We start from the raw sequence: 46,975 nt of genomic DNA, 5'->3' as shown, positions 1-46,975 counted from the left end.
CGTTCCTTGCCCGGACAGAGGAGTCCCCGCATGTCGGTCCCGCGGTTTTCCCCCCCCCGGCCCCCCCCCCCCCGACGAGCCATGTGCAACGGGATCAGGCGTGCCATGTGTGATGGCTGCGGTGGCGCTTTCGACACCTCGCAGCCGGTCCGTTGCGGGGACCAGTCGCACGTGGGTTCCGTTGCCGGTATTCGTCGTTGTGCAGATCACACTACGTCGCCCCGGGCGAGCGCGCAAGGGGTGTGCGTGACCTCGGGTTCCTCCCCAATGCAGGGTTGTCCACGATCGGCGAGGAGCACTGTCGCCCTCCACTGGATGCGGCAACGATGGCCGCATGACCAGCACTTTCGCTCCATCGCAGGCCGCCGGCACCACAGCGGCGGCCTCGGCGTGGGCCACCGGCGCGACCAGGGACCTTCGTCCTGGGTCACGGGGGCCCCGACCCCGGTCCCGCTTCCCCCGCCTGCATGCACCGCAGCCCCCCGTGGACGGCAGCGTCCAGGAACGGGGCACGTGCGCTCTATGGGTGGGGCCGGCTGGCCCGCTGCGCGAACTCGCCCACGACCATGCCACCGCCGTCGGCCTGGAACTGGTGGACGCCGGATCGACCAACTCCAGCACGGTCGCGGTCGTGCTCGCCCAGGCGGAGACGCCTCTGGCCGATGATCTGCCGACGGTTCCCGAGGCCGCACTGCTGATGCTCACGGACGCGCCCACCATCAGCCAGGAGCAGTGGCGCTCCGCTCTCGAGAACGGGGCACGAGCAGTGCTGCGGCTGCCGGCGGAGTCCGACTCCCTGCTCACCCATCTGGCCCGTGCCGCCCGCCCCCGACGCCGCTCCCTGCTGCTGGGTGTGGTCGGTGGTTGCGGGGGTGCCGGTGCTTCCAGCCTGGCGGCCCGCCTGGCCGCGGCCGCCACACGCCACGGCAACGCGCTGCTGGTGGATGCGGATCCGCTGGGTGGTGGGCTGGACCTGCTGGTGGAGGCACCCCAGCACCCGGATGTCGGCTGGCAGGACGTGGCCACCGTCGGCAGCACCGACGGCGAAGCACTGCGCCAGGCGCTGCCGGTGGTGGACGAGGTGCGTCTGCTGGTCGCCGGCGACGGCCCCGGCCCGGACCCCTCGGGGCTCGAGCACGCACTCCACGCCCTCGAGCCCGCTGGAGGCACCGTGGTGGTGGACCTCTCCCCCGCTCTGGTTCCCGTCGCCGCGACGCACCTCGACCGTCTGCTCATCGTGGTTCCCGCAACCGATCACGCCGTCCGGGCCGCCGCACGTCGTCTTCGCCAGTGGGCGCTCCCGCACGGACTCTCCTCCGTGGCGGTGCGCAGGCGCGGGCCGCTCTCGCCCTCCGAGGTGGCAACCGATCTGCGCCTCCCCCTCGCCATGTCGTTCCGAGACAGCGCCCCGGGCGCCGTCCCGTTGCTGGACGTGCGCCGAGGCGGCGCCGATCGGGCCTGCCGCTCCTTCCTGACCTCCCTGCTCGAGGCAGGCGGGAACGGGAGCACAGGAGGGCTGCGCTCATGACAGCTCCGTCCCTCACCCCGCCGCCGGCTCCCCCGGAGCTCGACCACCTGCTGGAACTGGTGCGCGAGGACCTGGTGCAGCGCCCCGGCACGGTGGACGTTCCCCGCGTCGCACGGCTGCTGCGTCAGGACGGACGAGTACTGGGCGCGGCCTCCACTCTCGAGCTCACGGCCAAGGTGCGGGACCACATCGACGGGCTGGGGCCACTGCAGTCACTGGCAGGCCCCGGAGTCACCGACATCCTGGTCAACGACGACGGTCGGGTCTGGGTCGACGGCGAGCACGGACTGCGGGAGGCAGCGGTCCAGCTCGGCCCCGCCCAGGCGCGCGATCTCGCGGTGAGACTCGCAACGGCCGGGGGTCGGCGCCTGGACGACGCCGTGCCATGGGCGGATGCCCACCTGCCGTCGGGGATCCGGTTCCATGCGGTGCTGCCACCGCTGTCCACCGGCGGGGCGATCATCTCGCTCCGCCTGCCGGCGGCGCACCGGCTGGATCTGGATGGCCTGCAGCAGCTGGGCGCCTTCGGTCCGGAATTGCGAGCGGTCCTCTCCGCTGTGATCAAGGCACGGGTGCCCTTCCTGGTGACCGGCGGCACCGGAACCGGGAAGTCCACCCTGCTGGCAGCGATGCTGAGGGAGGTCCCGATGAGTGAGCGGATCATCGTGGTGGAGGACGTCCTCGAACTGGCCGTGGATCACTGCCATGTACTGCACCTGCAGTCCCGTCACGCCAACAGTGAGGGCGCTGGGGCGGTGGACCTGGCCTCCCTGGTGCGGCAGTGCCTGCGGATGCGTCCGGATCGCATCGTGCTGGGCGAGTGCCGCGGAGCGGAGATCCGGGAGCTGCTGCAGGCGCTGAACACCGGGCACGAGGGCGGCTGCGGCACCGTTCACGCGAACACTGCACAGGACGTGCCCGCACGTCTCGAAGCCCTCGGCGCTCTCGGCGGCCTTGACCGTGGCGCACTGGCGGCGCAGGTGAGCAGTGCCCTGGAGGTGGTGCTGCATCTGGGGCGCGACGGTGCACAGCGCAGGGTCGAGGAGATCGCTCTTCTGCACCGCGGCAAGGACGGTCTTCTCACCAGCACCACGGCGCTGCGCGCCCACGCCGATGGCCTGGTGGAGGGCCCCGCCGCCGCTGCCCTCGCGCGACGGCTCGACGCGGGCCGGGCATCCGTGTCCCCGTCACCGGCCGTTGCCCCTGCTCGCAGGAGGGCTGCCTGATGGGAACGGGTCTCGGCCCGGGCTGGCTGGTGGCACCCCTGGTGCTCCTGCTGGTGTGGGTGCTGGCGCCACCGGTGCCGGGCAGATCGCGCGGCCCCTCCTCCGGGAGGCTCACCCGCGCCGTGCGGCCAGGGGCCTTGGACATCGCCCTGATGGTCGAACGTCTGGCGGCCGTGATCGGGGCAGGATCCGGGCTGCGGCAGGCCTGGAGCGCCGTGGCCCGGTCCCTTCCCGACGGGGAGCTGGCGGACCTCGCGCGTGCCGTCGCGGCAGGCGGGGATCCACGACGCGTGGCGAGCGGGTCCCTGAGGGGGTCGCCAGCCGTCGGCTCCCTGGGAGCGGCACTGGCGGTGTGCGAGCGGACGGGGGCTCCTACCGCGGGGGTCCTGCAGGGACTGGCCACCGCGGTGCGAGACCTGCACGATTCCGCCCTGGCCCGTCGCACCGCGTTCGCGGGGCCCCGGTCCACTGCCCGGATCCTGCTGGTCCTTCCCCTCGCCGGGCTGGGCCTGGGCATGCTGCTGGGAGGGGACCCGCTCCGCCTGCTGCTCACCCCTGGAACGGGCACGCTGCTCGGAGGCGCCGGACTGCTGCTGACCGGAACGGGCTGGTGGTGGATGCATCGGCTGATCCGCCGAGCCGATCCACCCGCGGCCCAGGACGTCGACCCGTCCGTGGTGCTCGAGCTGATCGCCGGAGCCCTCGACGCCGGGTCTCCTCTGCCCACCGCGATCGAGGCGGTGGCGGCGTCCCTCTCCCCCGGTGCCGATGCCGAGGCCCTCGCGCGGGCGGCGGGGTCACTGCGCTCCGGAGTGCCGGCGGCGATCGCCACGGCCCAGCTGCCCGCGGAGTTCGCGGCGCTGGGGCAGTCCGCCGTGCTGGCCCAGGCCGCCGGGGCCGACCTCGCCGGAGCGCTGCGCTCCTCCGCCCAGGATGCCCGCCGAGGCAGGTCCCGCGACGCGGAGGAGCGCGCCGCCCGGCTGGCCGTGCGCCTTGTGCTGCCCACCGGTCTCACCCTGCTGCCCGCGTTCGTGGTGCTGGGGATCATCCCCACCGTCATGTCGCTGCTGGGCGGTGCCATCACCCTCACCGGGACGTGACCGCCACGTCCCCTCGCACCCCGGTCCCGCTCACCCGGGCCCGGTCGGGCTCCCCGCATCCGCGGGGGGTCCCCGGCAGCACGACGCTGCCCCGATCCGGCGACACCCGTCGCCTCCATCGGACGGCACCCGCCGTCCCTGACCGAAGGAGACACCATGTCCACGACGATCCGCACGATGCACCGCCGTCTCCGGCGTGCACTCAGCGACGAGACCGGCGCTTCGACCGCCGAGTACGCCATCACCGTGCTGGCGGCCTGCGGCTTCGCAGCGGTGCTGGTGGCCCTGCTGGCGTCCGGGGAGGTGCGCGAGCTGCTGCTCGGCATCATCACCTCGGCGCTCGCCTCGGGCTCGTGACCGCGCGGTCCTCCCGGTCGTCCCGTCTGTGGGACGACCGGGGGTCCGCCACCGCGGAGACCGCCGTCGTGCTCCCCGTGATCGTGGCGATGGTGCTGGTCATCCTGGTGGTGGGAACCGGCATCAGCACGCAGGTGCGACTCGAGAGCGCCGCCCGTGGGGCCGCCCGCGAGCTGGCCCGGGGGGAGGACGAGGCCACGGCCACCGCGACGGCACGTCGCATCGGCGGAGAGGACGTCACGGTCTCGATCGGTGGGGACGGCCCCTGGGTGCTGGTCACCACCTCCCGCACCCTGCACGTCGACACCGGCCCGCTCGCCGGTGCCCGGTGGGAGCTGAGCGCCGATGCCACGGCCCGCCGGGAACCGCACCTGACCGGGGCGGGGACACCATGAGCACGGGCGCGGCCGCTGTCCTGGCCTGGACCGGAGCGGCGAGCGCGGTGGTCGCCGGGGCGGGCCTGCTGGGTGGCGGGATGCTCGCCCAGGCCCGGGCTGCCACCGCCGCGGATCTGGCCGCCCTGGCTGCGTCCGACGCCCTGGCCGTCGGCGCGAGTGCGCCGTGCCAGGTCGCCGCCGAGGCCGCAGACCGCAACGGCGCGCTCCTCAGCTCCTGCCAGGTGCAGGGGCAGGACGTCCTGGTGCAGGTGGAGGTGAGGGCCGCTCCGCTGCCGGCGCTCGGGGCACGGGCGCGGGCCGGCCCCTCTCCCACGGACGTGCCGTGATCGTGCACCTGTCCCGGCGAATGCACGGCGGTCCAGCCCACAGCCTGCTACGTTCCTGCGCAAGGAGCGGGCGCCGGAGCGGGAGATGGAGCTGAGTGCCTGGTCACGGGCCCGTCGGCCGCAGGAAGGCCCGCGCGCTGATCACCCGGCCGGGTGCAGCAGTCCCAGCAGGCGCAGCGCCTGCGCCTTGGACAGCGGCTCATTGCCGTTGCCGCACTTCGGTGAGACCACGCAGGCCGGGCATCCCGCCTCGCAGCCGCACTCCCCGATCATGTCGGCCGTGGCCCGCAGCCAGGCGGCGGCGTCATCGGCCCCGCGCTCGGCGAAGCCGGCACCGCCGGGAGCCCCGTCGTACACGAAGATCGTGGGCTCACCGGTGTCCTCGTGATGGGCGGCGGAGACCCCGCCGATGTCCCACCGGTCGCAGGTGGCCAGCAGCGGCAGCATGGAGATCGCCGCGTGCTCGGCGGCGTGCAGCGCGCCGGGCAGCTCCTCACCGGGGATCTGCGCACCGTCGGTGGTGGCACGAGGGATCACCCACCACACGGCCTTGGTGGTCAGGGTGCGCGGTGGCAGGTCCAGGGGGTGCTGGGCCAGCACCGCCTGGGTGTACACGTCCCGCACCTGGTAGCCGGTGACCTGGTCGGTGACGTCCACGGTGCCGAAGCACAGGCGCACCCCGCTGGCCCATGCGGCCTCCCGGTCGGTCTGCCGGATGCGGATGGTGGAGGCGGACTGCGGATGGGTGGAGTGCAGCGGGTCCTCGCGGTGCACGAACGCCACCGCACGCTCCACGTCCAGCTGGCCCACCACGAAGCTCCTGCCCTGGTGCAGGTAGACGGCCCCGTCGTGCACCTGGGTGTGGGCGCTGGCGGCGTCCACCGTGCCCAGCAGGGTGCCGCTGCCCTTCTCCACGATCCGCACCGGCTCCCCGCCGCTGCCACGCAGATCGGTGAGGTGGTGCGCGGATTCGGTCATGGTCCAGTACCAGCCGGTGGGGCGGGCGCGCAGCACACCGCGCGCCGCCAGGGTGCCCAGCAGCTCCCGTGCCGAGGGGCCGAAGATCTCCTCCTGGCCCACCTGGATGGGCAGCTCGGCGGCTGCGGCGCACAGGTGCGGGGTCATCACGTACGGGTTCGCCGGATCGAACACGGAGGCCTCCACCTCGGCCCCGAACACCGTCTCCGGATGATGCACCACGTAGGTGTCCAAGGGATCCTCACGGGCCACGAACAGCGCCAGGGCGGCCCCACCCGCGTCCTGCCGGCGGCCCGCGCGACCGAACTGCTGCCACAGGGAGGCGCGGGTGCCGGGCCAGCCGGCGATCACCACGGCGTCCAGTCCCGCGATGTCGATGCCCAGTTCCAGGGCGTTGGTGGAGGCCAGTGCCCGCAGCTGCCCCGAGCGCAGGTCGTCCTCCAGGCGGCGGCGCTCCTCGGCGAGATACCCGCCGCGATAGGCGGCCACCCGCTGCGCCCGATCCGCCAGGGCGGCCGAGGAGGTCTGCTCGGCCTGCTGGTTCAGGATCCGGCGAGCGCCGCCAGCGACCAGCTCGGCACCGCGACGGGAGCGCGCGAACACCAGGGTCTGCACATCCTTGGCCACCAGGTCGGCCAGCAGGGCCGCGGACTCGGTGGTGGCGGAGCGACGCAGCGGCTCCTCGGTGCGACCTCCACCGGCCGCACGCGAACCCTCGACGGCGTGGCCCAGATCATCGGCGCCCTGGCCCAGCGGGCCGTGCTCAGAGCCTCGGGACCCGGGGGCGGAGCCGCCGGTGCCCGCGTGGCCGTCGGCCGGGCGGTGCCCGCCGTCACCGGCTGGACGGCGCCCGTCGACGACCGCCCGCGTGCCCGGTTCCCACAGCCCCACCGTGAGCCCCGTACGTGGCGAGCCGTCCTCCGTCACGGCCTCAACGTCCAGGCCCACCAGGCGGGAGGCGGACAGCTCCGGGTTGGCGGTGGTGGCGGAGGCCAGGATGAAGGTGGGCTCGGCCCGGTAGTGGGCGGCGATGCGCCGCAGCCTGCGCATCACCATCGCCACGTGGCTGCCGAACACGCCGCGGTAGCTGTGGCACTCGTCGATGATCACGTACCGCAGGGCCCGCCAGAAGCTCGCCCACTGCTCGTGGCCGGGCAGGATGCCGAAGTGGAGCATGTCCGGGTTGGACAGCACCACGGTGGCGTGGCGGCGGATCCAGCGGCGCTGCTCGGTGGGGGTGTCCCCGTCGTAGACCGCGACCCTGGCGTCCCGCAACCCGGCGCCCTCGGTCATGGCGGTGATGTTGGTGAGCTGATCGGCGGCCAGCGCCTTGGTGGGGGCGAGGTACAGGGCGGTGGCGCGGCGGGCCGCGGGATCCAACTCCCGGGCGCCGATGTCGCTGAGCACCGGCAGCAGGTAGGCCAGGGACTTGCCGGAGGCGGTGGCGGTGGACAGCACCACGCTGCGACCGGCGTGGGCGAGCTCGGCGGCCTGCTGCTGGTGGGTCCACGGAGCGGTGATGCCGCAGGCGCCGAGATGCTCCACCAGGCGCGGATCGGTCCAGGCGGGGAAGCTGCCACGACGGCCCGTGCGGGCGGGGATCCGCTCCACGTGGGTGAGGCAGCCGCTGCGCAGCGGGGGTGCACTGAGCGCGGCGAGCAGATCCTCCGCCCTCCCTGCGCGCATCCGGCACCGCCTCTCGACTGCTGGTGCACAATCGTAGCCATGCGCTCCGACACTCCTGCGGCGGCCCCGCAGCTGCTTCCCGACCTGGTGGAGGCGCTGCGTGGTGACCTGAGCCGGGCCCGGTACACCGTCGAGCGCACCGAACAGCTGCTGGGCGAGGTCGCCGTGGCGGCCCTGCACCGGGAGGACCCCCTGCCTGCGCGGCGAGCGCTGGCCGGGGCATCGGATCCGGCGGCGATCCTGTTCTCCCTGTTCACGCTGGGCGCGGAGTTGCCTGCCGCACGTGTGGCCGAGGTGCTGCCCACCCTCGGTACCGGGGGAGCGCAGCAGCTGGGGATCCTGGCTCCCGCCGCTGGCCGGGCCGCAGCCAGCGGGGCCCCCTCCCTGCTGCACGCGACGATCGACCTGTCCCCCTACTCCGCGCAGGACGACCACGGCCACATCGACTGGTGGATCGCCTCGGACCGTTCGGAGCTGGCCACCAGGGCAGCTCTGCGGCCCGACCACGTACTGGGTGTGGGCGGCGCCTCCCTCACCCTGGCGCGCATCACCCCGCGCGCGAGGGTGCGCCGGGTGCTGGACCTGGGCTGCGGCAGCGGCATCCAGGCGCTGCACGCGACCCGCCATGCCACGCACGTGATCGCCACGGACCTCTCCGAGCGGGCACTGGCCTTCACCGCCTTCAACGCCGCCCTGAACCGGGCGCAGGTGGAGGTGCGTCAGGGCTCGCTGCTGGACCCGGTGGCCGGAGAGACGTTCGACCTGATCGTCTCCAACCCCCCGTTCGTCATCACCCCGCGCACACCCGGCGACGACGCCGACCGCTTCACGTACCGCGACGGCGGCAGGGCCGGGGACTCGCTGCTGGCCGAGCTGCTGGAGGCGCTGCCCGCGCACCTCGCGCCGGGTGGCACCGCCGTGATGCTGGGCAACTGGGAGCGCTCGGGCAGTCAGGAGTGGGACCAGCACCCGCGGCGCTGGCTCGCTCGCGCGCAGGCCGAGGGCCTGGACTGCTGGGTGATCCAGCGGGAGAGCGAGGACCCCGCCCAGTACGCCGGCACCTGGGCCCGCGACGGGGGCATCACGCCCCGCGACCCGCAATGGCCCTGCCTCATCGACGGCTGGCTGGACGACTTCGAGAGCCGCAACGTGCGCGACATCGGCTTCGGCTACGTGCTGATGCGCCGCCCCTTGCCCGCTGCCCCGACCGACGCGGCCGCTGCCGAGGGATCGGGCCCGACTCCCGGCGCGCCCGCACCCGCCCCGGCGGGCGGACCCGCCGGCACCATGCGCATCGAGCAGGCCACCGGCACCGGCAGCGGCTCCCTGGGCGGGCACCTCGCAGCCGGACTGCGCATGATGCAGCGCCTGCGCGCCCTGGACGATGCGCAGCTCGCCCGAACCCGGCCCCGACGCGCCGCGGATCTCATCGAACGGCGCCACCTGGTGCCCGGCGCCTGGGACCCCAGCCTGATCGAGCTGGTCCAGGGCGCCGGTCTGGCTCGCACGATCCCAGCGGATCAGGTGCTCGCAGCAACGGTGGGGGCTCTCGACGGCACCCTCACGCTGGGGCAGACCATCGGTGCAGTGTGCGCCCTCACGGGGGATGACCCCGATCAGGTGGAGGAGCGTCTGATGCCCCAGCTGCGCGAGCTGCTGCTCACGGGGATGCTCGAGCTGTGAGGCGCGGGCCCGCAGTCCCGGTGCGCCCGGTCGTCAGCGGCCTGCTGGCACTGGCGTTCGCTGCGATGGTGGTCCTGCTGGCCCGGGTGGCGGTGGGCACGGCATCCGGGCAGCGCCTGGACCAGCTCACCCTCAGCGGCGCCCAGCTGGACACCGGCCTCGTCTCCCAGGCAGTGGGTCTGGCGGCCGGAACCGTCAGCCTGCCGGTGGTGCTCGCGGCCCTGGCCTGTGTCGCCGTGATCGCGGTGCTGCGACGGCGCGTGGACCTGCTGATGCCCCTCGGCGTTCTGGTGGGCGGCGCGAACCTCAGCACCCAGGTGATCAAGCACCTGGTGGTCACCCGGGACGTCCTGGGGCCGGGCATCGACATCACACCCAACTCCTTCCCCTCCGGACACACCACGCTGGCGGCCTCCACGGCGGTGGCACTGGTACTGGTGGCCGGCAGGGCACGGGGCCCGGTGGCGGTGCTGGGGACGGTGTGGACCGCGGGTGCGGGCATCGGCACCCTGGCCCTGGGCTGGCACCGCGCCAGTGATGTGGCCGGGGCTATCGCGGTGGTGGCCGCCTGGACCTTCCTGATGCTGGCGGTGGACGGCACGGTGCAGCAGCGTCGGGCCCCCTCCCCCGCCGATCGGGACCCCCTGCCGCCCGGTGAGGCGTTCATCGCGCTGCTGCTGGCGATGGCCGGGTGCACTGCGCTGGCGCTGGGCGTGGTGGCCCTCACCGCACTGGAGCTGCCGCTGGTGCTGCACGAGCCCGCCCATCAGCAGGCCGCGTACCGCACCACGGTGGCGGTGATCTGCGGCGGGACGGCACTGTGGATGGCGCTGGTGCTGCTGCTGCGCGCCCCGGAACCGCGCAGGAGGACTGCATCGGAGCGTGTACCGTGAACCATCGCCGGGCGGGGAACCCCTCGCCGGCGACCCTGGTCCCCGGTGGCGGACCACGGCGGACGGGCCGCGACGTGCGCGGCGAGGAAGGACGAATCAACGTGACTGGCGGACGGCATCTGGTGATCGTCGAGTCCCCGGCCAAGGCTCGCACCATCGGCCGGTACCTCGGCGACGACTTCGTGGTGCAGGCCTCGGTGGGGCACATCCGCGACATCCCGGTGCCGCGCGACCTGCCGGCGGAGATGAAGAAGGGCCCGTTCGGCCGCTTCGGGGTGGACGTGGACGGCGGCTTCGAGCCGTACTACGTGGTCAGCCCGGAGAAGAAGAAGACGGTCGCCGAGCTGAAGAAGGCCCTCAAGGACGCCGACACCCTCTACCTCGCCACCGATGAGGACCGCGAGGGCGAGGCCATCGCCTGGCACCTGCTGGAGACCCTGAAGCCCAAGAAGGCGCTCCCCGTCAAGCGCATGGTGTTCCACGAGATCACCAAGGACGCCATCCTCGAGGCCCTCGAGAACACCCGCGACATCGACTCCCACCTGGTCGACGCGCAGGAGACCCGCCGCATCCTGGACCGCCTCGTCGGCTTCGAGCTGTCCCCTGTGCTGTGGCGCAAGATCGGCCCGTCGCTGTCCGCTGGGCGCGTGCAGTCCGTGGCCACCCGGCTGGTGGTCGAGCGCGAGCGGGAGCGGATGGCCTTCGTGGCCGCCGACTACTGGGACGTCACCGGTTCCTTCGCCACCGACAGCGCCGCCTTCTCCGCCAAGATCGCCACCGTGGACGGCTCCCGCGTGGCCACCGGCAGCGACTTCGCCGACGACGGCACGCTCACCTCGCGCGCCACGAGCGCCACGGTGCTGACCGAGCAGTCCTCCCGGGAGCTGATCGAGGCCCTCACCGGTGCCCCGGCGGAGGTCACCAAGCTCGAGTCCAAGCCCCACACCCGCCGGCCCGCCCCGCCGTTCACCACCAGCTCCCTGCAGCAGGAGGCCTCCCGCAAGCTGCGGCTCGGGGCCCGCCAGGCGATGCGGGTGGCGCAGTCCCTGTACGAGAACGGCTACATCACCTACATGCGCACCGACTCGGTGGCGCTGTCCAAGGAGGCCATCGCCGCCTCCCGCGGGCAGGCGGCCGAGTTGTACGGCTCCGAGTTCGTGCCCGACAAGCCCCGCTTGTACCGCTCGAAGTCGCAGAACGCGCAGGAGGCCCACGAGGCGATCCGCCCGGCCGGCGACCGCTTCCGCACGCCGGCAGAGGTGGCCGGGCAGCTCAGCGGGGACGAGTTCCGCCTGTACGAGCTGATCTGGAAGCGCACCGTGGCCTCCCAGATGGCCGATGCCAAGGGCACCACCTCCACCGTGGAGCTGGCCCTGGAGCAGAACGGCCGGTCCGCCACCTTCCGCGCGGCCGGCACCGTGATCACCTTCCGCGGCTTCCTGGCCGCGTACGAGGAGGGCCGCGACACCTCCCGCTACGCGGAGGACTCCGACGACAAGCGTCTGCCCCAGATGAGCGAGGGCCAACGCCTGCAGACCCGCGAGCTGACCAGCGACGGCCACACCACCACCCCGCCCCCGCGGTACACGGAGGCCTCCCTGGTGCGGGCACTCGAGGAGCGCGGCATCGGCCGGCCCTCCACCTACGCCTCCACCGTGGCCACCATCCAGGACCGCGGCTACGTGCTGCGTCGGGGTACCGCCCTGGTGCCCAGCTGGACCGCTTTCGCCGTGGTGCGCCTGCTGGAGGAGCACTTCGGCACCTTCGTGGACTACGACTTCACGGCCCACATGGAGCAGCAGCTGGACCGCATGGCGCGCGGCGAGCTGGGACGGGCGGACTACCTGCAGGACTTCTACCGCGGCGACGGCACCTCCGGCCCCATCGGCCTGAAGCCGATGGTGGACGACCTGGGTGACATCGACGCGCGCGAGATCAACTCCATCGCCATCGGCGAGGGCATCACCCTTCGGGTGGGCCGCTACGGCGCCTATGTCGAGCGGCCCGCCCGGGACGAGAACGGCCAGGAGATCGAGGGGGCGGATCCGCAGCGCGCCTCGGTGCCCGACGACATCGCCCCCGACGAGCTCACGGTCGCCAAGGCCCTGGAGCTCCTGGAGCGGCAGAAGGACGACGGCCGGGTGCTGGGCACCGACCCGGAGACCGGGCACGAGCTGATCGCCAAGGACGGTCGCTTCGGCCCCTACGTCACCGAGGTGCTGCCGGAGCCCGAGGCAGCGGAGACCACGAACGGTGCGAAGAAGACCGCCAAGAAGGCGGCGAAGCCCAAGCCCCGCACGGCGAGCCTGCTGAAGTCCATGGACCTGGCGACCGTCACCCTCGAGGACGCCCTGAGGCTGCTGAGCCTGCCCCGCGTGGTGGGCACGACCGAGGACGGCACCGAGATCACGGCCCAGAACGGCCGCTACGGCCCGTACCTCAAGAAGGGCACCGACTCCCGCTCCCTGGAGACCGAGGAGCAGATGTTCACCATCACGATGGAGGAGGCGGAGAAGCTCTACGCCCAGCCCAAGACCCGGGGCCGGGCCGCCGCCAAGCCGCCGCTGAAGGAGCTGGGCACCGATCCCACCAGCGGCAAGCCGATCGTGATCAAGGACGGCCGCTTCGGCGCGTACATCACCGACGGCACCACCAACGTGTCGCTGCGCTCCGGGGAGTCCGTCGAGTCCATCACCGAGCAGATCGCCGTGGACAAGCTGGCCGAGAAGCGGGCCAAGGGGCCGGCCAAGAAGCCCGCCCGTCGCAGCACCGCCCGCAAGACCCCGGCGAAATCGACCACCCGGAAGTCCGCTCCCCAGAAGTAGCCCGCTCCACGACGACACGCAGGTGGCACCGGCCCCGAGGCGGGCCGGTGCTCCCCCTGCGGACGCGCCCCAGCACGGCCGGAGCATTCCTCCTCGTCCGCACCTTGAGACCGAACGAGACCACTGGATGATCGGCTGTGCAGGATTCACCGTGACGACGCTCATATTCATGCATCCGGGTCACGAGGGGGCATCGTTCCGTCAGGCGTTCCATGGTTGGTCACGAAACGGCCGTACGATGGCGGGGACCCCATCAGTGTTGATCAAGGAGTTCACATGCGTCTGAATCCGACTCGTCGCGCCCTCATGGGTGGTGCCGCAGCTGCTTCCGCCCTCGGGCTGGCGAGCTGCCTGCAGAATCCCGACTCCGGTGGCAGCGGCGGTGGTGGCAACGGCAGCGACGGCGGCTCCGCCGGTGGTAGTGGCGATGGCGTCGTCACCATCCTGGGCAACTTCGGCGGTCAGGAGGCCGACGGCTTCAACTCGGCCCTGGCAGCCTTCACGGAGGAGACGGGGATCCAGGTCGAGTACACCTCCGACCAGGACTTCGTGAACACCATCCGCACCCGCGCCGGCGCCGGTGACGCCCCGGACATCGCCCTGTTCCCCCAGCCGGGCGGCCTTCTCGAGCTCGCCGCCGAGCACATCGCCCCGATCGGCGACTACCTCGACGAGGCCGCACTGAAGGAGAGCCTGATCCCCGGTTTCCTGGAGTCGGCCACCCTGGACGGCACCGTCTACGCCGCACCGGTGCGCCTGGCCGTGAAGTCCCTGGTCTGGTACCCCACTGCGGCGTACACCGAGGGCGGGTACAGCACCGAGCCGGCCACCCTGCAGGAGCTGCTGGCCATCGGTGACGAGATCAAGGCCTCCGGCATCGCCCCCTGGGCGGATGCCTGGAACGCCGATCAGGCCACGGGGTGGGTGGGCACCGACTGGCTGGAGGAGTTCATGCTCCGCATCCACGGCCCCGAGGTGTACGACCAGTGGACCAAGCACGAGATCCCCTTCAACGACCCGAAGGTGGTCCAGGCGCTGGACGAGCTCGGCACGCTGCTGAAGACCGAGGGCAACGTGCTGGGCGGATCGCAGACCATCCTCAACACCCCGTTCTCGGAGGCCGCGCTGCCGCTGTTCGAGGATCCGCCGGCCGCGATGCTGCACCGCCAGGGCAACTTCGTCACCGGCTTCTTCCCCGAGGACATCCAGTCCGACCTCGACAACGCCGTGGGCGTGTTCGCCCTGCCCAAGTGGGAGGGCGGCTTCGACGGCCAGCCGATCCTGGGCGGCGGCGACCTCGCAGCCCTGTTCGCCCGGGACGACGAGGAGGCCATCCAGGTGATGGAGTTCATCACCTCGCCGGACTTCGGCGGCGAGTGGGCGAAGGCGGGCGGCTGGCTGAGCCCGCACTCCACCTTCGACAACTCGCAGTACGCCGATGAGACCACCCGCTCCGTGGCGGACATCGCCTCCAATGCCGAGGTGTTCCGCTTCGACGGCTCGGACCTGATGCCGGGCTCCGTGGGCGGCGGCAGCTTCTGGACCGCGATGGTCGAGTGGATCGGCGGTGACAAGGACTCCCAGACGGTCCTCGACGAGGTGGAGGCCTCGTGGCCGGCGGAGTGACCGCGCCCTCACGCACCGGAGAGCCCGCGCCCGCCTCGGGTGCGGGCTCTCCCGCGCGGTCCCGCAGCGGTTCCCCCGCTCGTCCCCTGAGGATCCTCGTCGGGGTGGTGGGCCTCGCGGTCACCGCGTGGGTGGTGTGCACCGTGTTCCTCGCCTTCGCCTGGTATCCGCAGGCGTTCGGGGGCAGCGACATCCTGATCGGCCTGCTGGGCCTGGTGCTGGGCATCGGCGGCGCGATCGTGTTCTTCCTGTTCCTCAACATGGCGATCGAGGGGCTGCCCTCCCGGCTCAGCGGCGGGGTCATCCCCTACGCCTTCCTGCTGCCGGGGCTGAGCCTGATCGGCCTGATGCTGATCTACCCCACCGCTCAGACGGTGATCTACTCCTTCGCCAACGACCGCTCGACGCAATGGGTGGGTTTCCAGAACTACCAGCGGATCTTCGCCTCCGGTGCGTTCTGGCAGGCACTGCTGAACAACGTGCTGTGGGTGCTGGTGGTGCCGGCGATCACCGTGGCCTTCGGACTGGCGGTCGCCGTCCTGGCGGACAAGCTCTCGGCCCAGGGGGAGAAGACCTCGAAGTCGATGATCTTCCTGCCGATGGCGATCAGCTTCGTGGGGGCCTCGACCATCTGGGGCACGCTCATCTACGCGTACGACCGGCCCGGTACCGCCCAGACGGGCCTGCTCAACGCGGTGGTCGTCGCTCTCGGGGGCGAGCCGCAGACATGGCTGCAGATCTCCGACTACCGGCTCAACTCGCTGCTGATGATGGTGATCCTGATCTGGCTGCAGACGGGTTTTGCCATGGTGCTGCTGAGCTCGGCCATCAAGGCCGTCCCGGAGGACACCGTGGAGGCCGGCCGCATCGACGGTGCCAGCGAGATGCGGATCTTCTGGCAGATCATCTTTCCGCAGGTGCGGGGCACGGTGATCGCCGTGTTCATCACGATCCTGATCGTGGTGCTGAAGGTGTTCGACATCGTCTACGTGATGACCAACGGCCGCAACAACACCGACGTGATCGCCAATCTGTTCTTCCGCAAGCTGTTCACCGAGCAGAAGGCAGGGGAGGCCTCGGCGGTCGTGGTGGTGCTGCTGATCCTGGTGATGCCGGTGCTGATCTTCCAGGTGATCAGCTTCAAGCGACAGGAGGAGGGCCGATGACCGGGCGCATGAAGGACGGCCGCCGCCGTTCCCCCTTCGCGATCGTCACCATGATCCTGCTGGCGATCCTGTGGACGGTCCCCACGCTGGGACTGCTGGTGACCAGCTTCCGCACCCGTGAGGATGCCGCCTCCACCGCGTGGTGGACGGCCCTGTTCAACCCCTTCGGCTCCGGCTGGACGATGGACAACTACACCCAGGTGTTCACCAACACCAATCTGGGCTCCACCCTGATCAACTCGATCGTGGTGGCGGTCCCGGCCACGGTGCTGCCGATCATGTTCGCGGCCTTCGCGGCGTACGCGTTCACGTTCATCAAGTTCCGCGGCAAGGAGATCCTGTTCATCCTGATCGTGGCGCTGATGGTGGTGCCGATCCAGGTGGCGTTCCAGCCCATGCTGAACCTGCTGGGCCCGCGCGGTCTGGGCATCTCCGGCGAGTTCGTGGCGGTGTGGCTGCTGCACACCGGGTTCGGCATGCCGCTGGCGATCTACATCCTGCGCAACTACATGACGGGCCTTCCCGGTTCGCTCATCGAGAGCGCGAAGATCGACGGCGCCTCGCACTACCAGACGTTCTGGCGCCTGGTGGCACCCCTCTCCTTGCCGGCGATCGCCGCGTTCGCCACCCTGCAGTTCCTGTGGGTGTGGAACGACCTGCTGATCGCCAAGCTGTTCCTGGGCGGCGGTTCCAACACCACGATCATCGTGGCGCTGCAGAACCTGCTGGGCACCCAGGGCCAGGGCGCCGAGTTGCTGACCGCCGGTGCGTTCATCTCCATGCTGGTCCCGCTGATCGTGTTCTTCTCGCTGCAGAACTTCCTGGTGCGAGGCATGACCGCGGGCTCGGTGAAGGGATGACCTGACCAGGAATAATCCCGTGCGCGCGCATCGGGGACCCTCTAGGGTTCCCGGTGCGCGCTGCTGTGTGCGCACGACCGCCGGGCCGTTCCCCGTCCTGCACCGTCACCGGGCCCTCCCGCCCGGGTGCGGCGAGTGGACGGCCACGCGAGCATGAGAGGACCATGACCATCCAGCGCATCACCGACGAGCTCTACAACTGGGCCAGCGTCCTGGACGAGGCCACCCTCGAACAAGCCCGCACCACCGCGGGCATGCCCTTCGTGCCCCCGCACCTGGCGTCGATGCCGGATGCCCACCTGGGCAAGGGTGCGACCGTCGGCTCCGTCATCCCCACCGATCGGGCGATCATCCCGGCGGCCGTCGGCGTGGACATCGGCTGCGGGATGATCGCGGTGCGCACCCAGTGGACCCAGGAGCAGGTGCGCGAAGCCGGCGCCCTGGTGGGGCTGCGCACGGGAATCGAGGATCGCGTGCCGGTCTCGGCGGGGAAGTACAACCGGCGCCTCACCGCGAGGGCGACGCGCCGTGTCGAGCTGCTGGAGGCGCGGTACCACCAGCTGTTGGAGGAGTACCACGCGACCTGGGTCTCGAGCGCGCCGGTCATTCCCGGTCCGGACGGCCACGCCGAGAACTGGCGTCTGCAGCTGGGCACCCTCGGCTCCGGCAACCACTTCATCGAGATCACGGTGGACGAGGAGGACAGGGTGTGGGCGTTCCTGCACTCGGGATCCCGCGGCGTGGGCAACCGGATCGCCCAGCACCACATCAAGGTCGCCACCCAGCGCTGCCGCAGGGAGGGCATCGAGCTGCCGGACCGCGACCTGGCTCACCTGGCCGAGGGGACCGCGGAGTTCGACCACTACATCGCCGAGCTGCTGTGGGCCCAGGACTTCGCCCGGGAGAACCGTGAGGAGATGATGGACCGCACCCTGGACGCCCTGGGCGAGCACATGGGCGCACCCGCCGAGAGGTTCGAGGAGGTCAACTGCCACCACAACTTCACGCAGCGCGAACAGCACTTCGGCAAGGAGCTGTGGATCTCCCGCAAGGGGGCGATCTCCGCCCGTAAGGGCGAGATGGGCCTGATCCCGGAATCCATGGGCACGGCGTCCTACGTGGTGCGGGGACTGGGCAACCCCATGGCCTTCCACTCCTCGCCTCACGGTGCGGGACGCAGCTACTCGCGGTCCCGGGCCAGGAGGACCTTCACCCTCGAGCAGCTGCGCGAGGCGATGAAGGGCATCGAGTACCGCGACACCGACGTGTTCATCGACGAGATCCCCGCGGCCTACAAGGACATCGATCAGGTGATGGCCGATGCCGCCGATCTGGTCGAGGTGGTGCACCGCTTCGCCCAGATCGTGAACGTCAAGGGCGACTGACCGGGGCCAGTCCGTGCCCGCTTGTCGGAGCCGGTCGGTAGATTGGGGGCATGACTTCCACCTCCGGTCACGGGGACCCCGGCTCCGAGGGCGCACTGCGCCTGCCGGAGCCGCTCAGCCCCGATCCGTCCACCGCGCCCGGCCTGCGGTGGGGGCTGATCTCCCCCGGTCACATCGCGGATCAGTTCACCGCGACGGCGCACCGGGCCACGGCCTCCCGGGTCGTCTCGGTCTGCTCCCGTTCGCAGGAGCGCGCCGAGGCGTTCGCCGCCGAGCATGGGGCCACCGGCGCCTTCGACTCGCCCCGGGCGATGCTGGAAGCCGGTGGGATCGACGTGGTCTACGTGGCCTCCCCCCACGCCCAGCACCACGCGTACGCACGCGCGGTGCTGGAGGCCGGCGTGCCGGTGGTGGTGGAGAAGGCCTTCACGCTGAACCGCCCCGAGGCCGAGGATCTGCTGGAGCTGGCCGCGCAGCACCGTCTGTTCGCGATGGAGGCGATGTGGGCGCGCTTCCTGCCGCAGTACGACGTGCTGCGCCAGGTGCTCTCCTCCGGTCTGCTGGGCACGATCGTCGAGGTCTCAGCAGAGCACGGCCAGTGGTTCCCCGAGGATGCACACCACCGCCTGTACGACCCTGCCCTGGGGGGCGGCGCACTGCTGGACCTGGGCGTGTACCCGCTCTCCTTCGCCCAGATGGTGGTGGGGGACCTGACGGACCCGGTGATCCAGGGCGATCTCGCCTTCACCGGTGTAGACGCCTACGTGGGCCTGCTGGCCCGTGGCACACGGGGCGGTCGAGCCCGCATCGCCACCACCCTGAACGCCCGGATGCCCAACGAGGCCGTGGTCACCGGCACGGAGGGCACGGCGCGCCTCACCGGTCCGTTCTACGCCCCGGGCACCCTGACCGTCTCGCTGCGGGACGGCCGCAGTGCGCGCTTCGAGCATCCCGGGGCGCCGGGGGACGGCATGGCCTACGAGATCGCCGAGGCCGCCCGCCGGATCAGCGCGGGCGAGCTGCAATCCCCCTGGATGAGCTGGGAGGACACCCTGTCGGTGATGGGAACCATGGATGCCGCCCGCGCCGCGCTCGGCGTCACCTACCCAGGAGAGGTTGCCGCATGAACGTCCTGGACTCCACCTCGCTGCGGATCCCCCAGCCCCACCCGCCCCGTCGCGGGGTGTTCATCTCCTTCGAGGGCGGTGACGGCGCCGGGAAGACCACGCAGATGGCGATGCTGGGACAGCACCTGGTGCAGGAGCGGCACGTCTCGGAGGATCTGGTGCTCACCACCCGCGAACCGGGGGGCACCGAGCTGGGCGAGCAGATCCGCCAGCTGCTCCTGCACGGGGAGCACGTCAACGAGCGCGCCGAGGCCCTGCTGTACGCCGCCGATCGCGCCCACCACATCGCCACTGTGGTGCGTCCCCACCTGGCTCGCGGCGGCCTGGTGCTGAGCGACCGCTACCTGGACTCCTCCATCGCCTACCAGGGTGCCGGCCGGAATCTGGACCCCTCCCAGATCGGGGCACTGTCCCTGTGGGCCACCGAGGGCCTGTTGCCGGACCGCACCATCCTGCTGGACCTCCCCCCCGATGTGCTGGACCAGCGGCGGGACGCCCAGGACCAGGACCGCCTCGAGCTGGCCGGGCTGGAGTTCCATGCGGCGGTGCGCTCCACTTTCCTGGACATGGCCCGGGTAGAGCCGGAGCGGTTCCGGGTGATCGACGGCACCCAGCCCCGGGAGGCGGTGCACGCACAGGTGCTGGAGGCCGTGGCCGAGGTGCTCGCCCGCTTCGACCCCACCTTCGATCCTGCTGACCCACCTGCCCACCGTGACGAGCAGTGAGGGCAGGCCCCCGGTGAGCGTCTGGGACGACGTGGTGGGCCAGGAGCAGGCGGTCGCGCAGTTCCAGCGCGCCGCCTCCCCGGAGGGCTCGCTCGCGCAGGCATGGCTGATCACCGGACCGCCCGGATCGGGCCGCTCCACGGCGGCCCGCGCATTCGCCGCCACCCTGCAGTGCGAGCACGCCACCGGATGCGGGGCCTGCCAGGCCTGCCGCACCGTGTTGGCGAACACCCATCCCGACGCCACGGTGGTGGCCACGGACAAGCTCTCGATCTCCAAGGACGACGTGCGCGCCCTGGTGCTCACCGCGCAGCGCGCCCCCGCTACGGGTCGTCACCGCGTGATCGTGGTGGAGGATGCCGACAGGATGAGCGCAGGCACCTTCAACGTGCTGCTGAAGTCGATCGAGGAGCCTCCCCCGGCCACGGTGTGGATGCTGTGCGCGCCGTCGGCGGAGGATCTCGCCCCCACCATCAGGTCGCGCTGCCGGTTGGTCACCCTGGCGGTGCCGTCTGCGCAGGTGGTGGCGGAGCTGCTGGTGCGTCGGAACGACGTGGAGCCGCAGCTGGCGGAGCGCTCCGCACGTGCGGCCCAGGGGCACATCGGGCTGGCCCTGCGCTATGCCACGCAGGAGGGCGCCCTGGATGCCCGGGAGGAGTCCGCGCGCACCCTGCTGGGGCTGCGGGGCGCCGGGGAGGCGGTGCTGGCGGCCCAGGCGCTGGTCGAGCGCGCCACCGCGGAGGCCAAGACCCACGCCGACGCGGTGGCCGAGGAGGACCGTGCGGCCTTCATGCGCTCCGCCGGTATCGAGGACGGCAAGGTCCCGCCGTCACTGCGCTCGCAGATGAAGCAGCTGGAGGAGGATGCCAAGCGCAGGCAGACCCGCCTGGTCCGCGATGTCCTGGACCGCTACCTGCTGGATGCCCACTCCGTGCTGCGGGATGTGCTGAGCGTGCAGATCGGCTCCGGCGGTGAGATGGTCAACCCGGGCGTGGAGGCGGAGATCCGTCGCGCGGCCGGAACCGGCGAGGGCCGCATCACGCTGGGGCTGCTGGAAGCGGTGCAGGAGGCACGCGCGCGCATTGCCGGCAATGTGCCGCCGCTGCTGGCCATCGAGGCGCTGCTGGCGCGGGTGGCGGTGTCCCAGCGCTGAGCGCGCCGGGGCTCAGTCGCCCTTCGGCCCCTCGTCCGTCGGAGCCTCGGCAGCGCCGATCGCGCCTTCACCGGCCTCGGCCGTCGGGGACTGCGCCTGCTTCTGGTACTCGACGTCGAGCTCATCGAGGACCACCCCGGTGGCTCGCGGGATCTCGCGGTCGCCGTCGTCCTTGCCGGTCTCCGAATGGGCGCCGCAGCCGTAGCCGAGGTGGACGACGCGGCCGTCGGCGGGGGACCACTCGTTGGTGCACACCCCGAACTCGTGGCGCAGGGATCCATCCAGCTTCGAAAGGAACCCGCAGCTGGCGCAGTTCGCGGTCACGGTGCCACGACGACGGCGCTGCGAGGTGGGCCGGGGCCCGAACTCCCCCTCGGCCCACCGCTCGGCTGCATCGGCCCGGCCCGCGGGCGAGAGCACGCGCACCCGGCCCAGGCCCAGCTCCCAGTTCGCCACGCGGTCGGCATCCTCGTCGCCGGTGTTCTCGTAGCCGTGCTCGAGGCGCTCGTCGTACTCCCTGTACGGCATGAGGTCGTCGGCACCGACGTCCTCCGGCTTCAGACGCTCCGACCAGGGCTCCCAGTCAGGGGCCAGCAGCGCACCCTCCCCGGGCAGCAGCGCAGTCTCGGCCACGGTGGCGCTCTTGGCGCGCGGGGCACGCACCAGGATCGCCACCCACGACCAGCCGCGGTACCCGGGCATCATGCAGTCGAACACGTGGGTGACCACGCGATCGCCGCTGGCCTCCGCCCGCAGGTGCTCACCGACCTGACCGGGCTCGGTGACCTCCTCGAGAGCCGCACGCGCGAGGTCGACGGCCTCGGCGGCGATCGCATCGAGCTTCGGGCGGGCACTCCTGGAGCGGCGCGGGGTGCTGGTGGCGGAGGTCATGCTCAGGCCTCGAAACTGTCGGCGACGGCTCGCAGCACGGTGGAGATCTTCTGCGCGTGACCGCGATCGGGGTAGCGGCCCTTGCGCAGGCCGTTGGAGGCATCGTCCAGCAGGCGGATCAGATCCTCCACCATCACCGCCATGTCGTCCGGCTTCGGTCGACGCGCGCGGCTCACCGAGGGAGCCGGCTCCATCAGCTGCAGGGAGAGGACCTGGGGGCCGCGACGGCCGTCGACCATGTCGAACTCCACCCGGGCACCGGGGCGCAGGGTGGCCACCCCGTCCGGCAGGTTCGAGGCATGCACGTAGACGCTCTGGCCGTCCTCGTCATCGAGGATGAAGCCGAACCCCTTCTCGGCGTCGTAGAACTTCACCTTGCCGCGTGGCACGTGGATCCCGCCTTGTCTGCTGTCGTGGGACTGGTGGTCCTGAAGGAACCGGTGGGCAGTCGCCTGGCACTGCGCACGGGGTGCGCGGATGCGGGCATGCTCGCCGGGCGCCGGGGGTCCGGCGACGCTCAAGTCTACAGCCCGCCTCCCACGATCGGGGGGCGGTGATGGGAGCGAGGCCGGGTTCTCAGTTCCTGCGGCGCTCCGGCGGGATCTGCCGCACCGGGGCGTCCCAGGGCACGGGGTCCAGTCCCAGGCCCGCCAGCATCTGCTCGATGATCATCGCGGTGAAGCCCCATACGAACGCGTCGTCGGGCAGGTCGAACACCGGACCGACGGGTCGGTCATCCAGCAGTCCTCGGTAGCGACGGGCGGGATCGGTGAGGGAGCCCTCACCGGTGAGCCGTGCCCACACCACGCGCTCCACCTCCACCGGGTCCTGCGCGCGCAGCGGGGGCCTGGTGGGCGTCCACGCCAGCACCGGGGTGACGTGCTGGGAGCGCCACGGCATGGGGATCGCGGCGAAGGCACCGAGCACGGTCACCTCCCGCGGGTCCAGCCCCGTCTCCTCCTGCGCCTCGCGCAGCGCGGTGTGCACCTCGTCGCGGTCACCCGGGTCCACCCCTCCGCCGGGCAGGGCGAACTGGCCGGGCTGGGAGCGCAGGCAGTGCCCCCGCTCCTCCAGCACCAGCTGCGAGTCCTCCAGATCGGTGCCGGCCACGAGCAGCAGCACGGAGCTGCGACGAGGGGGCCGGGACGCAGCCAGCTGCGACCGGGCGTCACGGGAACGGTCCAGCAGCACCTCTCCCCCGCGACCGGCGCGCGCAGCGAGCTCGCTCAGGAACCCGGGGTGGCCCACCCGGGCAGCCGCGCGCTCCTGACCCTCCCCCATCAGGCCACCTCCGCGCTGGGGCAGATGTCGGCCAGCACGCAGCGACCGCACTGCGGCGCACGCGCCAGGCACACGCGGCGCCCGTGCAGGATCAGCCGCAGATGCAGGGCCGTCAGGTCGGTCCGCTGCCCGTCGGCGCCCTCTCCACCTGCGGCGGCTTCCTGCTCCACCCGGGCCACCACGGCGGTCTCCACCTTCACCGGGTCCTTCGCCTCGGTCCAGCCCAACCGCCGGGCGAGGCGGCCGACGTGGGTGTCCACCGCCAGCAGGGAGTGGCCGAACCAGGCACCGCGCACCACGTAGGCAGTCTTCCTGCCGACGCCCGGCAGCGCCTCGAGCGCCTTCTGGTCATCGGGCACCTCGCCGGCGTGGTCGCGCACGAGGTCCTGGGCCAGCCCGATGATGCGGCCGGCCCGGGTGCCCCCCATGCCGAGCGGGCGCAGCAGGGCGGCCACCTGCTCCTCGTCAGCACCGGCGAGTGCGGCGGCATCGGGCCAGCGCGAGAACAGCTCGGGGGTCAGGGAGTTGACCCGCACGTCGGTGGTCTGGGCCGAGAGGACTGTGGCGACCAGGAGCTCGAATGCGTCCCGATGATCGAGCTCGGTGCGGGCTGCGGGGTACTCCTGGCCAAGCCGGGCATGCACCTCGGCGACGGGGGCCGGCGCCTTGGCAGCGGGCGCCTTTCGCGCGGGCTGCTTCCGCGTCGGCACCTTCCGCGCGGGCCGCTTCTGCAGGCTCTCGTCCTGCGCGTCCGGGCTCGCGGACCCGCGAGAGGCACGCCTGCCCGTTGATGACATGGTGATCAGTGCTCCTGGGGTGTTTCGAGGGCCCGTCTCGGCGGGTGAACCGGAACCGGACCCGAAGACGCGGTAGCCTGTGAGCATCGTGTGATCACTGCCACCGTGCGCGACGGCAGCGGTCACGATGAGTAGACCAGATCGGCCCCGGCGCCCGGGGCCCACCCTCAGGAGGTTCCGTGGACGAGAACATCGTACGGTCGTCGCCGCTGTTCGCCGCGCTCGACGAGGACGGCAAGCAGGCCGTGCTCGCGTCGATGTCGCAGGAGGACTACCACCGCAGCGCCGTCATCTTCCGCGAGGGGGATCCCGGCGATCGCCTGTTCATCATCGGCACCGGAAAGGTGAAGGTGGGCCACGCCTCCGGCGACGGCCGCGAGAACCTGCTGGCCGTGCTGGGCCCGGGCGAGACCCTCGGCGAGCTCTCCCTGTTCGATCCGGCTCCCCGCAACGCCACGGCCACCGCGGTGGCCGAGTCCACCCTGTACTCGCTGACCCAGCAGGACCTGTACCGGGTCCTGGCCCAGCGCCCGGAGGTGGGCCGCCACCTGCTGGCCTCCCTCGCGCGGCGTCTGCGCAAGACCAACGAGTCGCTGGCGGACCTGGTCTTCGCCGACGTGCCGGGTCGCGTGGCCAAGAACCTGCTGGATCTCGCGCAGCGCTTCGGACGTCAGACCGACGACGGCGTGATGGTGGCCCACGGGCTCACTCAGGAGGAGCTGGCGCAGCTGGTCGGCGCTTCCCGCGAGACCGTGAACAAGGCCCTGGCGGACTTCGCCTCCCGCGGCTGGATCCGCCTGGAGGCCCGCGCGGTGCTGCTGCAGGACATCGAGCGCCTGCGCCGCCGCGCCCGCTGATCCCCACGAGCACGACGACGGCGCGTCCCCGGCATCCGGGGGCGCGCCGTCATCGCATCCGGTGGCGAAGCGACCTCAGGCGCTCGAGCCCACCGGTGAGCCCACCGGGGCCGCGCGCGGACCTGGCTCCTCAGCCGTTCTGACCCAGGTGGTCGAGCGTGGCCCGGAGGTTCCAGCGGGCAGCCTTCTCGAGCTGATCAGGAAGGTCGGCCCCGTACACGACGCGCAGCAGACGGTCCATCGTCAGGATCCCCGCGGTGCGGGCACGGCGCACCTGCTCGATGCGCTCCTGGCGGTGAGCGATGGCCTTCTCGATCGCCTCCAGCGCCTCGAGCGGCGAGAGGTACGGCTCGCCGTGGCCCGGGTACAGGGACGAGACGCGCCCGTCCGATGTCATCGCACGCAGGATCGCGAGGGACTGCAGGTACTCGCCCAGGTCCCCGCCGTGGTCAGGGACGATCACGGTGGAGGAGCCCCCCAGCAGGGTGTCACCGGTGAGCATCCTGCCGCCCTCCACCAGCACTCCGACGGAATCGGCGGTGTGCCCGGGAAGATGGATCACGTGCCCGGCGGTGCCCCTGTCACCGTCCAGCACGGCCGGCAGGGGCCGTGACCCGGCCACGGTTCGCTGATCGGCCGCCCACAGGGGGACGTCCCGACCGGTGCGGGCGGAGAGCTGCCGGGCCAGGGTGGCGGCACCGGCAGCGTGGTCAGCATGGTGGTGGGTGACCAGCACACCCATCGGCTGCGCGTCGGCCCCGCAGGCCAGCAGCACATCGGCCAGGTGCTCAGGGTCCTTCGGGCCCGGGTCCACGACCCACACCTGGGCGCCGTCCCGCAGCACGTAGGTGCAGGTGCCCGTCAGGGTCATCGGGCCCGGGTTGGGCGCTCGCAGCGTGATCAGCTCGACGCCGGGGGCCTCCGGGTCTCGGTCCGGGTACTGCTCGGACACGGCTCAGGTGGTCCGCTGGATCTCGACCTGCAGCTCGAGCTCCACCGGGGCATCCAGCGGGAGAGCGGCGACCCCGACGGCGCTGCGTGCATGGGAGCCGCGCTCGCCGAACAGCTCGCCCAGCAGCTCGCTGGCGCCGTTGATGACGGCGGGCTGAGCGGTGAACGAGGGATCCGAGGCGACGAAACCGGTCAGCCTCACCACCTGCGCGATCTGGTCCAGCGATCCCACCAGGTCCTCGATCGCGGCCAGAGCGTTGAGGGCGCAGGTGGCGGCGAGCTCGGCCGCCTGCTCCGCAGTGACCTCCGCACCCACCTTGCCGGTGCGCGGCAGCTCGCCGTCCACGAAGGGCAGCTGGCCGGAGGTGAGCACGTGGTCACCGGTGCGCACGGCCGGCACATAGGCGGCCACAGGCGCGGCCACGCCGGGAAGCTCCAGGCCCAGCTCGGACAGGCGCTGGCGGATGCGGGAGCCGTCGGACGCGGCGGAGGGGGGCGTGGCGGGAACGGTCATCGATCAGCCCTCCGAAAGCGGCCGCTTGAGGTACGCGACCAGGGACTCGGGGTTGGGGCCGGGCACCACCTGCACCAGCTCCCATCCCTCCTCGCCGTAGTTGTCGAGGATCTGCTTGGTGGCGTGGATCAGCAGCGGAACGGTCAGGTATTCCCAGCGGGTGTAGGTGCTCATGGGGCGAAGCCTACCGGCCGTGGAGCCCCTGGGCGGAGGCGGTCACATGCCGCCGGCGGCGGCGCGACGTGCGGCGAAGGTGAGCGCGGCACCCCAGTCGCTGACGTCGGGGTGGCGGCGCAGCAGGCGCCGACGCTCACGCTCGGTCATCCCGCCCCACACACCGAAGTCGATGCGGTTCTCCAGCGCGTCCACCAGGCACTGGGTGCGCACCGGGCAGCCACCGCAGGCCGTCTTGACGGCATGCTGCTCGGCCCCCTGGACGAAGAATTCGTCCGGGTCCATGGTGGCGCAGGCTCCACGAGCAGCCCAGCTGCGGTCCTCGCCCTCCCCGAGCGCCCGCGCAGTCGTCACCCCTACGGTCATGTCAGTCCCCTTCCGAATCCTCGTCGACCCGTGAGTTCCTCCCACATCGTAGGGACCAGGTGCGACACTCGCCAAACCTCCATGCCACGCCGGGGATCCTGTGGTATGCCGCAGCGCTCTCGGCGGCTGGCTCCGCGTGGCGTTCCGGGGGTGCCCCCTTGCTCGACCTCGCGTGCCGACAGCCATGGGCTTCGTGAAGATTTCGCCAGGACGTGTCCTGCTTCATGGAACCGGCCCGGGCCTGCCCGTACTGTGGGTTCATGGCCACTTCCTCGCCCAGCCGCCCCGCACAGCGGCGCTCACTGCCCGCCGCGCTGGCGCAGACCCTCTACCTGCTGCTGGGGATCATCGCCGTGGCAGGCCTGGGCGGCGTGCTGCTGGCCGCGTTCTTCCTGCCGGCGGTCTCGGCCACTTCCGCCGTGGCCGAGGACGGCGTGGCCCTGTTCGAGTCCTACCCCTCCGAGCTGGAGGTGGCACCGCTGAACGAAGCCAGCCGCATCGAGGCGGCCGACGGCTCCCTGCTGGCCACCTTCTACACCGAGAACCGGATCATGGTGCCGTTGGAGGAGATCTCCCCGCACATGCAGCACGCGGTGATCGCGGTGGAGGACCGCCGGTTCTACGAGCACGGCGGCGTGGACCCGCGCGGCCTCACCCGTGCCTTCCTGTCCAATTCGGTGGGCGGCGCCACCCAGGGCGGCTCCACCCTCACCCAGCAGTACGTCAAGAACGCCCTGCTGATGGACGCCGTGCAGCGCGGCGACCAGGAGGACATCGAGGCCGCCACCGAGACCACCTACGGGCGCAAGCTGCGCGAGGCCAAGCTCGCCATCTCGCTGGAGAAGAAGTGGGACAAGGACGAGATCCTCAACGGCTACCTGAACGTCGCCCAGTTCGGGCCGTCCCAGTACGGCGTGGAGACGGCCTCGCAGCACTACTTCTCCAAGAGCGCGAAGGATCTCAACCCCGGCGAGGCCGCGATGCTGGCGGGCATCACCAACGGCCCCAACCAGTACGACCCGGTGGCCCACCCCGAGGCGGGGGAGAAAAGACGCAATGAGGTGCTGGGGGACATGCACCGCGAGGGCTACATCACCGATGAGGAGTACGAGCAGTACCGCACCCAGCCGGTCGAGGAGATGCTGAAGATCCAGGAGGTGCGGGCCGGCTGCGCCGACGCCGGCCGCAGCGGGTTCTTCTGCGACTACGTCACCCGCACCCTGCTGAACGACCCGGAGTTCGCCCCCACCTACGAGGAGCGCCGCAAGCTGCTCTACGGCGGCGGGCTCACCATCCGCACCACGCTGGATCCGGCCAAGCAGAAGGCCGCCGAGGACATCCTGCAGCGAAGGGTGCCGGCCGATGCCGGCCACGGCTTCGGCCACTCGATCGTGACGGTGGAGCCGGGCACCGGCAAGATCCTGGTGATGGCGCAGAACCGCACCTTCAATCCCCACCAGGAGATCGGCCCGGGTGAGACGGCCATCAACTACAACGTGCCCAACGCCCTGGGGGGCTCCAACGGCTTCCCCGTCGGCTCGACCTTCAAGCCCTTCGTGCTGCACGAGTGGATCAAGAGCGGCCGCAGCATCTACGACACCGTCTCCACCGGGCGGGAGGAGATGAAGGAGTTCCCCGCCACGTGCCTGGGCAGCGGAGCCTGGCGCGAGAACCCCGGGTACAACCCCGACAACGCAGTCTCGGTGAAGCTGCAGCCCATGGAGACGGTGCTGAACTCCACCAAGTTCTCCGTCAACACCAGCTACGCCAACATGGCCCGTCAGCTGGACCTGTGCGACATCGCCGAGACCGCCCGCTCCGTGGGCGCTGTGCCGGCCACGCACAACCCCTACGACCAGGCCACCTGGGATGCCCCGATCGAGGACATCTACAAGACGGAGCTCGCCCCCTCCGTGGTGGTGCTCGGTGAGCTGCGGATCTCCGCCCTGGACATGGCCGGGGCCTACGCCACCTACGCATCAGGCGGCACGTACTGCCGCCCCCAGGCGGTCACCGAGGTGATCGACCGCAACGGGGAGCCGATGCCCATCACCGGCGCCCAGTGCGAGCAGCGCATGGACAAGGAGGACGCCGACACCATGGCGTGGGTGCTCCAGCAGGACCTCGAGGACCCGCGCGCCACAGGCAAGGGCCGCACGATCCCCGGCCACCCCGCGGGCGGCAAGACCGGAACCTCCAATCAGCAGTTCCACACCTGGTACGTGGGCTTCACCCGCCAGATGTCCACCGCCGTGTGGTTCGGCCACCCGCAGGCCAACAAGCGCCCCGAGGGCTTCAACGTCGACGACACCTACCTGCGCCAAGGCAAGGTGTGGGGCAACACCGTCTCCCTGCCCACCTGGCAGGAGTACATGACGGCGGCCCACGAGGGCCTGCCCGCCGAGGCCTTCCCTCCGGCTCCGGCGCGGCCCACTCCCCCGGGCCCGGGCCAGGTGGGAGAGGTGACACCTGGCACCGTGCCCAACGTCGCGGGCATGTACCTCTCCCAGGCACAGACCGCGGTCGAGCAGGCGGGCTACCGCGTGGAGGTGCGTCGTGAGCCGTCGGACTCCGTGGGCCAGTGGTTCGTGATCGGCACTGACCCTGCCCCTGGCACCGCCCTGCCCGCGGGCAGCACCGTGACCATCCGCCAGTCGACCGGCCGGGAGGGCTGAGCGTGCGCGCAACGACGGTGGCGGCGACGCTGGGCGGGCTGGGTGCCGTGAGCGCTGCGGCCGCCCACGTCTGGGCCCGGCACATCGAGATCCACCGGTACACCCTGCGCGAGGTGGAGCTGGGCATTCTCCCGGCCGGGGCGCGCACGATCAGGCTGCTGCACATCAGCGACATCCACCTGATGCCGGATCAGGAGCGCAAACTGGCGTTCCTGCGGCACCTCGAGACCCTGCGCCCGCATCTGGTGATCGACACGGGCGACAACATCGCCTCGGCGGCCTCGGTGCCGGTGCTGGCCGAGGCCATCGAGCCGCTGCTGCGCCGCCCCGGGGCGTTCGTGATGGGCTCGAACGACATGTACGCGCCCTCCCCCAAGAACCCGCTGCGGTACTTCCTGCCCGATGCCCGCCCTGAGGGCTTCACCGAGCGTGAGGACGTGGAGCTGCCCACGGAGGAGCTGGCCGGGCGACTCTCCGCCTTCGGCTGGAAGGACCTCACCAACAGCCGTGGCCGGATCGAGCTGGGCGGTCTCGAGGTCCAGCTGGTGGGGGTCGACGATCCTCACCTCGAGCGCGACGAGATGCCTCCCCCGCAGGACGCTTCCCCGCCCGAGCACGGCCGGGTGCTGCGCCTGGGCGTGGCCCACGCCCCCTACCGTCGGGTGCTCGATGCCTTTGCCCGCGACGGCTCCGATCTGATCCTGGCCGGTCACACCCACGGCGGGCAGCTGCGCATCCCCGGCGTCGGCGCGCTGGTCACCAACTGCGACCTGCCGCGGTCGCAGGCGCGGGGACTGTCCACCTGGCGGGGGGTGCCGCTGAACGTGAGCGCAGGCATGGGCGCCAGCCCCTATTCGAACTACCGCTTCGCCACCCCTCCGGAGGCGAGCTTGATCACGTTGCGGGCCCCGCGCGCTGAATCGCCTGACCAGCGGTAGGAAACGCCTGTTAGAGTTGCTCCTCGGTGACGCGCTCATCGCGTCGACCTGACAGCTCCTCCCCTTCGAGCAGGAGCCGAACTGGTCGACCGCAGCAGAGCGGGGAGCTCTCGGGGTGTGGCGCAGCTTGGTAGCGCGCTTCGTTCGGGACGAAGAGGTCGCAGGTTCAAATCCTGTCACCCCGACCGGTCGACGGCTCCGGTGCAGATCTGCACCGGAGCCGTTCTCGTTCTTTCGCGGCACCGACCATCCAGCGGCACCCACCATCCAGCGGCATCCACCATCCAGGGATGGAGCTCACCAGGATCGCCGCCGCATGCCTGGTCGTGACCGCAGCATCAAGCCACCTCGCTGCCGGGCCCGCGCCCCACCGAATGACATCGCTGTAACTAGCACAGCAATGTCCGATTCGCGAGCGCGACACGTCGAAAACTTGTGCAAACGAGCAAAACTTTGACAAAGAGCCAGGCCTGTGCATGCAAACTGCCCTGTTCAGGCCGCTGACCTGCACTTACATTGGTGCCGGTGCCGCTCGTACCTGGGGCACTGACCGGGGCGCCGCCAACCCGTCACCGGCTCGGTCGCTTCCTCCACTTCCCTGGGTGACGGGCACCTGTCCCGCAGCGCATGCCGTCGCGGGTCGCGTGTGGCGACGGAGAAAGAGATATCCGGACATGATCCGTACCGTCCCCCGCGGCACGCACCGGGCTCCCGGTGCCGCCGTGATCGACTACCGGGGCCTCGCCGCTCCTGTCGGGCGTGGTGTGGGAGGTGCCGCCCTGCTGGGTGCGGTCACCGCCACCGCCGCTCTGCAGGGAGCCGAATCGGCTCGCGCACAGGCCCCCGCCCCGGCCGCGCTCGGAAGCATCAACGGTGCTGCCGCAGCCGCTCCGGTCACCCTCCCCGCCGTGGCCCCCGCGGCCCCCGACCAGTTCGCCGGCGTCAAGCTGCGTACTGGCTCCCGTGGCGCAGCGGTGGAGCATCTGCAGACCCTGCTCAATCAGCGCGGTGCGTCGATCGCGGTCGACGGCGTCTTCGGACGCAACACCGCCAGTGCTGTGCGCGCCCTGCAGTCCGCTGCCGGGATCGGCGTGGACGCCGTGGTGGGCCCGAAGACCTGGAACGCCCTGGCGGGCAACATCCAGATCTCCTCGAGCGCTCCTGCCCCGGCCGCCTCGGCGGCCTCCTCGCAGCCGAAGCTGCGTCAGGGCAGCCGCGGCGATGCCGTTCGCACCCTCCAGTCCCAGCTCAACGAGCGCGGTGCGTCGATCGCGGTCGACGGCATCTTCGGCAGGGGCACCGCGGCTGCGGTGCGCGCACTGCAGTCCGCTGCCGGCATCGGCGTGGACGCCGTGGTCGGCCCGAAGACCTGGAACGCCCTGTACTCGAACGTGCGTATCAGTGACGCCCCGCCCTCGCGCGACTCCGGGCGTGCTCCGGTCGCCTCGGTGGGCTCGTTCAACGGTCAGGCGATCGTTAATGCGGCCCGGGCCCAGAAGGGCGTGCGCTACACGTGGGGCGGCTCCTCCCCGGCCACCGGGATGGACTGCTCGGGGCTGGTGTACCACGCCTACAACCAGGCCGGCATCAACCTGCCTCGCAAGACCGCCAAGGGCTACACCTTCGGCGGCCGGATCATCTCCCAGGCCGAGGCCCAGCCCGGTGACCTGGTGGCCTTCACCAGCAACAACTACGGTCACATCGGGATCTATGCCGGCAACGGCCGGGTCATCGATGCCTCCAGCTCGCGCGGGCGGGTCATGGAGCGCATGATCTGGAACGCCCCGCACGTGTTCGTCACCTACCGCTGAGCTGAGGCGACGACACCTGAGCACGGCGGCCTGCTCGACGCATGAGCGTCATGGGAAGGAGCAGGGCGACGTGCAGGAGCCCGGTCGGGACACCCCGGCCGGGCTCCTTCATGCCCGGTCACGGCCTCGGTGAGACATCGGAGGTCTTCCCCGCGCCCTGATGTGACGTGGCAGACTTGGGGGATCCACGACCCGCGTCACCCCTCAGGAGAGACCATGCCCGACCCGCTCGCCCTCGTCCCGCTCCCGCAGTCCGTCATCTACTCCCACGGGGTCTGGGAGACGACGGATCCCTGGGCGGGGCTCTCGATCGGCATCAACGAGGACCTGCCTCGCACCGAGTACTCGCTGTCCATCTCCCCCAAGGGTGCGAACCTCTCCGCCGGCAGCGAGGCCGCCCTGGCCGATGGCCGCAACACCTTCGCGCAGATCGTCACCGGCAGCGGCGGCTCCATCCCCTGCGTGACCATCGTGGACCGCCCCAAGCACGCCTGGCGCGGCATGCACCTCGACGTCTCCCGCCATTTCTTCACGGTGCAGGAGGTGGAGACGATGATCGATGCGATGGCCCTGCACCGCCTGAACGTGCTGCACCTGCACCTGACCGACGACCAGGGCTGGCGCATCGAGATCAAGGGATACCCGAAGCTGACCGAGGTGGGCGCCTGGCGCGATCAGAGCCTGGTGGGCCACATGGGCGCCGACGAGGCCGACTGGCAGTACGACGGGGTGCGCCACGGCGGCTTCTACACCCAGGACGACCTGCGCGGCCTGGTGGACTACGCCAGCAAGCGCGGGGTGATGATCGTGCCCGAGGTGGACCTGCCCGGCCACATGCAGGCCGCTGTCGCCGCCTACCCGGAGCTGGGCAACAACCCTGCCCAGCAGATCGGGGTGCGCGAGGTGTGGGGCATCTCCGATCACGTGCTCGGCGTCTCGGACCAGGTGTTCGAGTTCCTGCGCGACGTGCTCACCCAGGTGGCCGACATCTTCCCGGCCCCCTTCTTCCACATCGGCGGGGACGAGTGCCCGACCGTGGAGTGGGAGCGATCCACCGAGGCCCGCACCCGCATGACCGAATGGGGCTACACGCGGGTCTCGGAGATCCAGGGGCGCTTCACCCAGTTCGCGTACGACGTGCTCACCGCGAAGGGCAAGCGCGTGATCGGCTGGGACGAGGTGCTGGAGACCCATCTGCCCGATGACATGGTGATCATGAACTGGCGCCACGGCAACGGGGTGAAGACCTCCACCGAACGCGGCTTCCAGACGGTCATCGCCAACAACGAGCATCTGTACTTCGACCACTACCAGGCCAGGAGCGAGGCAGAGCCCCTGGCGATCGGCGGGCACACCACCGTCAAGGACGTCTACACCGCCGCCTTCTCCCCCAAGAAGCTCAGTGCGGACGAGGAGAAGCTCGTGATCGGCCTGCAGGGCCAGCTGTGGACGGAGTACATCCCCACCCTGGAGCACCTGCAGTACATGGCCTTCCCCCGGATGTGCGCCGTCGCCGAGCGTGCCTGGGGCTCCCCCGAGCAGAGCTGGGAGGAGTTCGAGGAGCGGCTGCGAGGCCACCTTCCCCGACTGGACGCCTTCGGCATCCGGTACCGCCCCCTGGACTGACATGCCGCCCGAGCGTGAGGTCCATCCCTACGGGCGGTCTGCCGACGAGGTCCGCCGTCGTTCGCTGAGGACGCGGCGGACCCGTCGGCTGCGCATCACCCAGCTGATCGTCTTCTCGCTGCTGCTGGTGACGCTGGTGGCCATCGGTGCCTACGCCCTGCGCGAGCTGCGGGAGCCGCCGGCGGAGCCCGGGATGATCGCCCCGAAGACCCTGCGGTACGCGGGCGCGGAGCTGGTGTGCCCGGGCGCCGATGCAGTCCCCCTCTCCCCGACCGAGGTGCAGGTGACGGTGCTCAACGGCACCGGGCGCAGCGGCTTCGCGGGATCGATCACCGCGGATCTGGCTGAACGGGGGTACGCGACCGGGGATCCCGGCAACACCAGTCAGGCCAGCGGGCCGGCCGTCATCGTCCACGGGCCCGAGGGATACCTGGCCGCCCAGTCGCTGCTGGCGCAGGTGCCCGGGGCGCAGCTGCGCATGGACCAGCGGGAGGGAACCGGAGTGGACCTGCTGCTGGGCGACGGCTTCCCGGGGCTCGCGGCCCCGGAGGCGGCGCAGCAGGCGCTCGAACAGCCGGTGCAGCCACCCGAGGGCTGCTGAGTCCGGCGGTGCGCTGACTCCCGTTCGATCCGCCGACGGCTGGGGCCTGCATCCCGATCAGTCCTCCCAGAGGCGGCGGTCCTGCTCCATGCGGACCCCGATCCACATCGCCACCAGCCCGGCGAACAGCAGCAGCAGGACGACCGTCCCGAACACGATGGACGTGTCGCGGGAACCGGGCAGCAGCCCCGCCAGCAGGCTGTTGATGCCGCTGGGGTCGGTGCGGGGCTGCCCGCTCGCGGCGACGGCCGGATCCACGTCGATGGTCAGGGATGCCTGGGTGGGGATCCCGGTGCTGTCCCACACGATGTAGATGATCGGGGAGGTGCGCCCCACGAACCCGTCCTGCGGGGTGAAGGTGATGGAGCCGTTCCGCGCCACGGTGAACTCCCCTTCCGAGGGGATCACCAGACGCTCCCCGGTGGCGTCCCACAGCTCCCCCAGGTTCGTGGCGGACATGGAGCGGATCTGCACGGACTCCGGCCGCAGGGGCTGGGAGCCGCTGCCTGCGGTGTCGTTGGCCAGCACGTCCACCGTGATCGGCACGCCGGGCGCGGTGCGCTCCTCGTCATCGCGCGCCGTGGCGATCACCGGTGCGACCACCGCGGTCAGGGCCGCCTCCACCGGGTTGTCGGCGTACACGCCCTGCCCGACGATGCCGACCGGGGTGGACTCCCCCCGGAATGCGGCATCCGGCGTCATGGTGATCGTGCGCGCGTCCTCCTCGATCCTCCAGGTGCCCTCCCCCGGCTGGCGCAGCGTCAGCCCGTCGTTGGAGACGATCGCCTCGGCCGAGAGCGGCTCGGGATCGAAGCGGATCGAATCGGCGCGCACGTCCCTGACCCCCACCGTGAGGTCGAAGACCAGCGGCTCACCCGGCGGGGCCGACTGGGTGCGGTCCACCAGGATCGGATAGGCGGTGCTGAGCAGGGCGGGCGCGGCCTGCGCGCCCTCGCCATCGCCGCCCCGGATGCCCATCGGTGCCGCCTGGTCCACCAGCTCGCTCTCCGGGGAGAAGCGCACGGTGGCAGCATCGCGGTCCAGGGTCCAGGTGCCCTGCCCGGGCACCACCACCTCGGTCTCCGAGACAGCCTCGGCGTCATCACCGGGGGGCGGGTCCAGGACCAGGGTGGCGGGATCCACGAACTGCTGGGCCTCGCCCACCGAGTAGACGATGTCCTGGCCGAAGGGCGCCGAATGGTAGAGATCGGAGATCACGGGCACCGTGATCTCGACGCGACCGGTGGCCACCGGCCCGCCCTCCTCGTCGACCACCAGGTAGCGCACCGGATCGGGCTGCCGCCCCAGGCGCACCCCCAGGGGCTCGTAGGTGAGGGTCTCCCCGGACTCGGAGGTCAGCCATCGCCCCTGCTCCGGGATCATCAGACGGCTGCCGTCCCTCGTGGTGGCTGATCCGGGCGGGAGGCCGTCGAGCTGGAGCCGCGTGGCACCGCCCTCGGGGACCTCGTGGCCCAGGGCGACCTCGACCGGCTGCCCCGCCGAGCCGCGCCCCTCGTCGTCGACGGACTCCAGCAGGGCCGGCGTGAGCTGCGCGGGCTCGGAGCGGTGCCCGTGGATGCTCTCGATGGTCAGCGTCACGGGCTGCTCGGCGCCCGTCACACCGGAGTCCGGCGTGAACACCAGGTCACCGCCCACGAGCCCCCACGTGCCCTCGCCGGCCACGGTCAACGTGCGCGCGTCCTCCCCCAGGGACATCCGGGACGTCTGGGCTGCGGGGAGGTCGGTGGGGATGCCGAGCCGGGCCGTCCCGAGATCCAACTCGTCCTGCTGCTGATCCTCCAGCAGCGCGATCAGGGGCATGGCCGTGGCGGCGCCGGGCGCGATGCTGACGGTGCTGGTCTCCAGCGGCAGCTCGAAGGGCCCGCTCTCCCCGATGGCCGAGGCCGGAGCCGCGGGGCCGACCAGCAGCACGGCGCTCATCAGCAGCGTCGCGGCCCGCAGGGACAGGGCGCGACGGCCACCGGACGGCCTGGGCTCGAGCACCCGGCCAGCGTAGCAAGCAGCGCCTCGGGCCCTCCTGCTGCAGCGCACGCCATACAGTGGTCACATGGACGAGCACCGCTCCCCCGCACCTGAGCACTCCCTCGATCTCACCGACCTGCCCCCTCTCGGCGAGCTGCTGCCCTTCCTTGCCGAGCACCTGGCCGCCTGGATGCACTCCCAGCGCTGGTACGCCCACAAGGGGACCGGGGTGCCGACGGTCCGGCTGCTGGGGTGGGCACCCCTGCACGTGGCCGGTGACCATGTGGTGGTGGCCACCGTGATCGGCGCCGGGACCGAGACCGGCAGCGAGGCCCTGTACCAGGTGCCCGTCGTGCTGCGTCGTCCCGGCCAGGGGGCCACCGGCGAGGAAGGGGCGCAGATCGGTGTGCTGGCCGTGCCGGGCGGGCCGCTGCGAGCGGATGACGCCACCCGTGATCCCGACGGTCGCGCCGCCATGCTGCGCATGCTGGCGGCCGGCGCTGACGCAGCGGGACCGGATCTGCGGCTGAGCTCGCGCACCGTGGCCGGTGGCCCGTCGCAGGCCGATGGGGCGGCTGCGCCCGCGCAGGACGACGGAGCGCGCGGCTTGCCCGTCGGACCGGGTGCCTCCTCCCGCCTGCTGTCCGGGGAGCAGTCCAACACCTCGATGATCTTCGAGGCCGAGGGGGCGCGACCGGTGATCGTGAAGCTGTTCCGGGTGCTGCAGGACGGCGAGAACCCTGATGTGGTGCTGCAGGGGGCGCTCACCGATGCCGGCTCCACGCGGGTGCCGCCGGTGGTCGGCGAGACGCACCTGGCCCTGGGCGAGCTGCGGGCGCACGCACTGTTCGCACAGGAGTTCCTGCCGGGCGTGGAGGACGCCTGGCGCACGGCCCTGCGGCAGGCCGTGGCCGGGGAGGACTTCTCCGCTGCGGCCCGCAGGCTGGGCACCGCTCTCGCGGAGGTGCACCGGGACCTGGCCGCCGCGCTCGGCACCGTCCGTACCGATCGGGACGTCGCCGCCGCGATGGTGCAGCAGATGCGGGAGCGGCTGGACGAGGTGGCTTTGCAGGTGGCGGAGGTCGATGAGCACCGTGCTGCTCTCGAGTCCCTCCAGCGAGCGGCGCTGGATGCCTCCTGGCCTGCGATGCAGCGCATCCACGGCGATCTGCACCTGGGCCAGGTGCTGGCCGCGCCGGGACGGGGCTGGGTGCTGTTGGACTTCGAGGGCGAGCCGCTGCGGCCGTTGGCCCAGCGCTCCCGCCCGGACTCCCCGCTGCGGGACGTGGCAGGGATGCTGCGCAGCCTGGACTACGCGGCCGGTGCCGTGGCGCTCGAGCACGACAGGGACGTCACCGACTGGTCGAGCAGGGCCCGGGAGGCGTTCCTGGCCGGGTACACGCAGGGGGCGGGGATCCGCGCGGAGGACGCGTCGCTGCGGGTGCTGCTGGCGGCGTTCGAGGCCGACAAGGCGGTGTACGAGGCGCTGTACGAGGCGCGCAACCGCCCGGACTGGCTGCCGATCCCGCTGGGCGCCCTGGAGCGGATCAGTGCAGCGGCTGCGGCGGCGGGGTCAGCGGGCTGATCGGCGAGGCGGGGCTGGTGGTCCACAGCGGCCGCAGGGAGCCCGGCAGGAAGGGCATGCTGATCGCCCGCACGGCCACTCGCACCCCGATCACCACCTCCAGGCGCACCCCGTCGGGGTCCCGCCACACGACGGTGCGCACGCCGCTGTCCTCGCGGTCGTCCTGACGCGTCAGGCGCAGAGGTGCCACGGCGGAGTCCACGGCGTCCAGGAGGCGCTGCGATCCGCACTCGCTCAGGTCCGGGGAGCGACCTGCGATCAGCAGGGCGCTGACGTGGCACATCGTCTCCAGGCCGTTCCATGCCTCCCCCGAGGGGCGGTCGCGCTGGGGGCGATGGTCCTCGAACGTGCCGAGGCCGGGCTGCTCGTGCAGCAGGGCCTGGGTGGCCGCGGTGAGCAGCTCATGGATGTGGAGATGGGTCTCGTCCTGGGAGGCGATGGCATCGGGCGTCTTCGCCGGCAGAGCTGACATCCGTGTGCCCCTCCCCACGTGTGTCCCGGTCCGTCGATGCTTCCCCGTCCGGCCCGTCGGGCGCGCGCGAAACGGTTGGCGTCCAGGGTAGGCCCGCGGCCGCGATCTGCCGATGGGGAGAACTCCCCATCGGCGACCGCGGACCGCTCACGCGGGGACCGGCACGAACTCGATCGGGGCGACGGAGGAGTAGCGGTCCTGCCGGATCGAGACCACGCCGACCCCCCCGATGAACGGGGCCAGGGCCTGCGGGTTCTTGCCGGGATTGGCGAGCACCACCTGGAATCCGAAGTGACGGAAGGACTCCATCGCGGCGGTGATGAACTTCCCGGCGCCCTTGGAGAAGGCCTCGTCGATGATGATCGGGGCGTAGCGGGGCACGTCCTGCCCGGTACCGGCCAACTGGTAGCGCAGCGCTGCTGCGAGGCAGAAGGTGGCCAGGCGCTCGTTCTGGCCGCCGGAGAGCGGGCCGCCGGACTCGTGGGCGTGGACCACGGTGCCGGCGGCGTCGACCTCCTCGGCGTGGAAGTGGACGTGGCGGCGAACGTCGAGGATCGCGCGGGAGACCTGGTCGTCCTTGGTGCGGGCCGCGGAGATCAGGTCCATCAGGTGGCGCAGGGACAGGAACCGCTGCTCGGCCAGCTCCCGGTCGCGGCTGATGTCGTTCTGGGTGGTGTCCACGACCGCGTCCTCGAGAGCGCGCTTGAACTCGTCCAGCGCCGCCAGGTGCACGGGCCGCATGGACAGCTGCAGGTAGCGCCCCGCGTGGAACTCCACCTGGGCCAGCAGCGCGTTGATGCGCTGCAGCCGCTTGCGAATCTCGGCCGGCTCGCGGGCGATGGCGGTGGCCAGTGCCTGGACGTCGCCGAGGGTGTTGCCGGTGAAGAACTCGAAGAAGCGGTCCTCCACCTCGGGCAGCTTCTCCTCCTCGATGCGCTGCAGGATGGCCAGGAAGTCGTCGGCCGCCTCGAGGCTGGTGTCGGTGTCCCCGGCCTGGGCGGGCCAGCGGCGGGCGAACTCCCGCATGGCCGTGCGCATGTCCTCCTCGGCGCGGGAGGTGCGGCGGGTGAGGTCCATCAGCTCCGCGTCCAGGGTGGCCGAGGCGTCCTTGGTGACCTGGTCGATGGTGGCCAGCACCAGGGTGGGGGCGATCGCGGTGAAGCGCTCGGCGAGCTCCGCCTCCACCTCGGGGGTGAGGGTGCGCTCGGCGAGGCGGGAGCGGGCCTGGGTGAGGCGCTCGGCGGCGCGCTCGGCCTGCTCGCCGAGCTTGCCCGCGGTGCGCACCACGTCGAGCAGCTCCTCGTCGGCATCGGCGATGGCCTGCTCCACGTCGTCGATCTGCCGCGCCAGCTCGGTCAGCGCCGCGGAGCCGTCCTCGGCGGCGCGCACCATGTCGCGCAGGTTGGCGATGCGCCGGGCCACCGAGGCGGCATCGATGTCGTCCCAGGTGACGCCGCTGATGGCCTGGAGTGCGTAGAGGTGCTCGCGGCGGCGACGGCGCGCGGTCTCCACATCGGCGCGGCGGGCCTGGGCCTCGAACAGGGCCTGCTCGGCGCGGGTGCGCTCGGCCTCGAACACGGCGCGCTTGGCACGGTTGTCGAAGCCCAGCACCCATTGGGAGCGGTCGTTGATCTGCCGGTCGGCGTTCTTCTCGTGGCGGGTGGCGGAGTGCTTGATCTGCCCGGAGCGCAGCACCGCGCGAGAGAGGCGGGTGAACTCCTCGAGGGTCTCCGCGCAGGTGTAGTCCATGCGCGAGGCGATCTCGTGGCTGAGCCACACGTGGAACTCCCCGTCCTTGACGTCGAGCTTGGCGGCCAGGGAGCGCTCGTCGATGTTCTTGGCGGGCCGGCGCAGGTCGGTGTTGACGCGGTTGTAGGAGATGCGGCGGCGCAGCTTGGTGCGGTCGATGACCGCGGCCACGTCCCGGTATGCGCGCTCGGGCACCAGGATGGAGCGGGCAAGGCCCCTCAGGGCCTGTTCGGCGGCGGCGGTCCACTCCTCCTCACCGGCGCGCACCTGCAGCAGTTCGGCCGCGAAGGGCAGCTCGGTGGGGGCGATTCCCACCTCGGCGGCGATGTGGTCGCGCAGCGCCACGTCCTCGGAGTACAGGTTGGAGGCGCGAGCGGTGAGGGACTTCAGCTCCTGGCGGGTGTTCTCGAGGGTCGTCGCGAGGTCGCGCACCGCGGCCTCGGCGTCCCAGCGGGCGGCATCGGAGTCCTTCTCCTCGGCCTCGAGCTGCTCGCGGCGGGCGGTGACCTCCCGCTGGAGGGAGAGGAACACGTCCTCGCTGACGGGGGTGCCCAGCTCCACGGTGGCCAGCTGGGCGGCGAACTCGGTGCCGCGCTCGCGGCGCCGTTCCCGCTCCACCTCCAGACCGGCGATCTGCTGCTTCCAGTCGTCGATCTCGCCGCCTCCGGCCCGCTTGCGCTGCTCCTTGAGCTGGGCGAGGTCGGCGCGGGCCTCGGCGACGTCCTGGGTGAGGCGGCGCTGCTGGGCGCCGAGCCGGTCGCGCTCGAGCTGGAGGCGCTGCTCCTCATCCCCCAGCAGGCGCACCAGGTGCTGGGCGGCGTACACGTCGATGTCGGAGCGGCGGTCCACCAGTTCGCCGCCGCGGGTGCGCATGGCGGTCCATGCCTCGTGGTTCTCCCGCAGCCCCCGCAGCAGGTCGCGCTGCTCACGGGCGGTCACCAGCGCCTCGTACACCTCGGAGAGGTTGTGGAAGTTCGCCAGCGCCTGATCGGCCAGCTCGAAGGTGCGGGGGGCATCCAACATGTAGTCGCGCAGCAGGGCGTTGACGTCACCGAGCTCCTTGGCGGACTGGATCTTGTGCAGCAGCCCCAGGGCCTTCTCGTCGGGGATGCCCAGCAGCTGGCAGAACGCGGCGCGGTACTCGCGGAACTGGCGGAAGGTCTCGGTGCCCGGGTGGGCTGCCTCCAGGGACTTGCCCTCGATCTGGGTGGAGACGAACTGGCGCAGGTCGCTCACGTCCAGGGGCGTGCGGGCGATGACGTACAGGCTCTTGACGTCCGAGTCGGAGGTGTGCCCGGCGTGCAGCAGCAGCAGGCGGGACAGCTGCACGGTGCCGCCCTGGCCGTCGGAGTAGCGCAGCGTGATCACGGACAGGGTGGTCTTCTCGCGCAGCACCTCCTGGCTGAACTCACCGGTGGCCTGGTCGTAGTGCATGGCCCATGCGCCGCGCACGTAGCTGGCCACCGTGCGGCGGTACTTGGAGCGGGCCGGGCCCGCATCGGAGGCGGCGGCGTTGAACTGCAGGGTGCGCGGCGGCGTGAGCAGGGCGCTGATGGCGTCCAGGAGCGTGGACTTGCCGGTGCCGGGGCCACCGGTGAGGAAGAAGCCCTTGGGGGAGATCGCCAGGTCGTGGGTGCCGTGGAAGGTGCCCCAGTTGGAGACCTGGACGTGGGTGAGGCGCCACTGGCCGGGGTGCGGGTGCTCGGGGTCGCGCACGATGGCGTCGGCAGGGGCGTCCTGGCCTGCGCTCACGCCGGGCAGGTCGAGGGTCTCAGCGGTGGATTCCACCCCGGTAGGCTACCGGGCCGGCGGTTGTGAGGTCGGCCCGCGATCATCAAGACCAGTGGACGAACCCTCAGGCAAACCGGGAAGAACAGACTCCTATCCCCAATCCGCGGTTGTTGGTCGCGCTGCCCTGATGAGTCGCTTACGGTCGTGGCCATGAGCAAGCCCCCACAGATGAGCGCTCGCGCGCGCCTGCATCGCCATCGGAAGTCCCTCGCCTTCGGAACGCTCCTGATCGGGTTCGTCCTTCTGATCGGCGTGGCAGGGTGGTTCCTGATGCGTGCGGGCGGAGAGACCGACGCGGCAACCCAACTGGCAGGAGCACTGTTCCTGATGGTGTTCGCCGGCGGATCCCTGGGCGTCGTCGGGTTCGTGCTCCTCACAGTGGGGCTGCTGGGCGAGCGCAAGGCGAACAAGGTGAACCGCGTCGACTGGGCTCTCGCCGAAAGACTGGCGAACCACTGCGAAGCACTTCTGCAGGAACCTCCGCACATCGCCTACGTCGCGGAGAACGTCCAGGAGTTCACCCCGCACCGCCTGATCGAAGTCGAGAGACACTTCGACGAGCGCACCGCGGGTGACGCGAGGGGGGCGGCCATGCACCAGTTCTCCATGTTCGGATCGGCGGTGTCCGTGAGCCAGGCTGCGGGGAAGAAATCTGCGCTGACCGTCGGCGGATTCTCCGGAGCAGTCCGCGGACTATCGGATCTGCATCTCACGCTCGCTGCGACAACACGCCGTGACCTCATGGGGGATGCCCTGTTCGCGCTCTTCGAGACACGGGGCAGCGGAGGTCAACCGGATACGCTCCGCGTCACCGCGCTCTCGAACGGCGCGGTTCGCGATTGGATGCAGACTCTGGTCCATCAAACAGCGAACACATTCGGCATGGACACACACACCGGTGTGACCATCTCAGCCTATGCGGATCGGATCGCTGCACACTTCGCTCCGTCGGACGTCTCATATCTTTCCGACCGCTTGCATCTGATCGCCTCCCAGACCGCACGAGGAGATCAAACGACACCGCTCGTGATCCGTGGTATCCCTTCGGGCCGCGGTGCGATCGTCGCGACGAGCGCGCAGATCGATGGCCCGGATCAGGAAAGTCTTCGCGTGTTCCCGACGCGCTTCCCGGCGCTATGGGGCAACCGAGTGGGGACAGCCATCGCCGGAGACGGTCCCCGGGCCGAACTGTCCGCTTGAAACCTGAGCGCGACACACTCCGCAGCCTTTTGCCAGCAGCCCTTCGACTGGTCACATCTCCGGGCGGCCCTGACGCCAGTACCCCATGAAGGAGACCTGCCGCCGGTCGATGCCCAGTTCGGAGACCAGGTGGCGCCGCAGGCCCTTGATCACGCCGGCCTCCCCTGCCAGCCAGGCGTAGAAGGAGCCCTGACCCACGGTGGTCTCCCACAGGATGGTGGCATCGATGTCCACGTCCTCCAGCTCGGGATTCGCGGGATCCCCTCCCCCGCCCTGCTCGCGGAAGGCCTGCGCGTTCTCACACATGAGCCGACGCACCGCGGCATCCAGCAGCTCCCCGTGCGGGGCATCGCCGCGGACCAGCCAGGTGACCTGCACCCCGGAGCGGGTGAGCACCTGCTGCTGGTCGGACTCATGGCCCACCTCGATCACGGCGTGCCCGCTCATGGAGGGCGGCAGAGCCTCCAGGATGGAGCAGATCGCGGGCGCGGCGGTCTCGTCGCCGGCCAGCAGCAGGGTGCGGGCCGTGCCGGGGCGGAACTCGATTCCTCCGTACTCCGCATCGACCAGGTGCCGGTTCGGTCCCAGCACGTCGATCCGGTCGCCGACGGCGGCCTGCTGCGCCCAGCGTGCGGCGACCCCACGCCCGGGCCGCTGCTCCGGTTCGAGGTGGAGCACCATGTCCACGTCGAGCTCGGGGTGCTCGGTGAGGTTGCCGGGGTGGCCGGCGCCGCGCTGCTCGCGCACGGTGTAGGTGCGCAGCCATCCGCGGTCCTCGGGGTCGATCTGCAGCCACGTCCGGTACCAGTCGGTGGCCTGTGCAGGGTCCAGCTGCCCGCCGGGGCGGATCGAGGCGAAATGATCGGCCGACGGCCGGGGGCCGGGCACGATCAGCTTGATCCGCAGGTCCAGGGGGTGGCCGCCGGTGCCGAAGTGGATCAGTTCGGGTGAGGCGAAGGTGATCCGCACCAGGTTCTCGCCGAGAGGGCGCACTGCGGCGACGGTGAGGTCGAAGGCCAGCTGGGGGCTGTGCTCCAGCGCGGGCACCGTCACGGGTGAGGGGGCGGCAGTCTCGATGGTGGTCATGGCGTCCTCCGGTTCGGGGTCGACGAGGGGGTCAGGGGCATCGGTGGGAGCGGCCTGGGGCGGGCGGTGCGCGTCGGCTCCGCTTTCCTGTCCGGGCCGGGACTCGCCCAGTTCAGGCCGGGGGTCGAGCCCCAGGGGCAGCACCATCGGGGTGCCGGTGACGGGGTCGGGCAGCACCCGGGAGTCCAGGGCGAACACCTCGTGCACCATCTGCTCGGTGATCACGCGATCCGGGGTGCCCTGGGAGTGGATCTCGCCGCGGCGCACGGCCACCAGGTGATCGGCGTAGCGGGCGGCGAGGTTGAGATCGTGCAGCACGATGCCCACGGTGGTGCCGCGCTGCCGGTTGAGATCGCGGACGACGTCCAGCACCTCCAGCTGATGGGTGACGTCCAGGAAGGTGGTGGGCTCGTCCAGCAGCAGCACCTCGGTCTGCTGGGCCAGCGCCATCGCGATCCACACCCGTTGGCGCTGGCCACCGGAGAGCTCCTCGACCAGCCGGTCCTGCAGCTCATCGGTGCGGGTGGCGGCGAGCGCCTCGGTCACGGCCTGCTCGTCCTCAGCGGTCCATTGCTGGAACAGGCCCTGGTGCGGGAACCGGCCACGGGCCACCAGGTCCCGCACGCTCACCCCGTCGGGCGCGATGGGGCTCTGAGGCAGCAGGCCCAGTCGACGGGCCAGCTCCTTGCCGCGCAGCGCACGGAGGTCCTCACCGTCCAGGAGCACGGTGCCGGATCGGGGTGGGAGCAGGCGCGAGAGTCCCCGGAGCAGGGTCGACTTCCCCGAGCCGTTGGCCCCCACGATGATCGTGATGCGTCCTTCGGGCAGTGTCAGGTCCAGGTCGCGCACCACGTCACGGCGTTCGTAGCCCAGGTGCAGGCTGCGCGCTTCGATCAGGGCCATGGCGGGAGTGTCACCTCTCGTCTCGGGAGCCGGGGGTGCGGGTGAGCATCCACAGCAGGAACGGGGCACCCAGTGCGCCGGTGATCACACCGGCCGGCAGTGCGGTGCTGGGAACGGCGTTCTGACCGACGACGTCGGCGAGCAGCACGATCGCGGCCCCCATCGCGGCGGCCAGGGGGAAGCTGGGGCGGCCCAGCAGCATCCGCGCGAGGGGGCCCGCGAGGAATGCGACGAAGGACAGCGGCCCGGTGACGGCGACGGTGAGGGCCGACAGGGTGACGCCCACCAGGATCAGGCCGATGCGGGTGCGGGGCACCGACAGGCCGAGGCCGGTGGCCATGTCGTCGCCCAGCTGCAGGATCCGCAGCCGTGTCACCAGCACCATCAGCACCGGGACCAGGACCGCGAGGGCGAGGGCGAGCACGCGGGCGCGCTCCCAGGTGGAGGTGCTGAGCGAGCCGATCATCCAGTGCATCACGTCGCCGGCGGAGCGGGTACTGATGCGGGTGAGCAGGTAGCTGATCAGGGAATTGAGCGCTGCACCCACGCCGATGCCGACCAGCACGAAGCGGTTGTCCACAGCGCCGGCGGCTCCGGCGCGACCAGCTCCGGCGACCAGCAGGATCAGCACGGCCGTCCCCAGGCCGCCCAGCAGGGCGCTCCAGAACAGGGCGGCGCCGGTGGCTCCGAACACGGTCATCGCCACCACCGTCCCGGCGGAGGCCCCCAGGGTCACGCCGATCACGTCGGGGCTGGCCAGGGGATTGCGCAGCAGGGTCTGGAAGATGGTGCCGGACAGCCCGAAGGCGATCCCCGCCAGCACCGCGACCACGGCGGCGGGCAGGCGTGAGTCCATCACGATGAAGGAGATGCCGGGGACCTGCTCGCCGCTCAGCACGGCGAGGGCCTGGCCGGCGGTTACCACGGGGGTGCCCAGCAGAACCCGGGCCGCCATCGCGACCAGCACCAGGAGGGTGATCGCGCACAGGGTCCCGGCAGCGCGCCGACGGTCCCGACCGGGGCCGCGCGTGGGCGTGGCACGGCGGGCGGACGGGGCCCGGACAGGACCGGCGGCAGAAGACGGGGCACGGACGGGGCCGGCGGCAGGTCGCGTCACAGCCCCACCTGCCTGCGGGTGCGGATCAGCGCGATGAACACGGGCACGCCGATCAGGGCGGTCATCACGCCCACCTGGACCTCCGCCGGTGGCGCGATCACCCGTCCCACCACATCGGCCACCAGGATCAGCACCGGTCCCATCAGCAGTGCGACCGGCATGATCCGCCGGTAGTCCCCGCCGACGACCAGACGGGCGGCATGCGGCACCACCAGGCCCAGGAACCCGACCGGGCCGGCGAGCGCGACCGCCGCCCCGCACAGCAGCACGATCGCCGCTCCCAGCACTACGCGGGAGCGCGCGACATGGACCCCCAGGCCGACGGCGGCATCGTCCCCGAGCGCGAGGGCGTTGAGGGTCCCGGTGGCCAGCAGCACGATCACCACGCCCAGCGCCATGAACACGCCGACCGTGGCGATGTCGCCGAGACCGCGGGCGCCCAGGGTGCCCACCTGCCAGAACCGGAGACGATCCAGGGACTCCTGGTCCAGCAGGACCAGGGCATTGACCAGGGATCCCAGACCGGCGGTGAGAGCGGCGCCCGCCAGGGCGAGCTTGACGGGGG

The 46,975-nt window shown here is 71.5% G+C and carries 39 protein-coding genes and 1 tRNA gene; 25 read left to right on the top strand and 15 right to left on the bottom strand.

Going from position 1 to position 46,975, the window contains the following annotated elements:
• The first annotated feature begins 526 nt into the window (after window positions 1-526).
• The 6 genes from M4D54_RS06965 (at window position 527) to M4D54_RS06940 (ending at window position 4,935) form a co-directional block, all read left to right on the top strand.
• Window positions 527-1,528 carry a hypothetical protein gene (locus M4D54_RS06965; RefSeq protein ID WP_259890781.1) on the top strand — a complete coding sequence of 334 codons (1,002 nt, stop codon included), beginning with the start codon at window positions 527-529 and terminating at the stop codon, window positions 1,526-1,528.
• Window positions 1,525-2,754, top strand: coding sequence for a TadA family conjugal transfer-associated ATPase (locus M4D54_RS06960; RefSeq protein ID WP_193865285.1), 1,230 nt, complete (start codon window positions 1,525-1,527; stop codon window positions 2,752-2,754). The genes M4D54_RS06965 and M4D54_RS06960 overlap by 4 nt, the downstream gene beginning before the upstream one ends.
• Window positions 2,754-3,854: a type II secretion system F family protein gene (locus M4D54_RS06955; protein WP_193865284.1), complete on the top strand. Its 1,101-nt coding sequence runs from the start codon at window positions 2,754-2,756 to the stop codon at window positions 3,852-3,854. The genes M4D54_RS06960 and M4D54_RS06955 overlap by 1 nt, the downstream gene beginning before the upstream one ends.
• Window positions 3,855-4,010: 156 nt before the next feature.
• Window positions 4,011-4,211 (top strand): DUF4244 domain-containing protein, encoded by a 201-nt coding sequence (locus tag M4D54_RS06950; RefSeq protein ID WP_193865283.1) that lies wholly within the window; start codon window positions 4,011-4,013, stop codon window positions 4,209-4,211.
• Entirely contained in the window at window positions 4,208-4,606 is a 399-nt protein-coding gene (locus tag M4D54_RS06945) for a TadE family protein (protein WP_193865282.1), read from the top strand. Before M4D54_RS06950 ends, M4D54_RS06945 begins: the two co-directional genes overlap by 4 nt.
• Window positions 4,603-4,935, top strand: coding sequence for an Rv3654c family TadE-like protein (locus tag M4D54_RS06940; RefSeq protein ID WP_193865281.1), 333 nt, complete (start codon window positions 4,603-4,605; stop codon window positions 4,933-4,935). The genes M4D54_RS06945 and M4D54_RS06940 overlap by 4 nt, the downstream gene beginning before the upstream one ends.
• Before the next feature lie 141 nt (window positions 4,936-5,076).
• Here the strand turns inward: M4D54_RS06940 and M4D54_RS06935 are convergent, their stop codons facing one another.
• Window positions 5,077-7,599 carry a DEAD/DEAH box helicase gene (locus M4D54_RS06935; protein ID WP_259890779.1) on the bottom strand — a complete coding sequence of 841 codons (2,523 nt, stop codon included), beginning with the start codon at window positions 7,597-7,599 and terminating at the stop codon, window positions 5,077-5,079.
• Between the two features lie 39 nt (window positions 7,600-7,638).
• On the opposite strand from M4D54_RS06935, the gene M4D54_RS06930 reads away from it, so the two are divergent.
• The 10 genes from M4D54_RS06930 to M4D54_RS06885 all read left to right on the top strand — a co-directional run bounded on the left by M4D54_RS06930 (window position 7,639) and on the right by M4D54_RS06885 (window position 21,042).
• The gene (locus M4D54_RS06930; protein ID WP_259890778.1) at window positions 7,639-9,282 is read left to right on the top strand and encodes a methyltransferase; all 1,644 of its coding nucleotides are present in this window, start codon (window positions 7,639-7,641) and stop codon (window positions 9,280-9,282) included.
• Window positions 9,279-10,175 carry a phosphatase PAP2 family protein gene (locus M4D54_RS06925; protein WP_259890777.1) on the top strand — a complete coding sequence of 299 codons (897 nt, stop codon included), beginning with the start codon at window positions 9,279-9,281 and terminating at the stop codon, window positions 10,173-10,175. Before M4D54_RS06930 ends, M4D54_RS06925 begins: the two co-directional genes overlap by 4 nt.
• 101 nt (window positions 10,176-10,276) lie before the next feature.
• Window positions 10,277-13,000, top strand: a complete 2,724-nt coding sequence (gene topA / locus M4D54_RS06920) for a type I DNA topoisomerase (protein WP_193865279.1) — start codon at window positions 10,277-10,279, stop codon at window positions 12,998-13,000.
• 276 nt (window positions 13,001-13,276) lie between these two features.
• Window positions 13,277-14,626 (top strand): ABC transporter substrate-binding protein, encoded by a 1,350-nt coding sequence (locus tag M4D54_RS06915; RefSeq protein WP_259790412.1) that lies wholly within the window; start codon window positions 13,277-13,279, stop codon window positions 14,624-14,626.
• Window positions 14,627-14,730: 104 nt separating this feature from the next.
• Window positions 14,731-15,792: a carbohydrate ABC transporter permease gene (locus M4D54_RS06910; RefSeq protein WP_259890776.1), complete on the top strand. Its 1,062-nt coding sequence runs from the start codon at window positions 14,731-14,733 to the stop codon at window positions 15,790-15,792.
• Window positions 15,789-16,652 (top strand): carbohydrate ABC transporter permease, encoded by an 864-nt coding sequence (locus tag M4D54_RS06905; protein ID WP_259890775.1) that lies wholly within the window; start codon window positions 15,789-15,791, stop codon window positions 16,650-16,652. Before M4D54_RS06910 ends, M4D54_RS06905 begins: the two co-directional genes overlap by 4 nt.
• Window positions 16,653-16,816: 164 nt before the next feature.
• A complete protein-coding gene (locus tag M4D54_RS06900; RefSeq protein ID WP_193865275.1) occupies window positions 16,817-18,037 on the top strand; it encodes an RtcB family protein in 1,221 nt (406 codons plus the stop codon).
• A 50-nt stretch (window positions 18,038-18,087) separates the two neighbouring features.
• Entirely contained in the window at window positions 18,088-19,164 is a 1,077-nt protein-coding gene (locus M4D54_RS06895; protein ID WP_193865274.1) for a Gfo/Idh/MocA family protein, read from the top strand.
• On the top strand, window positions 19,161-19,889 hold the full coding sequence (gene tmk / locus M4D54_RS06890; protein ID WP_193865273.1) for a dTMP kinase: 729 nt from the start codon (window positions 19,161-19,163) through the stop codon (window positions 19,887-19,889). The genes M4D54_RS06895 and tmk overlap by 4 nt, the downstream gene beginning before the upstream one ends.
• 13 nt (window positions 19,890-19,902) lie before the next feature.
• Window positions 19,903-21,042 (top strand): DNA polymerase III subunit delta', encoded by a 1,140-nt coding sequence (locus tag M4D54_RS06885; protein WP_259890783.1) that lies wholly within the window; start codon window positions 19,903-19,905, stop codon window positions 21,040-21,042.
• A gap of 12 nt (window positions 21,043-21,054) precedes the next feature.
• On the opposite strand, the gene M4D54_RS06880 is transcribed toward M4D54_RS06885, so the two are convergent.
• The 4 genes from M4D54_RS06880 to nth all read right to left on the bottom strand — a co-directional run bounded on the left by M4D54_RS06880 (window position 21,055) and on the right by nth (window position 24,011).
• Window positions 21,055-21,933, bottom strand: coding sequence for a DUF3027 domain-containing protein (locus M4D54_RS06880; protein ID WP_259890772.1), 879 nt, complete (start codon window positions 21,931-21,933; stop codon window positions 21,055-21,057).
• A 2-nt stretch (window positions 21,934-21,935) separates the two neighbouring features.
• Window positions 21,936-22,322, bottom strand: coding sequence for a cold-shock protein (locus M4D54_RS06875; RefSeq protein WP_017823275.1), 387 nt, complete (start codon window positions 22,320-22,322; stop codon window positions 21,936-21,938).
• Between the two features lie 187 nt (window positions 22,323-22,509).
• Window positions 22,510-23,214, bottom strand: a complete 705-nt coding sequence (locus M4D54_RS06870; protein WP_193865271.1) for a CoA pyrophosphatase — start codon at window positions 23,212-23,214, stop codon at window positions 22,510-22,512.
• Window positions 23,214-24,011 (bottom strand): endonuclease III, encoded by a 798-nt coding sequence (nth, locus tag M4D54_RS06865; protein ID WP_193865270.1) that lies wholly within the window; start codon window positions 24,009-24,011, stop codon window positions 23,214-23,216. The genes M4D54_RS06870 and nth overlap by 1 nt, the downstream gene beginning before the upstream one ends.
• A 179-nt stretch (window positions 24,012-24,190) precedes the next feature.
• On the opposite strand from nth, the gene M4D54_RS06860 reads away from it, so the two are divergent.
• Window positions 24,191-24,868, top strand: a complete 678-nt coding sequence (locus M4D54_RS06860) for a Crp/Fnr family transcriptional regulator (RefSeq protein ID WP_311199685.1) — start codon at window positions 24,191-24,193, stop codon at window positions 24,866-24,868.
• A gap of 130 nt (window positions 24,869-24,998) precedes the next feature.
• Here the strand turns inward: M4D54_RS06860 and M4D54_RS06855 are convergent, their stop codons facing one another.
• Genes M4D54_RS06855 through M4D54_RS06840 form a run of 4 tightly spaced genes read right to left on the bottom strand, consistent with a single transcriptional unit; the run spans window position 24,999 to window position 26,873 of the window.
• Window positions 24,999-25,820, bottom strand: a complete 822-nt coding sequence (locus tag M4D54_RS06855) for an MBL fold metallo-hydrolase (protein WP_193865269.1) — start codon at window positions 25,818-25,820, stop codon at window positions 24,999-25,001.
• Between the two features lie 3 nt (window positions 25,821-25,823).
• On the bottom strand, window positions 25,824-26,333 hold the full coding sequence (locus M4D54_RS06850) for a RidA family protein (protein ID WP_193865268.1): 510 nt from the start codon (window positions 26,331-26,333) through the stop codon (window positions 25,824-25,826).
• Between the two features lie 3 nt (window positions 26,334-26,336).
• Window positions 26,337-26,507: a DUF4177 domain-containing protein gene (locus tag M4D54_RS06845; protein WP_017823269.1), complete on the bottom strand. Its 171-nt coding sequence runs from the start codon at window positions 26,505-26,507 to the stop codon at window positions 26,337-26,339.
• 42 nt (window positions 26,508-26,549) lie between these two features.
• The gene (locus M4D54_RS06840) at window positions 26,550-26,873 is read right to left on the bottom strand and encodes a WhiB family transcriptional regulator (protein WP_193865267.1); all 324 of its coding nucleotides are present in this window, start codon (window positions 26,871-26,873) and stop codon (window positions 26,550-26,552) included.
• Window positions 26,874-27,133: 260 nt separating this feature from the next.
• Between M4D54_RS06840 and M4D54_RS06835 the strand changes: the two genes are divergently transcribed.
• The 6 genes from M4D54_RS06835 (at window position 27,134) to M4D54_RS06810 (ending at window position 34,524) form a co-directional block, all read left to right on the top strand.
• Complete coding sequence (locus tag M4D54_RS06835; RefSeq protein ID WP_193865266.1) at window positions 27,134-29,548, top strand: transglycosylase domain-containing protein; 2,415 nt, start codon at window positions 27,134-27,136, stop codon at window positions 29,546-29,548.
• Window positions 29,549-29,550: 2 nt separating this feature from the next.
• Window positions 29,551-30,486, top strand: a complete 936-nt coding sequence (locus M4D54_RS06830) for a metallophosphoesterase (RefSeq protein ID WP_193865265.1) — start codon at window positions 29,551-29,553, stop codon at window positions 30,484-30,486.
• Between the two features lie 111 nt (window positions 30,487-30,597).
• Window positions 30,598-30,671, top strand: a tRNA-Pro gene (locus M4D54_RS06825).
• Window positions 30,672-31,160: 489 nt separating this feature from the next.
• Window positions 31,161-32,297, top strand: a complete 1,137-nt coding sequence (locus M4D54_RS06820) for a peptidoglycan-binding protein (protein ID WP_259890770.1) — start codon at window positions 31,161-31,163, stop codon at window positions 32,295-32,297.
• Between the two features lie 216 nt (window positions 32,298-32,513).
• On the top strand, window positions 32,514-33,923 hold the full coding sequence (locus tag M4D54_RS06815) for a beta-N-acetylhexosaminidase (protein ID WP_259890769.1): 1,410 nt from the start codon (window positions 32,514-32,516) through the stop codon (window positions 33,921-33,923).
• A 1-nt stretch (window position 33,924) separates the two neighbouring features.
• On the top strand, window positions 33,925-34,524 hold the full coding sequence (locus M4D54_RS06810) for a LytR C-terminal domain-containing protein (protein ID WP_193865263.1): 600 nt from the start codon (window positions 33,925-33,927) through the stop codon (window positions 34,522-34,524).
• 57 nt (window positions 34,525-34,581) lie between these two features.
• Here M4D54_RS06810 and M4D54_RS06805 read toward each other — a convergent pair whose 3' ends face one another.
• Complete coding sequence (locus M4D54_RS06805; RefSeq protein ID WP_259890768.1) at window positions 34,582-36,528, bottom strand: Ig-like domain-containing protein; 1,947 nt, start codon at window positions 36,526-36,528, stop codon at window positions 34,582-34,584.
• Between the two features lie 64 nt (window positions 36,529-36,592).
• Between M4D54_RS06805 and M4D54_RS06800 the strand changes: the two genes are divergently transcribed.
• The gene (locus M4D54_RS06800; RefSeq protein ID WP_193865262.1) at window positions 36,593-38,092 is read left to right on the top strand and encodes a phosphotransferase; all 1,500 of its coding nucleotides are present in this window, start codon (window positions 36,593-36,595) and stop codon (window positions 38,090-38,092) included.
• Here the strand turns inward: M4D54_RS06800 and M4D54_RS06795 are convergent.
• Window positions 38,055-38,564 carry a hypothetical protein gene (locus M4D54_RS06795; RefSeq protein ID WP_193865261.1) on the bottom strand — a complete coding sequence of 170 codons (510 nt, stop codon included), beginning with the start codon at window positions 38,562-38,564 and terminating at the stop codon, window positions 38,055-38,057. The genes M4D54_RS06800 and M4D54_RS06795 overlap by 38 nt on opposite strands.
• Window positions 38,565-38,711: 147 nt before the next feature.
• On the bottom strand, window positions 38,712-42,101 hold the full coding sequence (locus M4D54_RS06790) for an ATP-binding protein (protein ID WP_193865260.1): 3,390 nt from the start codon (window positions 42,099-42,101) through the stop codon (window positions 38,712-38,714).
• A gap of 153 nt (window positions 42,102-42,254) precedes the next feature.
• Between M4D54_RS06790 and M4D54_RS06785 the strand changes: the two genes are divergently transcribed.
• Window positions 42,255-43,304: a hypothetical protein gene (locus tag M4D54_RS06785; protein WP_193865259.1), complete on the top strand. Its 1,050-nt coding sequence runs from the start codon at window positions 42,255-42,257 to the stop codon at window positions 43,302-43,304.
• 51 nt (window positions 43,305-43,355) lie between these two features.
• Here the strand turns inward: M4D54_RS06785 and M4D54_RS06780 are convergent, their stop codons facing one another.
• From M4D54_RS06780 to M4D54_RS06770, 3 genes are all read right to left on the bottom strand, one after another.
• On the bottom strand, window positions 43,356-45,293 hold the full coding sequence (locus M4D54_RS06780; RefSeq protein WP_193865258.1) for an SIP domain-containing protein: 1,938 nt from the start codon (window positions 45,291-45,293) through the stop codon (window positions 43,356-43,358).
• Window positions 45,294-45,303: 10 nt separating this feature from the next.
• Window positions 45,304-46,410, bottom strand: a complete 1,107-nt coding sequence (locus tag M4D54_RS06775; RefSeq protein WP_311199684.1) for an iron chelate uptake ABC transporter family permease subunit — start codon at window positions 46,408-46,410, stop codon at window positions 45,304-45,306.
• On the bottom strand, window positions 46,407-46,975 hold a 569-nt coding region (locus tag M4D54_RS06770; protein ID WP_259890767.1), incomplete at its 5' end, for an iron ABC transporter permease. The genes M4D54_RS06775 and M4D54_RS06770, both read right to left, overlap by 4 nt.

Source organism: Brachybacterium sp. p3-SID1565 (assembly GCF_025143785.1).
GTDB classification, from domain to species: Bacteria; Actinomycetota; Actinomycetes; order Actinomycetales; family Dermabacteraceae; genus Brachybacterium; species Brachybacterium epidermidis.
This window is presented reverse-complemented; position numbering and strand designations above follow the sequence as displayed.

What these genes read in the sequence shown, in the direction of transcription:
- nth (WP_193865270.1), bottom strand. Translation starts at nt 24,011, where the DNA reads ATGTCATCAACGGGCAGGCGTGCCTCTCGCGGGTCCGCGAGCCCGGAC.
- M4D54_RS06780 (WP_193865258.1), bottom strand. Translation starts at nt 45,293, where the DNA reads ATGGCCCTGATCGAAGCGCGCAGCCTGCACCTGGGCTACGAACGCCGT.
- M4D54_RS06915 (WP_259790412.1), top strand. Translation starts at nt 13,277, where the DNA reads ATGCGTCTGAATCCGACTCGTCGCGCCCTCATGGGTGGTGCCGCAGCT.
- M4D54_RS06905 (WP_259890775.1), top strand. Translation starts at nt 15,789, where the DNA reads ATGACCGGGCGCATGAAGGACGGCCGCCGCCGTTCCCCCTTCGCGATC.
- M4D54_RS06835 (WP_193865266.1), top strand. Translation starts at nt 27,134, where the DNA reads ATGGCCACTTCCTCGCCCAGCCGCCCCGCACAGCGGCGCTCACTGCCC.
- M4D54_RS06930 (WP_259890778.1), top strand. Translation starts at nt 7,639, where the DNA reads ATGCGCTCCGACACTCCTGCGGCGGCCCCGCAGCTGCTTCCCGACCTG.
- M4D54_RS06840 (WP_193865267.1), bottom strand. Translation starts at nt 26,873, where the DNA reads ATGACCGTAGGGGTGACGACTGCGCGGGCGCTCGGGGAGGGCGAGGAC.
- M4D54_RS06850 (WP_193865268.1), bottom strand. Translation starts at nt 26,333, where the DNA reads ATGACCGTTCCCGCCACGCCCCCCTCCGCCGCGTCCGACGGCTCCCGC.
- tmk (WP_193865273.1), top strand. Translation starts at nt 19,161, where the DNA reads ATGAACGTCCTGGACTCCACCTCGCTGCGGATCCCCCAGCCCCACCCG.
- M4D54_RS06950 (WP_193865283.1), top strand. Translation starts at nt 4,011, where the DNA reads ATGTCCACGACGATCCGCACGATGCACCGCCGTCTCCGGCGTGCACTC.
- M4D54_RS06785 (WP_193865259.1), top strand. Translation starts at nt 42,255, where the DNA reads ATGAGCAAGCCCCCACAGATGAGCGCTCGCGCGCGCCTGCATCGCCAT.
- M4D54_RS06845 (WP_017823269.1), bottom strand. Translation starts at nt 26,507, where the DNA reads ATGAGCACCTACACCCGCTGGGAATACCTGACCGTTCCGCTGCTGATC.
- M4D54_RS06960 (WP_193865285.1), top strand. Translation starts at nt 1,525, where the DNA reads ATGACAGCTCCGTCCCTCACCCCGCCGCCGGCTCCCCCGGAGCTCGAC.
- M4D54_RS06815 (WP_259890769.1), top strand. Translation starts at nt 32,514, where the DNA reads ATGCCCGACCCGCTCGCCCTCGTCCCGCTCCCGCAGTCCGTCATCTAC.
- M4D54_RS06820 (WP_259890770.1), top strand. Translation starts at nt 31,161, where the DNA reads ATGATCCGTACCGTCCCCCGCGGCACGCACCGGGCTCCCGGTGCCGCC.
- M4D54_RS06940 (WP_193865281.1), top strand. Translation starts at nt 4,603, where the DNA reads ATGAGCACGGGCGCGGCCGCTGTCCTGGCCTGGACCGGAGCGGCGAGC.
- M4D54_RS06955 (WP_193865284.1), top strand. Translation starts at nt 2,754, where the DNA reads ATGGGAACGGGTCTCGGCCCGGGCTGGCTGGTGGCACCCCTGGTGCTC.
- M4D54_RS06795 (WP_193865261.1), bottom strand. Translation starts at nt 38,564, where the DNA reads ATGTCAGCTCTGCCGGCGAAGACGCCCGATGCCATCGCCTCCCAGGAC.
- M4D54_RS06810 (WP_193865263.1), top strand. Translation starts at nt 33,925, where the DNA reads ATGCCGCCCGAGCGTGAGGTCCATCCCTACGGGCGGTCTGCCGACGAG.
- M4D54_RS06900 (WP_193865275.1), top strand. Translation starts at nt 16,817, where the DNA reads ATGACCATCCAGCGCATCACCGACGAGCTCTACAACTGGGCCAGCGTC.
- M4D54_RS06935 (WP_259890779.1), bottom strand. Translation starts at nt 7,599, where the DNA reads ATGCGCGCAGGGAGGGCGGAGGATCTGCTCGCCGCGCTCAGTGCACCC.
- M4D54_RS06870 (WP_193865271.1), bottom strand. Translation starts at nt 23,214, where the DNA reads ATGGGGGAGGGTCAGGAGCGCGCGGCTGCCCGGGTGGGCCACCCCGGG.
- M4D54_RS06800 (WP_193865262.1), top strand. Translation starts at nt 36,593, where the DNA reads ATGGACGAGCACCGCTCCCCCGCACCTGAGCACTCCCTCGATCTCACC.
- M4D54_RS06880 (WP_259890772.1), bottom strand. Translation starts at nt 21,933, where the DNA reads ATGACCTCCGCCACCAGCACCCCGCGCCGCTCCAGGAGTGCCCGCCCG.
- M4D54_RS06895 (WP_193865274.1), top strand. Translation starts at nt 18,088, where the DNA reads ATGACTTCCACCTCCGGTCACGGGGACCCCGGCTCCGAGGGCGCACTG.